Below are 57,671 nucleotides of genomic sequence, written 5' to 3' on the forward strand. Positions count from 1 at the left end.
TACATTTTGATTTGAGGTGCTTTTGTTGTACCATTCTTTGACCTCTGCCTCTAACATAATAAATAGTTTGTTTCATCAGTTTATGAAAATGCTGTTGGTTTTCATTCTCCTTTCATAAACCTTCCCCAAAATGAAAGATAGCAGAAACATGTATATTTATTGTATAGATATAATTTATCATCCATGAATGGTACGTACCGATAGCTTTGAATTGGCGAAAATTTATTTTTTAATACCGAAATTTATATTCACAATAATTTTGGCAAATAAAAAACCAATATGTGACATAACTGATATTTTGTACTGCCATGCAGCATAAACGTGCGACAAAACATAGCTCCTTCCGCTTAATTTCAAAGAGGCCCTAATTCAAAATACGAATTAGGGCCTCTTCTACATTAATGCTCGGGAGCTGACCATGTTCTGTCACACTCTCCTGTAGTCTATTCAATTCGATCTAATAATTCTTCAACGATCTTTTCAAGTGCTCGACGATTAGTTCCCCGTGGCAACTTTTTGATTCGTTTCATGGCATGGCTGCTGAATGTTCGGGCAATATCTTTGGCTTGATCCAAATATCCTTCATCAACAACGATCCTAGCAGCTTCATTAATATCATCTGCACTCAATTCATCTTTCGACAAGACTGTGATCAGAGCTTGATTGTTATCTTGAAGTCCTAAAATGTATGGCAATGAATAAACGCCATTTCTGAGATCTTCAAAATTAGGCTTACCAGTGTCGCGACTATCGCCAAAATCTAAAACATCATCCATGATCTGGAACGACATCCCGATCTCGTGTCCAATATTTTTGGAGCGAGCAATCAACTCGTGGTCGCCACCAGAGACAATTGCCCCCATCATCGTACTCAAACTGAATAACTCAGCAGTTTTCCCAGCGACTTCTCTAAAATACATCTTAGCTGTTGCATGAACGTTGAAATTGATCAGCAGTTGATCTAATTCACCGATCAGGATTTTTTTCATGCTCAAGGCATTGATTAAAATATCGCTCTGCTTTGGCAAATGTCGGGAAATCGTTTCAAAATAAATCGTGAATAAATAATCCCCAGCATAAATTGCGTTTCGTTTGCCGTACTTAGTATGGATAGTTGGCTTTGACCGACGTAGAGGAGAATCATCGATAACATCGTCATGGATCAACGTTGCGACGTGCAACAGTTCCAGCGATGCTGAAAGTGGGATCAATTCTTGGTCTGACTTCTTATCTGGACCAAATCCACTAAACAATAGGAAAAAGGCAGGCCTGAGCATCTTACCACCTGAGGTAAGGTCTCTGATCATCTTTGCGATTGCTTCGTTACGCATGTCCACGCTATTGTGAATAAACTCGGTAGTTTTATCGAGCCGTTTCCCCATTTTTGGATAATCTTTCCAAATTGAATTTACCATCTAATCCCCCGTTCTAGGTCTTTCCAATTCTATAAAAAGCTCTCTGCAGCAATGCTTCAAAGCAGAAACTCTATTGGTAGTCTCTGTGTTACTTGTTTAGTTACTAAGAATAATTCTATAATATATGATATCAAACAAAAAGGAATGATTTTGTGAAACCTTCAGTATTTTTCGAACTGGTTGAGATCAAAGCTAAAACTGCCAGTGTCTTCCCGTTTCTGATGGGAACATTATACTCGTACTATCATTGGCATTCTATCAATATTTTAGACTTAGTTTTATTTTTCATCGCCATGTTCTTATTCAATATGGCTGTCGATATCAACGATAACTATTGGGACTACAAGAACGCGACTGGCGATGAAAGTTTCCGTCGCGAGACCAACGTCATCGGCGTCAATCACTTGAATATTCACATGATTGGCTGGATCGACTTCACATTCAGTTTAATTGCCGCAATTATTGGTTTATTCATCGTTTATCGCACCGGCTTGCCACTGCTATACATGGGACTATTCTCATTTGCCGTTGGATTTTTCTACGCCGGAGGACCTCATCCAATCAATCGTGGACCGCTAGGAGAATTTTTTGCCGGATTCACTATGGGCTTTGTTATTTACTTGATCGCAATTTACATCAATGTTTACAACGCACCTGAAGCTATCTTGGACTTCAAATTCTATGGCGACATCTTACTTTCATCATTATTGACATGTTTTGCCATTTCCAACCTATTATTAGCAAACAACATTGCTGATGAAAAAGAAGATATTGGCCTCGGTCGCAAAACGATCGTTTATTACCTGGGAAAAGAAAATAGTCTATTCATCCTTAACTCATTGTATGTTTTAGGATACTTAGCCTTAATTTGTTCCATAATTATAGGATTGCTCCCGAAGACGATGTATTTATTACTTCTGATCACACCGATCATCTATAAAAATACCCGTCAATTCAGTCACAATCCTATCAAAAAAGAAACATTCCCGTTGATCATCAAAAATTTGCTCTTCATTACGCTCTCAGAAGTCGTAACTTTCTTCATCGGCGTCTTGATAAACTTCTAGTTTAATAATCTAGCAAAATCATAAGTATCTTGAGCAATCATTAGCTCTTCATTTGTAGGCACAGCATAAGCAAGGACCTTTGAGTCGTCAGTCGTGATCTTCACTTCTTTACCGCGACTGTTATTGCTTTCTGTGTCTACTTTTGTTCCCATGAAACTAATTCCATTCAAGACGTCTTCACGGACTTCTGGACTGTTTTCACCAACGCCAGCTGTAAATGCTAGTACATCAACGCCACCCATTTCAGCAGCATATGAACCAACGTATTTGATAATGCGGTTACGGAAGATATCGAGTGCTAATTGAGCACGTTCGTTGTCACCCTTAGCTGCAGCATCTTCAATATCACGCATATCAACTGATACACCTGAGATACCATATAATCCTGACTTGTGATTAAGAATATCGATCATATCTTCAACATCAGTTAAGCCTAATTTTTTCATTAGATAAGGGATCACTGATACATCTAAGTCACCACTACGGCTACTCATCGTGATTCCGGCAAGTGGAGTGAAGCCCATTGAGACGTCAAAAGCCTTGCCATGCTTGATAGCACTGATTGAAGCGCCACTTCCTAAGTGAAGGACGATCACGTTCTTATCTTCAATTCCGCCATCGACTAATTCATTTAATCTTTGAGCAATGTAACGATGAGAAGTTCCGTGAGCTCCGTAGCGACGAGCTTTATATTTGTCGTAGTATTCCATTGGTACACTGTATAGATAGTTTACTTCTGGTATTTGTGAGAAAAATGCGGTATCAAAAACAGCCACTTGGATTGCACGTGGGACTAATTTTTTGAACACGCTAATGTAGTAAGCTTCAACTTTATTGTGAAGTGGTGCATATTCTGCTAATTGTTCGATTAATTGAAGGTTTTCGTCTGTGACGATTTCTGATTTCTTAAAGTGTTCTCCACCGGCAACCACACGATGTCCAAATGCGGTAATATCTTCAAAGTGGTCGATGATATGTTCATCTTTTAACTCACTCAGAATTGATAAAACGGCAACTTCATTTGATTCGATTGCTTCTTCACGTTCAGTCTTTTTGCCATTATATTTTAGCTTAAAAACTGCTTTTGGCGAGCCAAGGCGATCGATCATTCCTGAGGCAATTTCTGTTTTGTCAGGCATTTCAAAAAGTTTCCATTTCAAGGTAGAACTACCTGCATTTATAGACATTATCTTCATCTTAAATCTCCTTACAAATATGTACTAGAGTTCTTCAAATCGGCTGTGGGCCTGCTTTGACACTATTTTAAAATAATGATACTCTGTAATAACTATTATAAGTCTTTTTTGGGGGTATTTCATTCGTGAAATTATTTAGTAGATTACGTAAAGATGTTGCGGACCATGATGCCCGTGACACCAATGTTAAAGCCCAATCTCACCCAACTGAAAATAAACCTGAATCACACCAAAACCAACAAAACGATACCTCAGAATCAACCCACAAAGACGTAAAAGACACACCCAAATCAGAAAAAACGACCGAAACTTCCCAAACAGTTCCAACAACTACTAACAATGGTAAGAATGAAGTAGTTTCAGTTCATGATCAACGAGTAAAAATCGAAAGCGACATGAACAATCTTTCTCACGAGTATGCTCAATTACGTGGAAAATTAAAACTTAATTTATTCAGTGAACGTGACGATTATCAAAGTAAATACAACAAACTAAGTAAACAGCTCAAAGACCTCCAAGATAACGAGGCTGCTGTTCAAGAAAACATCGAAAAGAATAAGAACGAAGATGACGGTAAGGAAAGAGAACGCCTTGCTGGTATTCGTGCTGACTTAAAACATCAAAAGGAAATCCTTTCGAAGTTCAAAGAGCAACAAAAGAAACTTACTCAAAATATCGAACGAACTGATAATAAGATAAATCGCAAACAAGCTGAATTAGAAAGAAACCAAAAAGAAGAAACTGATCTAACTGCTTCGATCAAGAACGAAACTGACCTTCAAAAGATGATGGTCTTGATGGAAAAGCAAAAGACTCAAGTCGACAAGATCTACAAAAGTCGTGAGAAGATCAACGATGAACTTAAAGAATTACAAACTGATCTTGGAAACGACAAGAAGGACCTTAAAGACGTCAACATTAATATCAATGAAATTGCTAGTAACATTGCCTTGTCCAATACCAAAGTCACTCAAGTTGAACAAGGAATTCAGCGTTCGCATGACCAACGTATTAGTACGCTTAAACAACTTGAAGCTTCAAGCAAGAGCAACGTCAACGAGATCAAAGGTCTCAAGATTCAAGTTAAGAATGTTACCGACAATATCAATTACGTCGATAAATATATCAAGGACGTCTTCCACGCAGCTTATTTAGTCCGTGAAGTATTCTTGGAGCCAACTAAGCAATACTTAGTTCTCTCTGATTCGATCGACAAGGAACAACAAGAAACTGACTTATTCGATATTGTCAATTACTTAGAGAAGCACCTTGCTACAAACGTTACGTTGGTAACGACTTTCTTCAACAATCAATTTGCAAGTATCGTTGATGGCTACACAAAGTCAATGAAGATCGAACGTCCAAACGTGGTCAACTTATTCGAAGACTTGCAACAATCAGATAATCCAACTGATAAGATCGTTTCGATCCCTGACAACGACAATTGGGTCACAAGAACTGACGTTAAGACTAAGAATACTTTGATCTATGACAACAGTGGAAATCTCTTGATGACAGTTGAATATACTAATGGCGACATTAATCGTATCAACTACTTCAAGAATTCGAAGATTGTTAAGACTAACATCTACAACAACGATGGCATCTTATCGTCAACTCAAATTTTTAATAAAGAACAAAAATTGGGCGAAGAGAACTTCTACAGAACTGATGGTTCTATTGTGATCACGATCAACTACGAATCTGGCGTTGCCAATGACTTCCAAGTCTTTGATGGCTCTGGATTATTGACACAAGACTTCGACAAGAAGGAAGAATTGATCACTTGGTGGATCAATAGCCTCTATCAAGATAAAGAAGATATCGTCTATGTTGGAAGCAGCACTGACTTGCTTTACAAAGCCGTTGCCGACCTACGTGATCAAGATAAGACCGATTTGATCACTTTCGTTGAAAATGCCCACAGCAATATTGGACGTATCAAAGCTTTACTTCACAAAGAACCATTGATCAATAATATTTTTGTACAATACGAACGCGATTTACATTCAATCGAAAACACAACTGACCGTGATATTTCTGTCAGTGCTATCAAGACAGCGGTTAGCGATGAAATGTACTTACCAGAATCACTCAAAATTTAACGTATAGTTTGAAGGAGGTACTCATGCTTATTTTGGAAATAATTTTGGGTATCTCTTTTTTTGCGACTTTGTTTACGTTTGCACTCAGTATTGCAACGTTTTTCTTCCCCGTAAGAGAGAGTACCCCCGATAAATTCCTGTCAGACTACAAAGTTTATATTCTTATGCCAGTATTAAATGAATCTTCCGTCATTCAAGACACCGTCGAAAGATTTTTTAATGATAGCTACTACAGCTATAAAAATAATGTTCATCTCGTTTTGATCGATGACCGTAGTACTGACGGTTCAACCACGATCCTGCAAAAACTGAACCAACGTTTCCACAATTTCCACGTGATCAAACGGAAATTCCCGATTGCTCAACATGGTAAGGGTGAAGCCCTAAACGCTGGAATTCAGTACGTCAAAGAATATAATATAGCAAATGGGATCCTGACAAAACTATTATCGGAGTTATCGATGCTGATGCATCAATGTCAATCGTCGATATCAACAAAATGGTCAATGTTTTTGACCAAGACAAAGAACTCGCCATGGCCCAAAGCCGCGTAGCGATGAATCGGGCTAACAATTGGCTAGAAACCTTGCAAGATTTCGAATTCGTCGTTCCGAACTCACTCTTACAAAACATGCGTAATTTCTTCGGAAATGCTGCCGGTGCCGGAAACGGACAATTTTTCCGACTGAACGCTTTAACTGCTCATGAACCTTGGGGCAATGCTTTGTTAGAGGATTTTGAGATCAGTACGAGACTGTTGATCAAAGATAAAAAAACGACCTTCGTTCCAGACGTATTGGTCTATCAAGAACCCGTTCACAAAGTTAGAGATTTCATCAAACAACGGTCTCGTTGGGCTCAAGGAAGTCTAGACTGCTTGAAGCTTTTAGGTAAAAAAACACTTTCCAGTAACCTTAGTTTTATGGAAAAACTAGAAATGATTTTATTCATGTGCTCGACCTTGCTAAGTTTGATTGTCATCATCGGCAATCTCGTGTCACTAGTCGCAATAATTTTTGGTTTAGCATTTGTGAATTACTCAGCCCCATGGTGGATCATCTCGACCATGATTTTAGGCTTATTACTCGTGATTTTTTCAATCATCCAGTATTATCGATATATAAACATATCGTTGCTTCAAGCCTTAGGCTGCATTTTATATTTTTACGTATACATGCTGTTGATAATTCCGATCGTCGTGATTGCCTTCTGGAATTTCATCACCGGGCACAACAGCTGGGATAAAACAACTCACGGACTTAAAGAAAGCGAAGAATGATCATGAAAAAAATCTCTGTTATCGTCCCCTGCTATAACGAAGAGGAAACCGTAAATATTTATTTTGATGCCATGTCCAAAATGGTTCGAGAAGCCAATCAGGATGAGCAAAAATTTACAATTGAATATTGGTTCGTTGATGACGGATCAGCTGACAAGACCTTGCCTGTCTTGCAAAAATTACAAAAAGAACATAGCGACGAAGTCCACTACATCTCATTTTCGAGAAACTTCGGTAAGGAATCAGCCTTATATGCTGGCTTAAACGAAGCAACTGGGGACTACGTTGCTGTAATGGATGTTGACTTACAAGACCCACCTGAAATGTTGCCAAAGATGTTCGATATCCTTCAAGAAGGCGAATATGACTGCGTTGGATCAGCCAGAATGGACCGTAAAGGTGAGAACCCAATCGTCTCATTTTTCTCAAATGCTTTTTACGGATTGATCAACAAAATGTCTCAAACAAAGATCATCCCTGGAGCAAGAGACTTCCGTCTAATGACACGTCAAATGGTAGATTCAATCAAATCAATGACTGAATACAACCGTTTTTCAAAAGGTATCTTCAGTTGGGTCGGATTCAAGACCAAATACCTTCCTTACAAGAACCACGAACGTGTTGCGGGAACGACCTCATGGAGTTTCTGGAAACTAGTTAAATACGCTTTAACAGGTATTATCGACTTCACAGAAAGACCACTAGCACTAGCAACTTGGTTCGGTTCAATCTTCTCAGGACTATCAATTATCGCAATTATTGCCATCATCATCAGAAAAATCATCAACCCATTCAGTTCCGTAAACGGCTGGGCATCAATCGTATCAGTCGTATTACTAATCGGAGGAATCCAATTAATAAGTATCGGAATCCTCGGAGAATATATCGGAAAGATCTTCTTGGAAGTTAAGAAGAGACCAATTTATATAGTTAAAGAAAAGAAATAGAGCGTAAAAACAAAAGAACTTGAGCTCAAGATATAAGTGCGACCAATTACGGAGCAGGTTCTCCTTGCACTTCGTTCGCAGACTACCGGCAAAAGTTACTCATATGTTGCCGTAAGACCGGTGGAGTGTTGGGCGGACTTATATCTTCGGGCTCATTTTGTTTTTGCGCGTTTCAATCAGAGCGTAAAAATATAAGCCCTGAGGCTCAAATATAAGGTTGACCAATACGGAGCATGCCCGCTGGCCGGCGCAATGTTGGGCAAGATTATATGACCTGCCTCATTATATTTTTGCGCGTTTCAAAAAAGCCCAGGAAATCATCCTGAGCTTTTTTACTGCTTCAATGCCACTTTCCGAGTTACTTCTCGATACTCGCTAGGCGACATTCCATCTTTGATCTTAAACTGCTTCATGAAGTACGTATCATATTCAAATCCGGTTGAGATCGCGATATCATTGAGCGTCATCCCGGTATTCGTCAGCATTTGTTCAGCAATGTAGATCCGATAGTCACGCAAATACTGCATCGCTGTTTTATCGAAGCGTTTTTTAAACAATTCATTCAAAGAGACCCGATTCAAGTGGGTTATTTCAGTCAGATCATCTTGCATCACCTTATCTTGATAATGCGTATGAATATACTTCACCGCCGTATCTAGTGGCGACTTCTGGCGAGTTTTTTCCAAATTCTTCAAGAGATTAAATATTTTGATCAGATACATTTTGATCCGACAAACCCACAAGTCATCGCTTTGAGCACTAGTTTCAGTACCAATTGTAAAGAACCATTCCAAAAAATCCGAATAAATTCCTTCATCCAATTTGATAAAGCCGACATGGTCGCTACTGTTTTTAAATAAACTCAAACCTTCTCGAATTCGTGGCGTTTCTGGGATATTGATGTCTTGTTGTTGAGAGACCCTAATGGTATTCAAAAATTGAGGCTCAAATGAAAACGAACTTGCACAAATATTTTTGACCGTATGGAACTTGATCACGTCCCCGCTTCTCACGCATAAAACACCAGGAGCAGATACTTGGACTGGAAAATCATTGATAGTCCCCTCAGCGTGACCTTGGGTCACAAAAATCATGCTGTGGCGCTCTGGAAACGGTAAAGTTGCTAAATCAACATTGGGGTCAAATTCGATCTCAACGACTCTATTCTTATGTCGGTCAATTTGTGACATATTATCCCTCCAACAAAAAGTATAGTTACTTGCTTCATTTATAACATTGTTGTTATCCCCTAATCAACTTAAGATAAGCATCGTAAAAGAGATTAGGAGGTCATTATTATGACAGTAAAAGTAGGAATTAATGGTTTCGGAAGAATTGGTAGATTAGCATTTAGAAGAATCAGCGAAATTGACGACGATATCGAAGTAGTCGCAATCAACGATTTAACAAGTCCAGAATTATTGGCAAACTTGCTCCAATTTGATTCAGTTCATGGTACTTATTCAAAACGTGTCGACTTCGGAGAAAATTCGATTATCGTTGATGGCAAAGAAGTAACTGTTTACGCTGAACCAGATGCAAGTAAGATTCCTTGGGTAAAAAACGATGGTGTCGACATCGTCCTTGAGTGTACTGGCTTCTACACATCAACAGAAAAATCCCAAGCACATTTGGATGCAGGCGTTAAAAAAATAGTTGTCTCTGCTCCTGCAGGTCCAATGAAAACTATCGTCTTTAACGTTAACGACGATACCTTAACACCAGATGATCAAATCATTTCTGCAGGTTCATGTACTACAAACTGTTTAGCTCCAATGGCATACTTCTTGAACCAAGAATTTGGCATTAAAGCTGGAACAATGACAACAGTTCACGCTTATACATCCACACAAATGCTTTTAGATGGACCAGTTCGTGGCGGAAACCTTCGTGCCGCAAGAACTGCTGCAACAAACATCATCCCTCATTCATCAGGTGCCGCTAAAGCTATTGGTTTAGTTATTCCTGAACTAAATGGCAAGCTAAAAGGCCACGCACAACGTGTACCAGTTGCGGACGGATCATTGACAGAATTAGTTTCAGTCTTAGACAAGGACGTTTCAGCTGACGAGATCAACGCAGCCATCAAGAAACATACTGAAAATAACCCATCATTTGGTTATGAAGACCGTCAAATCGTTTCATCAGATATTATTGGCTCGACTTATGGATCAATCTTTGACCCAACACAAACAGAAGTTACACAAGTTGGCGATTTAAACTTAGTAAAAACAGTTGCTTGGTACGATAACGAATACAGTTTCACGAGTCAAATGGTACGTTTATTAGGTAAATTTGCAAAAATCTAATTACACTTAAAAAAAGCTTGATCCGCTATGGACCAAGCTTTTTTAGTCTTTATAAATATTTTTACATTAAGCTTAAGAAGACGAATCCTGTGATACCTACTAATAATCCATAGACTAAAGCTGGTAAAGCTGTCTTTCTTAAGATGTTACCTTCTTGTCCTTGTAGTCCAACTACTGAACTTACAGAAACGATATTGTGGACACAGATCATGTTACCAGCGGCGGCACCGATCAGTTGAGCAGCTAAAACGACTTGTTTACTGATGGCCGCATTTGAAGCGATATCTGATTGAATCTGTCCAAAGGTCAAGGTTGAAACGGTGGCACTTCCGGTTACGAAAGCACCTAATTCACCAACGAATGGTGCAATAAAGATCCAGACTGACGACATGGATTTCGATAATACGGTCGCAATATAAACCGGCATACTATCCATCTTGACGGTATTCAATCCTGAATTAGCAAAGATCTGTACCATGATCAACGTTACTCCTAAAGCGATCGCGGTCGATTTCATTGAGAAGACGACTTTTTTCGCAGTAGGTAAAAAGACTTTCAGCGATTTAACTTGGATGAGCAATCCAGCGATAACAGCAATCGTCATCAATGTACCAGGTGAATAGAGAAATTCCCAGTCAGATTTGATTTGTTCAAATCCCAAAATATTCGTCCAAGAAAAATTAATTGCTGAGGTTAAAAAGGCTTTGAGTGGTTGGAACACTCTTGAAGCAAGTAGCATCAAAATTACGATGATATATGATGACCAAGCGGTCAACAGCGACATTGACGATTTATCTTGCTTGATCTCTTTTGTTGAGGTTGTCCAAGGTTGTTGCGTCACAGATTTCGGCAACAAAATTCTAAACTTGATCGTTGCTATCGCGATGATGATCGTGATAAACGGTGTCAAAATTGAGACGAATTCGTAGCCAACAAACGTTGACATTGCGATAGCCGTAAGACTATAAACCAGTCCGATCATCAACGTCCATGGAGCCGTTTGAAGCCAATATTTAAAGGTATGTCCGTCTTTTTTGCCAAAGAAAAACGTTAACAAGAACAAAAGCATCAATGGCATAAATGTTCCGGCAAACAAATCAATTCTCGTGATCTGTTGACCAATTGAATTTAAAAAGTCGAGATTGCTATTAACGTTACTTAATCCAACCGTCAACGGAGTTCCCACGGCGCCAAAGGCTGCAGGCGTGGAATCGGCTACCAGAGCTAGTGTTACAGCTGCCATAGGCGAGAAGCCTAAAGCAATCATTAATGGAGCTGTAACCATGGCTGGTGTACCGAATCCAGAAATACCTTCGATCAAAGCACCAAATAAATAGGCAACTAAGATCACTTGGATCCGCATATCAGCGGATAAATGGTGAAATCCCAAATTGATTCGATCGATTGCACCAGTGTGCTGCAAAGTATTCAGCATCATCAATGCTCCGAACAGGATCCAAAGGATAGGCAAGGTTTTATGAACCCCTTGAAGTACCGATGCCAGTACAACATTTACAGGCATCTTCCATAAGAAATATCCTTCGATCAAAACAACAAACGCACTGATGGACATTCCCTTGGTCGCGGGCAAGTTGAATATTCCCAATAAGATAAACGGTAGAATTACCGCTGAAAGAGCAACAAAAATCATAGTCTTCCCTCCTTGAATCAGAATATGTAACGCTTACATTATAAACGGTAAACTTATTATAACCATAGATATTTTTAGTAAATATTGGATTTGGAAAAATATTTTTTGTACAATATGAGTCAAAAATTATTAACGAGGCGGTAAAATAAGTTACATTCACTTTTTGTGTGTTTAATTTCATTTAACGTTTTGCCATCATTGATAAACAAAATTGATATTGGTAAAATTTATTAGCTTGATACAATTTAATTGAAACTTTTTTATCATTTGATAAATGATTAAGTTTTGAAGCCTAATTTAATGTATAATGAAATTGAATACGCAGGGGTGATATTGCAATGAATTCACGAGATAAACAAGCAGAAAAAACCAAAAATGCAATCCTAGAAGTTGCCTCCGAGAATTTCCTATCACAAGGATATCAAGCAACATCAACTAGAAAGATTGCTCAAGCTTTAGATATAACACAACCAAATATGTATCATTATTATAAGAATAAGAAAGTTCTTTATATCAAATCATTAGAACATGCTATTGGTGGATTTAGCCAAGCTCTTTACAAGACATATGATGATAATAAAGATAAATCGTTTGAAGAGCTATTGACGCTGATCTCAACTTTCATGATCGAAAACTTCAAGATCAATTATTTTATGATGATGCATGACATTAATACTTTCTTCTCTGATGAAGAACGCAAAACAATTGGACAAACTTGGGATATCGGTTACTACAAGGTCCTTAATAACGTCTTTCAAGACCATAAAGATGAACTTAGAAGCGACCTGCCCTTGCCAGCCCAGGTTGGTACCTTTTTAACAATGTTATTACCATACATTGAGTACAATGATGCAAAGCGAGCAAGAAATATCGCTAATCTCGGTACCATGGTAAAAATATTCATTCATGGTATCAAAAAGGAATAGGTCATTAATATGCAATTTATAACCCTTCTAGCAGTAATGCTCCTCTTGTCGATAATAGTCAGTCATCTTTTTAACAAGATGAACCTACCGGCTGTTGTTGGACAACTGATCTTGGGTGTCATTTTAGGTAAAGGTGTCCTCAATATTGTTAAGCCAACTCATGAGGTAGAATTATTTGCCGAGATCGGAGTTATTTTACTGATGTTTCTGGCTGGTCTAGAAACCGACCTGAAGCTTCTCAAAAAACATTTTGGACCTAGTTTGAATGTTGCTGTATTTGGTGTTATTTTACCGGTGGCATTAACTCTGGGGACAGCTCTGATTTTTGGGATCAACATGAAAGAAAGTATTTTTATCTCGGTCGTTTTCGCGGCTACTTCAGTTTCGATCTCAGTCGAAGTGTTAAAGAGTTTGAACTATCTTTCTAGTTCTTCTGGAACTGTGATCTTGGGTGCTGCGGTTGTTGATGATATTTTGGCTATCTCGATTTTGAGTGTTATGTCAGGTACGTTAACAGGCAGCTTTTCAATTTCACAATTAGGACTGCTATTAGGCCTATGGATCGTTTTTGGTATTGTCACTTATGTAGCTTACAAGTGGATCGTTCCAGCAATTATGAAATTAGCTAATTTCATAGAAGCGACCCATGCGGTTACGATCATGGCATTGTTGATCTGCTTTGGAATGGCGTTTTTAGCTGATGAAGTGAAATTAGATGCCGTTTTAGGTGCATTTGTCGCTGGTATTGCGATTGCTAACGCACCTAACTTTGACAAGAAGATCAATGATGACATCGAGACCATTGGCTACAGCATTTTTATTCCCGTGTTTTTCATTAGTATCGGTATTAGCCTTGAGTTCACGACATTTCTCCAAGACTTCTGGTTGATCGTTCTCTTCACGGTCACTGGGATCATTGGTAAGTTGTTCGGTTCTGGATTCGGTGCACGTATTTCCGGTTTTGACATGAAAGATTCATATGTCATTGGATCAGGAATGATCTCTCGTGGTGAGATGGCATTGATAATTGCACAAATTGGATTTAATGTGAAACTGCTTTCAGAAGAATACTACTCAAGTGTTATTATCAGTATTATACTGATAACTATATTAGCTCCATTTTTCTTGAAACACGCTATTGGCAAGAATCCGCTGTAGTTCAATCAGTTTCGAAAAAATGATAAAAGCTATATAATGTATCATGAGTATTATGCAAAATTTTGATAAATGAAGGAGAAGGTAGATATGGCACATATTTTAATTTTAGGCGCAGGATACGGTGGGTTGAAGGCTGCTAGAGATCTAGCAAAAACAACACCAGCAGATACACAAATTGACTTGGTTGATAAGAATGTATTGCATGTTGAAAAAACAGCATTGCACATGGTTGCTGCAGGTACAGCAAAACCTGAATCAGTAAGTTTTGATGTTCGTGATGTGATCCCTTCAAATGTTAACTTTATTCAAGCTACTGTTTCTAAGTTTGATTTGGAAAACAAGAAGGTTTCATTCTCTGATCATGATGATATTGAATACGATTATGTTATCGTTGCTCTTGGATTCCGTTCAGAAGACTTCGGACTAGAAGGCGCTGATGAGCATGCCCTTATCCTTCAAGACCTTGATACAGCTACAGAAATTTACAAGACTATCAACAAAAATGTTGCAAATTACAAAACATCACAAGATCCTAAAGATCTTTCAATCGCTGTTTGTGGTGCCGGATTTACTGGTATCGAAGTTCTTGGTGAATTAGTTGATACAGTTAAGATCTTAAAGGCTAAATATGGTGTTCCTGAAATTAAAGTCACATGTCTTGAAATGGCAACACGTATTTTGCCAATGTTCGATGAAGAACTTTCAAATTACGCTGTTTCTTACCTTGAAAAGAACGGCATTAAATTGTTGACAGGTGCTAAGATCGCTAAGATCGAAGATGGCGCTGTTGTCTACAAAGATGCAGAAGACGCAGAACACAAAGTTGAAGTGAGTACAATGATGCAAAGCGAGCAAGAAATATCGCTAATCTCGGTACCATGGTAAAAATATTCATTCATGGTATCAAAAAGGAATAGGTCATTAATATGCAATTTATAACCCTTCTAGCAGTAATGCTCCTCTTGTCGATAATAGTCAGTCATCTTTTTAACAAGATGAACCTACCGGCTGTTGTTGGACAACTGATCTTGGGTGTCATTTTAGGTAAAGGTGTCCTCAATATTGTTAAGCCAACTCATGAGGTAGAATTATTTGCCGAGATCGGAGTTATTTTACTGATGTTTCTGGCTGGTCTAGAAACCGACCTGAAGCTTCTCAAAAAACATTTTGGACCTAGTTTGAATGTTGCTGTATTTGGTGTTATTTTACCGGTGGCATTAACTCTGGGGACAGCTCTGATTTTTGGGATCAACATGAAAGAAAGTATTTTTATCTCGGTCGTTTTCGCGGCTACTTCAGTTTCGATCTCAGTCGAAGTGTTAAAGAGTTTGAACTATCTTTCTAGTTCTTCTGGAACTGTGATCTTGGGTGCTGCGGTTGTTGATGATATTTTGGCTATCTCGATTTTGAGTGTTATGTCAGGTACGTTAACAGGCAGCTTTTCAATTTCACAATTAGGACTGCTATTAGGCCTATGGATCGTTTTTGGTATTGTCACTTATGTAGCTTACAAGTGGATCGTTCCAGCAATTATGAAATTAGCTAATTTCATAGAAGCGACCCATGCGGTTACGATCATGGCATTGTTGATCTGCTTTGGAATGGCGTTTTTAGCTGATGAAGTGAAATTAGATGCCGTTTTAGGTGCATTTGTCGCTGGTATTGCGATTGCTAACGCACCTAACTTTGACAAGAAGATCAATGATGACATCGAGACCATTGGCTACAGCATTTTTATTCCCGTGTTTTTCATTAGTATCGGTATTAGCCTTGAGTTCACGACATTTCTCCAAGACTTCTGGTTGATCGTTCTCTTCACGGTCACTGGGATCATTGGTAAGTTGTTCGGTTCTGGATTCGGTGCACGTATTTCCGGTTTTGACATGAAAGATTCATATGTCATTGGATCAGGAATGATCTCTCGTGGTGAGATGGCATTGATAATTGCACAAATTGGATTTAATGTGAAACTGCTTTCAGAAGAATACTACTCAAGTGTTATTATCAGTATTATACTGATAACTATATTAGCTCCATTTTTCTTGAAACACGCTATTGGCAAGAATCCGCTGTAGTTCAATCAGTTTCGAAAAAATGATAAAAGCTATATAATGTATCATGAGTATTATGCAAAATTTTGATAAATGAAGGAGAAGGTAGATATGGCACATATTTTAATTTTAGGCGCAGGATACGGTGGGTTGAAGGCTGCTAGAGATCTAGCAAAAACAACACCAGCAGATACACAAATTGACTTGGTTGATAAGAATGTATTGCATGTTGAAAAAACAGCATTGCACATGGTTGCTGCAGGTACAGCAAAACCTGAATCAGTAAGTTTTGATGTTCGTGATGTGATCCCTTCAAATGTTAACTTTATTCAAGCTACTGTTTCTAAGTTTGATTTGGAAAACAAGAAGGTTTCATTCTCTGATCATGATGATATTGAATACGATTATGTTATCGTTGCTCTTGGATTCCGTTCAGAAGACTTCGGACTAGAAGGCGCTGATGAGCATGCCCTTATCCTTCAAGACCTTGATACAGCTACAGAAATTTACAAGACTATCAACAAAAATGTTGCAAATTACAAAACATCACAAGATCCTAAAGATCTTTCAATCGCTGTTTGTGGTGCCGGATTTACTGGTATCGAAGTTCTTGGTGAATTAGTTGATACAGTTAAGATCTTAAAGGCTAAATATGGTGTTCCTGAAATTAAAGTCACATGTCTTGAAATGGCAACACGTATTTTGCCAATGTTCGATGAAGAACTTTCAAATTACGCTGTTTCTTACCTTGAAAAGAACGGCATTAAATTGTTGACAGGTGCTAAGATCGCTAAGATCGAAGATGGCGCTGTTGTCTACAAAGATGCAGAAGACGCAGAACACAAAGTTGAAGCAAGTACAATTGTTTGGACAGTTGGTGTTTCAGGTGTTGACGTTATTAAAGATTCAGGTATGGAAGCAAGAAGAAACCGTGTTATGACTACTGAATTCTTGAACCTTGAAGATCATCCAGAAGCATACTTCATCGGTGACGACTCAGCTATCATCCCTGCAGGTTCAGAACGTCCATTGCCAACAACTGGTCAATTAGCTACTGCTGAAGGTGGCGCTGTTGCCTTCAATATTGCTTCAGCACTTGCTGGAACAGAATTGAAACCATTTGTTTACAAATCAGCTGGTACAGTTGCATCTCTTGGTCAAAACCATGGTATCGCTCAAGTTGGTTCACGTAAGTTCAAGGGTGTTACAGCATCATTGATCAAACACTTGGCTGCTGACAGATCATTCATGGAAATGGGTGGCTTGAAGACAGCACTTAAAAAAGGTTCACTTTAAAATTAATAGTTAAAAGTAAAAAAGCATTCCCGCGGGAATGCTTTTTTTGTTTGAAAAAACCAAATCTCAAAAGGATTGAGATCTGGTTTTTATTGATTATATTGATGTTTAATATCTCGGATTTGGTTAATTCCGGCGTTCATCAGAACGAATAAAATGATCCACGCAATGATGATCAAAGGAATGTACTTCAACCATCCAAATGGAACTGTGACATCCCACAACGCATGCAAGATGATACTCAAACCAAAGAATATTACGAATCGAGCCTCAAATAAATCTGAGACCTGTAATTTTTCACCGTACTTCTTGACTAGCATCAATGCCCCACCAGTTATCGCTGCCCAGACTAAATGGCCACCAATAGCTGTTAAAGCACGCACGATTGCAGTGATCAAGAAGTATTTGCCAGAATATAAGATATATCCTGCTGTTTCAAATGTCGCGAAACCTGCACCTACAGCGCCACCAATTAAAATCCCGTTGAGAATAAAATTATTGGAAACACGATTGATGAAATAAAAGATGATGATCATCTTGCCTAGCTCTTCGATAATACCAATAAGCAAGGCACTACCGATACCAATCGATGTTTTTTCATTAAAGATAGCAAACTGGTAAATAAACATTGTAACTAGCAGCGAAAAAGCACCACCGACGAAAAATATCTTAGTGACCGTGAAGATACTAATATTCCTGAACGCGTTGAATTCAAAATAGAAGATCACTGCTGAAAAAGGAACAGCAGTTGCAGCCACTAAAATTAGTCCCGGCAACGCTAGTTGACCTCCAAATAGGAAGTCAGCCACGATCAAAACTCCAAATACGACCATGAAATATGCCAAGATACGCGAGAATAACCAAGGCTTGGCCCACTCTTCAGAAACATCTTTCATGTTTGGCGTCGTAAAGTGAGTTCCAGCAATAAAAATTTTTTCAGCATCTTCATTGGAGTGTTTCTTGAAAACTTCGCTGAATAACACTTTGAGATTGATCCTGACTGAACCGCTACCACCTGTGTAGGAATTTAATTTGCTAGTTATCTTGTCAAAAAGATCATCTCGGTGGACTGGGTAGATCGACTGATTATACATCGGTTGATTGTTATCCACATGTTGATAAGTTCGTTGGACTTTCGGTTGCTGTTGTCCACAATGAGGACAAAAACTAGATGACTCTGGAATCTTGTTTCCACAATATACACAGAATTTCATTGTTAATCCTCCAAAACTAATTTCGTTAAATCAGCGCCAAGCTTATTCATCGCTGGAATTTGTTGAGCCAGTTGGCCATTTTGAGATAAGACCACTATCACAAAGGCCTTGTTGCCTTTTTCAAAGATAGCCGCATCATTTTCCACGCCATAATCATCGAACTCACCAGACTTATTATAGGTGGTGATGCTTGAATCGACTTTTTGTGGTAATTTTGTGTGATTAGTGTTTTCTGAAAGAACTTTTAACATGGCATCATCATAGGTCTTTGAAACGATTTGGTGTCGATACAGTTTCGTCAAAAATAAACCTAAATCGTGAGCAGATGTCATATTATCCTGACCTTGTTTTAACTTATCCGTATCCATCAGCATACGTTGCATCTTAGTATTCTTCATACCTAAACGCTTGATCTCCCGATTGACTGCGGATATTCCACCGAGTTTTTTCACGATAATGTTAGAGGCAGTATTATCGCTTTGAGTGATCATAGCCTTGATCAAGTCTTGATAAGAAATTTGAGTACCTGGTTCAATTTGTTGCAAACTTCCAGAGCCACCTACTTTATCAGTAGCCTGCAAAGTATAAGTACTACTTAAATCAAGTTTCCCATCAGCAACGTTTTGATATGCGGCTGCTAAAATAAATAGCTTGATATCACTGGCAGCTCTTTGCGTCTGGTCAGTTCCATACTGGTAACTTTTATCGGTTTTTATATTGTAATAATAGGCCGAAGTGTCGCCAGACATCCCCTTAAGATCAGCGTCAATCAACTGCTTCACCCCATCGATTTGGCCATCTTTATGACTAGTTCCAGTCTTAACTTTTTTAGTCGTGGTAGTCTGGTGATGGCTGACTGGCTCAGAATGCTTTTGACCAGTGAATTTCATAGATATAACAAAAGCTATCGCAGCAATTGCTACAACAACCAATAATAAAATCAAAACTAATTTACTTTTTTTCATTAGTATCCCCTAAATAATTCCGCTATTAATAAAATACACCAAAAATCTATCCTGTAAAAAGGCAAAAAAATCTCGCTTACTTCTTGTAGGCGAGATTTTTAATTTTAAGCTGTTCTCAAATGCTTCAAACTCTTAGCGTCTGTGTTTTCCTTGAATACTTTTTTCAGAACTTTCACGATGATAAAGTTCATGATAAAGACAAAAGCAATTGCGAAGATGACAGCAAACAATTGGATGCCAAATTGTTTAAAGCCGCCGCCTTCAAGCAAACCGTTATTGACGACGTTTGGATTGATAGCTTTTGTGGCAAATAGTCCTGTCATCAAAGAACCTAGAATACCGCTGACACCATGAGCTCCCATGATATCCATATAATCGTTGATGTGCCAAGCATATTTTAGATAATTGATGAAGAAGTAACTGCCGGCTGCTGAAACTACACCGATGATCAGCGATGCAGGCAATGTAACGAAGCCTGTGGCTGGGGTAATACCAACTAGACCACAAATAACACCGGTACAAATGCCGTTCATTGATGCGTGACCTTTAAAGTGATTTTCTAGCAAGCCGTACGTTAACATAGCTGTAATTGGAGCCATGGTTGTCGTGAAGAAAGCTTGTATACCTTGAGCATTCAAAGCTAAAGCACTTCCGGCGTTAAATCCGTACCAGCCGATCCACAATAGGACAGTACCCATGAGGACCCAGAAGGCATTACCAGAGGCATGTTCCTTAGCTTCGGCATGCTGTGCGTGTTTTGATAGAGCAAAATTGGAAAGAACTAATGCTGTAATACCAGCATCAATGTGAATAACCGTGCCACCAGCAAAATCAAGAACACCTAATTTTGCGAGAAAACCTGTGCTAGACCATACCATATGGACTAGTGGGTAATAAACTAAGACTGCCCAAATAGCAACAAAGGCAATGATGTATTTGGTAGTCTTTTTCGTTGCGATTGCACCTAAGAAGAGTGCCGGCGTTAAAATCGCAAACATCATTTGGAACAAAATATAAATTGAGTTAGAGATAGTTGTTTTTGGAAAAATCGCTGTTAAGTTGATACCTGATAAAAAGATATGATTCAAGTTACCAATAATGCCAAAGTTATTGCCTTCAAATGAGAGTGGATATCCAATCACGAACCACATTAAACCGACCACTCCAAATAATAAGAACGTCTCAAATAACATTTTGGTAGTATCCTTTTTCGGAATAAAACCACCGTAGAAGATGGCAATTCCTGGGGTCATTACCCAAACCAATAGGATAGAAAGGATCATAAATGCACTATCCATGGTCTTCATCTCCTTAGATCTTCACTGCGTAAATTTTAAATTGTGTGATTCAAGCATCTGCAAACGTTACCCTTTTTTAAATAATTTGTCCTATAATTAAGACAAACACTTGAGGAGAGCTAAGTATGTCTATTGAAAAAAATCAAACATGTATAATTTGCGGCAAACATTTTAACTCATCCGAAGGTTTATTCCTCCGCGATCTGAATGACGGCTTAAAGCAACAAATTTTTTCAGAAGTAAGTTTTGCGAAAAATTCTTCTTTCATTTGTCTCAAGGACTTGCAGCACGTTCGACTAGCAAACATGCAGTCGATCATCGACCAAGATCTCGAAGCCGATCAGCGTATGAACGCCGAACTTCAAAAGGAATTATCAAAGGATAATTACGTTATTCGAAACTTGAATGATACTGTTAATGGACAATTGACACGTGGTCAAAAGATGGCGGATGCCGTTGCCAAATTCGGTGGTAGCTGGGGATTCATCATCACTTTCACAGTTGTCTTGGTCGTTTGGATGACGATCAACGTGGTCCACTTATTCGGCATTCACTTTGATCCCTATCCTTTTATACTATTGAACTTATTTTTGAGCTGTGTGGCTGCTATTCAAGCGCCTATAATCATGATGAGTCAAAATCGTCAAGCAGATCGTGACCGTTTCGATGCTGAAAACGATTATCGCACTAACACTAAATCTGAAATGGAGATCCGGATCCTCCATAAAAAAATCGATCAGATGAACGAGGTACAATGGCCTCACATTCTAGATATCGAAAAGATGCAGATCGAAGTAATGAGCGAGATCGAAAATGAGATCCAGACGCTTCGACTAGAACAAGAAAAGAATCAAGCTCGTTCTAGAAACACTCGACATCCCTCAAGAAATATTCGCGATCGATTTAAATAAATATGATCAGATATGAATTCTCTGATCATTGCGAGTATATGACCCTCAGTTATTAATTACAAAAGAAAAGTTCTAGAATTACACAAATTTATTTTTAATTTTCTGAACATCTAAATTGGTAAAAATTATTTTTTCCATCTGACAAAAAAAGATATTAGTCGCAGGCAATCCTGTAACTAATATCTTTTTTCAGTTTATTTAACTACTTTAGCTCCTAATACTTTTTCAAAGTGATTCAAAGCCCAGTCATGTCCAGCTTGATTAAATGATGCTACTGCTGATTTGTGAATCACTAAGTTATAGCAAAGGTTATAGGCATCGATTGCTGTATGCAAGACACAGATGTCCGTGCATACGCCCACTAGATGCAATGTGTCGACTTCTCTTTCACGAAGACGTAAGTCTAAGTCAGTTCCAGCAAAAGCGCTGTAACGTGTTTTATCGAACAATTTAACGGTATCCTTACCGGCATTGTCTTTGTACCACTTTCCCGTTTCGCCATATAAGTCGCGGCCCCATGTGTCACGAACATTGTGGGCTGGGAAAAGCTTAGTTTCAGGATGATAGTGATCGAATGGACGGTGGACGTCAGTTGGGAACCAGACCCAGTCGCCATCCTTTCTCATGTTGTCGGCCAGTTTGACGATGTTCTTGTCAATTGCTTGGCCAGGTTCGCCACAAGTCAGCGCACCCTCGTCAGCAACAAAGTCGTTAGTATAGTCAATAATCAGTAAAGCTTGATGTGAAGCCATATTCATACCCGCTTTCTGGAACTAATTTGTTAGTTAAATTATTACTAGAAAAGGCGTTTCTGTCAAATCATATCCAAAAAAAACAGACTAAATGCGAATGCATCTAGCCTACTTTTTAAACATTTCCTTGATCATTATCATCAATAGTTGTAACTTCATCGAATTTCTTTACTAGGTCAGCGACTGCTTTTGGCTTCTCTAGCATTGCTGCATGTCCTGCGCCTTCGATGTCTTGAATACTTACGTCAGGAACTCGTGCCAAACTGGCCTTAGCGTCCTTGATTCCTTTTTCGCCTAAGATCTGGTCTTCTGTTCCATAGATCATCAAAGCAGGTTTAGGAATGGCTCTGAGTCGTTTGTTCATTGGTTTTTGTTCTAGGTATTCTGGAGCAATCTTTTGGAGTTGTTTAGAAGTCTTACGTTCGACCTTCTTAGATGATTCTTGAACAACTTTGGGATTACTCAATTTTGATGTATCGAACTTTTTGGCAAAGTATAATTTTGTTTTAACTTGCGAACTAGACATCATGCCGCCAATACGTGAGTTCAAAGTGTTGATATGAGCGTACTTTTCAGTTGCTGGCGTACTTAGCATGACGATCTTGCTTACAGCGATGTCGTGCATTTCTGTCATGCAATTTACTACTAATCCACCGATACCATAACCGAATAAGATCACTGGCTTAACGACCTTCAACTTACCCAAGGCTTCCCAAACAGCCCAAGCCTCACTATCCATTTGATAGTTTTGGTCTTTGGCTGCTGAAGATTTACCATGTCCTAAAAGATCAACTGCGACGATTGCGTACTTATCTTCTAAGTATGGAGTGATGTCGTCAAAATAATCTAACGAAGCATCGATTCCATGCACAAGAACAATAATGTCCTTATCGCTTTCTAGATCTCCTGTTACCTTAACGTTTACTTCACCGTTTGACGTAATAAATTTTTGTTCCAAAATGTTTTCCTCTTTAAAATTCAAATTTAGTTTTGAAATTATCGAATTGTCTATACTAATTTTAGTATACTTGAGCGATTTTCTAAACATATTCACAAAAAAATCATATTTAGAATTAAAATTTAATAGACAATTTGAATTAAAATGTTCCCTTATCATGATCGATTTTTTAAAAAATTATCGTTTCTGAATATCTTTTTTTCCTATTAATAATTGAAAAATCAAGCAAATCCATTTTTGAAAAAACAGACGTGATCTTACTGCCGCAACTAAATCAAGCTTTAAGACTTGTAATATATTTTTAAGGTTTCTTTATTCTTTGAACTCTAATATTATCACCAGCATATGAGATATGCGACAAGGAGGATTCATCAAATGAAAAAATCTAGAAAACTTTTACTTATGTCTACCGTGGCTATTTTAGGATTGGCACCTGCAGCAACAATTGCTGTAAGTTCAGCTGCTACTGCTGATGCTGCCGTTGCTGGCCAACCAGCACCTGCTAAAAAGGCTCCTGCAAAACAAGAACCTGCAAAGGCTACTACACCAGCTCCTAAGGCTCCTGCAGCTCAACCTGCTAAGGTAACTACACCTGCTCCTAAAGCACCTGCAGCTCAACCTGCTAAGGTAACTACACCTGCTCCTAAGGCTCCTGCAGCCCAACCTGCTAAGGTAACTACACCTGCTCCTAAAGCACCTGCAGCTCAACCAGCAAAGAATAACACACCTGCTCCTGCTAATAACCAAAAGGCACCAGTAGCACAACAAACACCAGCTCCACAAAACAACCAACCAGCTCCTAAATAATTAGTCTGTTTGATGATCAAATATCCCAAAGACTAGAGTATGACTAGTCCTTGGGATATTTTTTTGAAAAAATTTATTTTGTCATAAAATTTTAAGGCTAGTTTAATCTATCAACACTAATATGATAATCAGCATATGAGATATGCATCAAGGAGGATTCAGAATATGAAGAAAACAAGAAAAACTTTATTAGTATCAGCAGTCGTATTACTAGGTTGGATCCCAACCGCAACTATTGCTGCAACTTCTGCATACACAGCAAACGCTGCCGTAGTTGGTTCAAACAATCAACCATCAAATAACAATAGCCAAAAGAACAATAACCAACCAAGTAACAACAGCAACATCAACAACAATAACAACAAGGTTACTAACAATACGCCAGCAAACAATAATAACAACAACTACAATAACAACACTAGCAACAATTCAAGCAGTTACCAATCAGGTCTAACTAATATCCAAGAACTCAGTGGCTATCATTCAGTTACACTAGCAGGTCCTTCAGGATTTGTTTATAGCTTGTACTCATCATCTGGTTCAAAAGGATCACGTGGTTTAGCCGGCGATACTTCATGGTACACTGACAAAACTGCCCAAGATAGTTCTGGCAATACCTACTACCGTGTTTCAACTGACGAATGGGTCGAAGCAAGTACCGGCGTAACATTCAACTAGACTTTTTATTATTCAATTATTTAACCCTCAACTAGTATTAATCCCCTAACCCCCAATTGAAAAATTGGAGGTTTTTTTGTGCAAGTTCACGAACCGTCAAATTAACTTAATTTAAATTTTTCCACAATTTCGATAAATGAATGAATTTGATTTAATATTCATTTCTGGTAACATAGTAATCCGGAAAGGAAGCGATTTCATGGACATCATCATTATGATAATCATCACATTCATGTTTTTACGGATGATTATTCGGGGAAAAGTGACAAAAGCTGATTTTGCAATGTGGGCTGTAATTTGCATTTTAGTTTTAGTCCTATTCAAATTGCACGCAACTAGTACTTTACCAATTAGTCTATAGGGGGAAAAATAATGTATTCATCAAACGCAAACAGTACAGTGGCCTCCAAATTAGGTTTTTGGGGAGCTAACTTATTTGTTTTTGCATATAATTTCGTTTTGGCTGGGGGATTCTTTTTTCAATTCGCACTTCATGAATTCCCTTGTCCACTTTGCATGATCCAAAGATATTTTATGATGTTAGCTTGCTTTGGACCACTGTATATCATCTTAGCAACTAAGAATCGCACCATCACACCGCAAAAATTCATGCGAGGCTACGGTCTTTCGCTCTTAGCGGCATTATTAGGTGCTTCAGCATCAATTAGACAGATTCTTTTACACATCGCTCCTAAGGACCCAGGATACGGTTCAGCAGTGTTTGGAATCCACACTTATACTTGGGCTTTGATCAGTTTCATCGTTGTAATGTTCTTCTGTGCATTCATGATGATCTTTGCTAAAGAACTTTGCCCAAAGGGTAGCGAATACAATGTGATCGCTACGATCAATATTTGGATCTTTGCCGTACTTATCATCGCAAATCTTTTTGCTATTATTGCTGAAGAAGGATTCCACTTCTTATTACCATCAGATCCAACGAAGTATTTATTATTCCAGTAAATGATTTCACTAAAAAACTCGTCTAATCTAATTAGGCGAGTTTTTGTGTTTATAGGGTCGAAATTATTAATTGTAAATTCAAAATCGTGATGATGCTGGCCAAGACCAAACCAACTACCAACACCAATTTATTGTTGGCATGTTTGCCCATTAGTTTCTTATTGCTAGTCAAAATGATCATTGGGAACAAGGTGAACGGTAAAGCGATACTCAAGGCAATTTGGGCATAGACGATCATGTCCTCGAAGTCTTGTTCATTGAATCCGACCATGAAACCAATTATCAAGATCGGTATCAAGGTAACAAATCTAGTTAGCAAACGTCTTTGCCACAATGGCAAACGAATATTTAAGTAACCTTCCATCACGATTTGGCCGGATAAAGTACTGGTGATCGACGAGATCATCCCTGTGATCAAAAGTGCAAAAGCAAAGAGCCAACTCATTAATGGACTAGCCAAAGTACCGACGATATTCGAATTTTTTAAACCATCGAAAACGTTTTGGAAGCTAGCTAATTGTCCGTTGGTATGGAAAAACAATGTCCCGCCTAGAACTAACAATAATGCGTTAATAATAAAGGCTGCGACCAAATGAACGTTAGAATCCCAGTTGGCAAAACGCAATGCTTCGTTAACTTGCGCAGGATCATTGTGGTCGTAACGTCTACTTTGAGCTAATGATGAGTGCAAATAAATATTATGCGGCATGATCGTCGCACCCATGATACCCAAACTCAAAACTAGTTTCTGATGGTTTTGAAAAATATCAGCCGTTGGTACTAATCCATTCAAAATAGAAGCAACTGGCGGATGAGCTCGGAACACTTCGATCCCAAAGATCACGCCAACCACGAGAATCGCCGACAAGACAAGGAATTCGATTCGTCTGATACCGAATCGCAAGAATAACAATACGACCAAGACATCAAACACCGTCAGCAAGATTCCGTAGATCAATGGCAGTCCGAATAGTAATCTTAAGGCAATCGCCGTACCAACGACACCTGTTAAATCGGTTGCCATCATGGCAATTTCATTCAAAAACCACAGCCCATATCGGACCGATTTAGGTACTTTTAAAGCAATGGCCTGAGCTAGATCTTGACGAGCTACGACCCCTAATTTGATCGACAGCGACTGCATGAACATCGCCACAATAATTGAGATCAGCAACACTGATAGCAGTTGATAACGATACTGGCTGCCTCCTGATAACGAAGTCAGCCAATTTCCAGGATCCATGTAGCCAACAGCTACCAAGGCTCCTGGTCCACTGTAGGCTAAAAATTTTTGCACGAATGAGCTTTCATATACGCTTGGTACTTGAACGCTCTCGTTGATCTCATCGAGACTCTTCTTTACATCAGTCATGTTGAGCCTCATTTCTAGTAGCTAAATCAGCGATAAATTGGCTGAATCGAGCATCCCCATTCATTGGTGGCACTAATTGAAATTTATCGCCACCACTGGACTTGAACACTTGATAGTTTTGGACATAGTCCTCTTCCAAAGTTTCCAAACAGTCAGCAACAAATGACGGCGTGACGATTAAGATATTTCGTTTTCCTAGCTGTGCCGCTTGCATCAAAGCATTGCGCAAATAAGGTTTTAACCAAGGCATTGGACCAAATTTCGACTGATAGACTGTTTTGATCTGGTCATCAGGAATATTCAACAATTTTGAGACTGCTTCAGTCGTTTCCTCACACTCTGTTTGATAAGGGTCGCCATGTTTGACCATCGCTGTGGGAATACTGTGATAACTGAAAAACAACTCATCATAAGTATCCGCATCCCAAGCTTGTTGAATCTTATCAGCCAAAATTTGTTGATAAACCTTTTCGTGATAAAAATTTTTCACGATGGTCAAATCAACATTGGCTGACTCAGCTTGGTCGATGATCGATTGAGTTGAGCTCTTCGTGAACTGTGGAAATAGCGGTAACAAAATAATATTGTCGCAACCGGATTTTTTCATTGCGTGCAACGTTTCGACAATGTCAGGTTGGCCGTAAGTCATAGCCATTTCTACCTTCCAATCGGGTAATAATTCCTGTACTTGGTCGGTAATTATTTGGGTGTAAGCAATCAATGGCGAACCACTTTGGGTCCACGAATGTTTGTAGAATGTCGCTGAGCGCCATGATCTTAGTGGTAAGATGATGCCGTTTAAGATTGGTTGCCAAATAATTTTGGGCATTTCGACGACATTTTGATCGCTTAAAAATTCTTTCAAGTAGCTTTTAACATCTTTTGTTTCTGGAGATGCTGGTGATCCTAAGTTGACTAGCAATAATCCCTGCACAAAAACTCCCCCAATGTATTAAAAATCTATTATTATCATATTATCACATTCGATAAATGAGATTGGGGGTAAGGTCAAAAACTTAGAGCAGACGTGTGGTGGACTGCCGGCTCCGGACGAACATCGTTTCATCCTTAGTTGTTCGTTGGCGTAGCCAACACTTTAAACAGTTGCGCACGCGCCAAAGGCGACGTACGTTCCATGACTTGTTATTAGGCCGGGCATCGATGTCCGTCCTCCGCCTAGATACGTTTAGTTCAAATTCTCTAAATATTCTTTGAAAAGGGTATGCATCATATTCTTCCCTTCACTATTTTTTTCGTCTGTTCCAATTTTTAAATTATCTTGGTTCCCGCTTGTTGGCTTTGCCAACTCACTAGTTTTATACGACAAAACACTCAAAACTTGGATTCAATTCTGCCTTATTCTCAATTATTTATTTGATATCTCCATATACAAAATCCGAATAGTGTCTTTCGTTTTGCTGTCTTAGAATTATTATGACTACCACAATAAATTTCCGAAGGAGTTTGTATGTTAGGTTTCATATTAATGTTTATTGGTCCATTAGTTGGGTTAATTCCTATTTTGTGGTTATTCGTTTTGTCTAAAAAGAAAGAAAATTCTGCTTCGTCGAAAAAATTATTCAAATATGCTGCAATCATTTGTCTGCTTCTTTTGGGTTCTTCTGGTGTCATTCTAGGTGTTTCATATGAGCAAAAGATTGCTGCTAGAAACGCTTCTATTCGCCAACAGAAACAGGAAAAGAAGCAACAAGAAAATGATCCTAGTGTTCTTGATAGTAAAGCTCAAATCAAGAAGGTCAATAAGGGTATTGCGATTTCTTTGAAAGATGATCAAAACCATCTTAATGGCGACAGCAATCCTAATTCTCCTTATGCCTTTTCCAACAAGGTTAAGTCGATTCAATACTTGGGTAACAAAAAAATCGTTGTCCAAGTTACCTCTGACTTCTTATCATTGAATGATGAACAAAAGAAGGCTGTCATTGATTCTTCTCAAGACTGCGCCTTCACGGGGATCATTTATGGAGCCAGTCATCTAACATCTTCCACCGATGCGAAGAAGGGGCTGTACTCTACTATTAAGTTTGGCAACACTACTCTTGGTCATTCGGATTCAACTAACTTTAAAAACTATGAATGGTCCAACGCGTAAATAATTAAACTGCATCTAAAAAAAAGAGTCGAGGTTGTGACGATATTTTGTCACTCTCTCGGCTCTTTTTAAAATTGATCCTGGAATTCTGCTTCGTTATAGTCATCTAAGTAATCGTCGTCCAATTCAGGATCATAGTTTGGATCACTGTATTTGTCAGTTGATTTCTTTGGTTTGACGGGCGTTGGTGCGGGATCATGAATTATCGGTTCACTAGTATTGGGCACTGGCTTTATTGGTTCTTTCATCTTGATACCCAACTTTTTCCAGACCTCTTCTTTTGGTGAAGTTTTTCCAGAATACAGTTTAAATTCTTCACCAGTTTCTGCATCCTTTAACTTATTTTTGCCAATAATCGACAGAACTTTGTATTCATCGGTGTCTTCTTTGACCAAATGAAAACGACCCTTCTTGGCCACAAGCTTGTCATATTTTTCAATAATTGACTCGGTTCCGTCAGCGTTGACCTGCCATAAAATAAAATTCGACAACGAGGCCTTTCTTCTGTTGTAATCTATTTCATAATATCTGGTAAAGTCTTGGTCTGAAACGTATTCACGATCAAACATATTCTCCGTCGTAATTCCAAAGCTGCTATCTGGTTTCTTATTGTCATACACCTTTTCTAACTTTGCTTTAACGGCTGATCTGTAATCAAGCTCATCGTCAGAAACGATAATTTGTCCACTTGGCTTTTTCACGGCTTTAAGATACTTGCCTGAATGACACAGAATGTAGGTATTTTTTGAAATTTTGTGATGGGAGTAATCAGTGTCAAAAATCTGAGGATATTCGTCACTGTAGTCTTTGGTATCAACCGTTCGTTTCGTAAATACCACCGAATAAAAGTGGTCGTCTTCATCAGGATACTTGCTCAATTCCGAATAATAGTATTTACCCTGAAAAATCTTGGGGATCCCATTTTTAAAAATTTTTCCGGCACTTGGATCTTCTACATCATCCACTTCTTCAGCTTCGCGGGAGCAACTGGTCAAAGTTAAAATAAAAATGATAACGGCTAAAAATTTTAATAGTGTAAACGTCGACTTCATGCTATTCCCCGCAGTTGTTTTCAGTTAGTTTAGCATGAAAAACGCTGAATTTTGCTCCTAATAATCATCCATATCAACAAACAATTTTTATCAATAAATTGGCAATATAAAAACGAGATCAACTGATCTCGTTTTTAATTATTTAGCATATTGGCGAATCTTTGGAGGTATATAACTGTTCATGAATGTGTAGATATTTTCCAATGAATCTGAGAAAAATAGTTTGGAACGGTCTTTCTTAGTCAAAAAGCCTTTATCTGTCATGTAATTGAACATGCTCTTCAAGTAATCGTAATAGCCTTGAACATTGTAGAGCACGCAGGGATTTTCGTTGTCGCCTAAGCGTGACCAAGAGAATGCTTCGATGATCTCTTCCAGCGTTCCTGGTCCACCTGGCAAAGCGATACTGGCATCTGACATTTCAAGCATCAGACGTTTTCTTTCGGACATATCTTCAACAACTTTAAGTTCAGTCAATCCTTCGTATGCCGCACCACGATCGACTAATTCCTGTGGCATGATCCCGTAAACTTTGCCGCCATCGTCCAAAACGGTTTTAGCTAAGATGCCCATCAATCCGACACCACCGCCACCGTATACTAAATTCAAATCATTTTGCACTAACCAGTGAGCTAATTCGATAGCCGCCTCGCGATAAATTTCGTCCTTACCTTCTGAGGCACCACAATAGACCGCAATATCCTTCATGAACTTCCTCCTTAGTATTTGACTAAATGCTATCACAACCAGGATATTTTCTGAAAAAAGCTTTTTAATTTAAAAAATCGATATTATGATATTGCTTTAGTATCAGTCGATTACAGAGTTGGTTCAGTCATAAATAACTGATTTCGTTTTCATCATTTTGCTTTTTTCATGAAAAAGGAGCCGATCCGTAATGGACCAGCTCCAAATTTTTAAGCAACCTTAGCAGTACTTGTAGCATCTGCATTTGTTACTTCAACATTTACTTTTAGATTATTTGCTTTATTAACTTCGTCAATGAAAGCTTGAATATTTGTTTGATATTCAGTCACAGCGTTGTTAGCTGAGGCATGTCCACCAACATTTCCATCAAGGACCCAAAGTTTCTTGATGGCTGAATTATTTGCATCATACATAGCCACACTTTGTGTGTCAGGAATGAAGGCATCATCTTCAGTTGTGATGAAGTAAGCTGGCAAAGTAGTCTTAGCAGCTGATACGATACCAGATACGTCATCTAAACCAAATCCTTGCAAGAACTTGTTGATCTTATTAACACTCTTCATAATTTTTTCATATGGCAAGAATGGAATCTTATCAAAATGAATTGGAATGATCAATTTACTCAATGGTGAGTTAACTGATGCCAAAGCTTTGTTGTAAAGCGATGCGCCTAAAGCAGGAAGTGTTGAGTATCCTGCATCAGCAACAACTGCTTTAACGTTTGGTGCAAGTCCTTCTTCTGAAGCGGCTTCAAGTGCAGTGTTAGCACCTAGTGATTGGCCGTAAAAAATGATTTCACCGTCATCGCCGTTCATTTCGTTAACCTTGTTGACCAAACTCTTCCAGTCAGTCTTGTCGTAATAACCAAATGAAAGCAAGTTGCCATCACTAGCGAATTGACCACGTTGACTAGGCATCAAAACATTGTATCCCATGTCGTACCAGACTTTAGAAACGACCCCGATCCAGTCAGGACGTTCTGTCCAACCTTGGCCGATGATAACTGTTTTTTTAGAGTCTGGATGAGCTACATAAGTAGCACGAATCGACTTGTTAGCATTGTTATATTCTGGAACTGAAACGTCTTGTTTAACAGCTTCGGTATTCCACCAGTTTTGAGCAGCAGTGTAATAAACTTCACTGTTGGCTGGATCGTATTGTTGATCCAAGTCCGTCCAAGTGTTGGAAACGTCGTAACGATTTGGGTTCAAAAGAGTTCTGAAATCAGATAAAGCTTGTGTTCCAAAACGGCTGAATAGCAATGGATAACCCAAGGCTGCCGCAATTCCAGAAGTAACGTCGGTTACCTTATCATCGATAAAACCAGCGATTTTTCCCAAAAAAGTTTTATACGTTTTAGGTGAAACATTGTTGATATCATCCATTGTCAACGTGTCAGCGTCACTAGCTGTAACGTTTGGCTTATTGATAACATCTGGCACCGGAACCTCAGTAGTTGTGTCATCAGTTGCGGTTGTATCGGTTGTCGTTTCGTCTGTTGTTGTATCTTTTGTTGAATCAGTATCTTTACTATCAGCAGTAGTATCCGTTTCTGAATTACTATCTGTTGTAGGTTCGGTAGTGACTAAACCTTCTGAATTTGTCGAATCATCAGTCTCTGGTTTAGTCTCAGTTGAGTCAGTTTTTGTATCGGTGGTAGTTGTCGACTCAGTATCTTTATCAGCTGTTGAATCAGTAGCTGCATTGGTTGATGCACTGGTTGTCGTTGAATCTTTTGCAGCGTCCTGAGTACTAGTTTCTTGATTGTCAGGATCAACTGCTTTGGCAAAAGCTTTCAAGTCGAAACTGTCATTACCAGAAAGAGTCACCTTACCATTTTGCTTAACTTGATCAATTGCATATTCGGTCTTGTCTTCGCTGCTCGTGGAAGTAGCTGAACTGTCAGCTGTAGCAGCAAGAACATTACCAGCAGGTGTAACAAAAGTACCTGCTAAGAACAAAACGGCCAAACTAGTGTAAGACCGTTTTTTCAAAGTCCTCATCTTTTTCATGTGTATATCCTCCCCTATTAGGCGGGAATAAATATATCACGTAAATGGACATAAAAATATAATTTGGGTAGTTTTGTAATACAAATAAAACACTGTTGTTATAACGATGATAAGAAAAACATATTGGTCAAAAAGATTTTTTGATATTTGGTCTGATTAGGCTGACATGACTGTGCTGAAGCCGTATCTAAGTTAACCTTGATCGTATTTTTTCCAAAGATAATAATATTGATAATTCACATAAATTCCAGTCAACATGACCATAGTAAGAACTACGATTCCTAAAATTTTAACTGTCATTTTTGGCATCAAGGACAGACCGACAGTCATGATGACAATTACATATAAACACAGTGATACTGAGCCACTGATTTTTGACAAGATCTGCAGATGGATCTCCCTTTCTCGCTCATCATCAATAAAAAAATACTTATCCTTGAATGATTTTATTCCTAAATGTTTCTTCAAATAAGATTGTTGCCACCACCCAAGCAGACTCCCCAAAACTAATAACGCTGCACCCAACAGCATAAGGTGATTTTGGTACATTTGACCCCACAAAATCAGTAATACCAACCCGATGAAAAAAGTGAGCCACACTAAATTGTTAGTCCAAAATGTAAATCTGATTATCTTTGCGGATCTACTCATCATTGATCTCCTTTTCGGACATCCCAATGAGACCCTTCAATTCATATTGCGTGGTAGATTGCTTATTTGTTCAAATGACTAAAGCTGAAGAAAAAGCTCCATTGTTGAACTAATAAAATCAAAGTTCCAACAATTCCAAAATTTACTGCATTGAATACGCTACCTGCTGGTAGTGAAAATCCAAAGAAACTCCATGTTGTTCCGTTAAAAAACACTGCTGCCAGACCCATGATCAACATGACAAAAATTATTGTTATGCGGGCACTGATGAAGCTGACGACTGCTGCATTTTGAGCTTCACGCTCGTCATCATGCTTAAGTCCCAATGAATATCCATCAGATCCAGTCTTAAATGGATTTCCTTGATTCAGACCAGCCTTTTTCAAGCTGCGTTGTCCAAATCCGGCAATCACAAGAATCAGGATCAGATAAAGACCACTCAAATTATGTTTAGCTGTGATTAACCACATACCAATGACAACTGCCATTAAACTGATCATAATTGCTCGCTGCAAAAAATATTTCTTAGTACTGGTCATCTCGTTCATCCCCAAACTTGAATAATTCATCCACTCGAATGTGCAAAATTGCTGCCAACTGGAAGGCTAGCTTCAATGACGGGTCATACTTATCATTTTCGATGGCATTGATCGTTTGCCGTGTTACCCCAGCCATCTTAGCTAATTCATCTTGAGACAGCTTAACTTCTTTTCGTTTTTCTCTGATCGTATTTTTCATGAAAGCTCCCAAGAAACAAATAAATGTCAAACATGTTTTACAATTAAAGTAAAACATGTTTGACATTTTTGTTCAAGTACTATTACTATAATTCGCTCATCCCACTATAAATCATTGTTGCCATTTTCTTTTTGTCATCATTGATTGATGCATCCATGTAAATCTTATAGTTCAAAGATCCCCTGCTTAAATCAAAATTGAATCCCATTTGTCTAATCAGCAATTGAATAAATAATCGTTGAGTTCTCCCATTCCCTTCGCGGAACGGATGAAAATTATTAATGTCTAATAACAATCCAGCAGATTCTATAGCTAAATCATCCTTACTGATCGCTCTAGAATTAACAATTTCACTTATTTGATTATTCAAATCACTAATAGCTATGTAAAATCTTTCTCTAGGAAAAAACACCGTATTCCCCTTTTGAAAGTCTCCTGTTCTAAACTTTCCTGCCCATGAATATAAGTCTGAAAATAACCAAAAGTGAATTTTTTTCAATGTATCAATTGATTCTATTCGATAATCAGGTATGGACACATACTTGGCAGATACGATCAATCGCTCTATTTCAGCTAATTCTGTCGAATCAGTTATAGCAAGTTTGTTAATCATCGTTCCATTAGGTTGAAGTGTTTCATCAATCCAACTCATTTCTTCGATTGATGTTTTTTAATGATGTCATCAACGACGTTCTCGACCGGAACATGTTCTTCAAGAATCCGGTATGAGTTCTCAACATCTTCTTTTGTAGGATACATGCCTTCATAGATATTGTTCATGATTCCATCTCTTGCTTTCCAATAATTTTCTTTATTAGAAAATTTTATTCCCATAATACTTAATTCAGGAGTATTCGTTTGATTAACAAAATTTAGTTCCACTTTCGATGGATCTATTTTTTCATCTGTAATATGACTAACAACTTTATCAACCGATACTGAATTTGCAAAAAGTATTTTAGTCGCAACCTCGAACGACGTTCTACCAATTGGTCGTTTGAGTGCATCAGAAACAGTACTTTTCGAGAGATTTGTTTTGGAAACAATATCGCTTGTATTAGCTTTTGACCCTGTAAACTCAAAAATAATTTGTGCTAATGATTTGGTTTCTTCAGTCATTGTTACACCTCCTAATTATACTTTTATTATACCGTCACATCGTTCGTTTGTCCGTCACGACATCCTACAAAGATAAAAAAAACGAAACCCGCAGGTTTCGTTTTTTTAAGCTGCTTTTGCCTTTGATGTAATTCTGGCTTTGTTCAACAGCATTGAACTAGTTACAACTGACAATGAACTAAAGGCCATTGCTAGTCCGGCTAATTCCGGACTCAATGTTAAGCCGATTCCAAAGAAAATTCCGGCTGCAACTGGGATTCCTAACACGTTGTAGATGAAGGCCCAGAATAAATTGAGTTTGATCCGATTGAAGGTTTTTTTGCTTAATGCCAAAGCTTTATCAACATCCCGCAAATCATTTTTGACTAGTACGATACCACCGGATTCGATAGCGATATCAGTTCCTGAGCCCATGGCAATTCCGACGTCAGCAACTGTCAATGCAGGTGCATCATTGATTCCGTCACCAACAAAGGCGACCTTGCCTGATTCTTGAATCGATTTAACGTGGTCAGCTTTTTCGCTAGGAAGGACATCGGCGATAACTTCGTCAATTCCAACTTGTTTAGCAATTGCTTCAGCGACTCGTTGGTTATCACCAGTCAACATGACTGTCTTTAATCCACGAGCTTTCAAGTCAGCGATTGCTTCTTTAGAGGTTTCTTTTGGTGCATCTTGAATAGCGATCAAACCGACTACTTGGTTTTCAACGCCAACAAAGACGACTGTTTTAGCTTGTTCTTGTAGTTCGACTACTTGTTGTTCTAATTCTTTGCCAATTTCGACATCATCTAACAATTTATCGTTACCGACAAATGATTTTTTACCATTGATAAGAGCTTCGACACCTTTACCCTCGATAGCCTTAAAGTCAGCAACTTGCGGAGTTTTAATGTTCATTGATTCAGATTTTTTAACAATGGCAGATGCCAATGGATGCTCTGAAGATTGTTCCAAACCTGTGGCAACGGATAAAACTTCTTGCTCATTACCGACAATGTCAGTTACTTCTGGTTTACCAACTGTGATCGTTCCTGTTTTATCAAAAACAACCGTCTTAATTTCGTTAACTGCTTCAAGAACTTCACCATTTTTGATGAGGATTCCCATTTTAGCTGAACGACCAGTTCCGACCATCAACGCTGTCGGAGTAGCCAAACCCAGTGCACAAGGACAGGCAATCACAACAACTGACACTGCAAAAATCAGTGAGTTAGCGACTGATGCATCCAAGAACACGTACCAAATCATGAACGTTAAAATTGCGATGATCAAAACTACTGGTACAAAAATATCTGAAACTTTATCAGTCAAATTTTGAATTGGAGCATGACTGTTTTGAGCCTTTTTAACTAGGTCAACGATTTGTGAAAGCATCGTATCGTTGCCGACTTTTTCAGCCTTAAACATGAAGGTACCATTGCTATTGATAGTTGATCCGATGACTTTGTCGCCAGCCTTCTTTTCAACAGGCATACTTTCACCTGTGACCATTGATTCATCAATAGTAGATGTACCTTCTGTGATCACACCATCGACAGCGACTTTTTGACCAGGCTTTACCCTGATAATATCGCCAACGACTACTTCTGAAAGTGGAATCTTAACTAGTTTTCCATCACGCATAACTTCAGCGTCTTTAGCTTGCAAGTCGACTAATTTTTCAACTGCATTTGAAGCATTATTTCTCATTCTCTCTTCAAATACTTGTCCTAACAAGACAAATGTCGTTACAAAAGCTGCACTTTCAAAAAAGACAGCTTGGTGCGTTGCCATTGCGTAGATACTGTACAGATAAGCAGTTACCGTACCAATTGCGACTAATGTATCCATATTTGAATGGTGCTTAGTAAATGAAGCCCAAGCACTCTGCCAAAATGGACGTGCTGAGATCCACATAATAACGGTTGTTAAAGCTAGTTGCGTCCAGTTTCCACCTGGCATCATCCAACCAAATGGCATCAGGATCATGTTAGCCAACATTGGTAATGAAAAAAGTAATGAGATCCAGAAACGTTTTGTTATCGACATTATGAGATCACCACTTTCCCAAAGAACATGTCCATCCCGCAACTAAAGCTAAATTCACCAGCTTTATCAGTTGGGACATCTACTGTTTTAGTCACATCGATCGGTAAGTCCTCTTCAAATCCAAGTTCTTTAGAATGAACCACATCCAAACAGCCTTGGTCATTAGTTCTCGTAAATGAAATTTTTGCAGGAACGCCTTTTTTCAAATTAACTACGTCTGGTTTGTAGCCACCAGCAACTTCAACTTTTACTTCTTGTACGTTTTCGTTCATAATTTTTACCCCGATTTATTTAATGATTAATTTTCCGTGGAACATATCCATGCCACAAGCCCACTGGAATTCTCCAGCCTTGCTAGTATCGATCTTAATCTCTTCTTTTTGATTGATCGGTAAAGCTTGGTTTACGCCGAAGTCTGAAAAAACCACTCGATCCAAACAACTAGATTGATCTTTTCGAGTGAAGTTAAGAACAGCCGGAACACCCTTTTTCAAAACGACCGTTTCTGGTGAATAACCACCATTGACGAGTACGTCGATACTTTGCGTATTATCTTTAACGTCAGCAGCCACCTCAGCAGATTCATGTTTGCCGAAGAACCACCAAACGATAAACCCAATAACTGCCAATCCAACAATCAGTACTAATATTTTTGTCAAAATCATCCCTCCACATATCGTTTACATCTGTAATCAATAACTAAATAATATCTTCATCGTTTACATTTGTCAACAAGGTAAAACCCTAATTTGAAAAAAGAGCGCAAAAATACCTGGTTTGAGGCACAAATATAAGATTGATCAATTTGGCGAGGCCCGTTTGGCCCCAGAGTATTGAGCAAGCGTATATGCCCTGCCTCAAGGTATTTTTGCGCGTTTCGAATCAGAGCGTGAAAATGTCTGAATTGAGGCAAAGCATAAGATAAGCCAATACGGAGTGGGGCGCGTAACGCCCTCGTAGTGTTGGATTGTCTTATGTGCCCTGCCTCAAGACATTTTCACGCGTTTCCACCATCAAAAATAAAAGCGACCAGAGCAGAAGGAGAGGAGTAATCTAAACGGGGTTTCAGTAAAAGAGGCACTAGCCAAAATATTTAGACAAGTAAATAATTTTTACATGAAAAAGTCGCATACCCTATTTCAACCTACGAGGAGATCTTGACCTAACTCTATTTAGACGGAGGACGGAAATCGATGCCCCGGCTCAGTAGGGAAATAAATAAAGGAACGTACGTCGCCTTTGGCGCGTGCGCAACCGTTTAAAATGTTGGCTACGCCAACGAACAACCAAGGATGCCAGCATTTAACGACAAAAAAACGAGAATCCAAAAGATTCTCGTCCTTTCTAATATTTATCAAACCAGTCTGCTGCGGCATAAGAAATGTCGCGTGGTTTTTCTCGTTGAATAAAGTGTCCTGCTTCGTCCCAAAATTGTTGGTCGAAAGGTCCTTCAAAGTACTCTGAGATCTGGGTAGCTGATTTATAATCCGTACAGCTATCCTCTTTTCCAATAATGTTCAAAGTCGGAACCAAGATCTGAGCCGACTTTTTCAATTGTCGGTCCATCTCAGAATATTCCTCATCAAATGGATTAACGCCCCAACGTTGACGGTAAGTATCCAAAGTTACTTCCGCCCAGTCCTCATTTTGGAAAAAACTAGTCAACGTTTGGGCTTTCTGTGCAGTCATAGTAAATCTTGGGCTCCATTCCTTCCACATGAAGAGTGCGAATTCGCTTTGACGTTTGCGAACGTATTCTGCACCTTGATCAGTCGTCATATACCATTGATACCAGTATTCCTTAATTTGTTTCAACGACATCCGGCTGAACATTTGCCACCCTTCGGACAAGACAACTTCCGATTTTACTAAGTCGGTACCGTAGAGACTAGCTAAAGTCATCGCGGTAAAGGCTCCCCAATCTTGGCCAATGATCCGGACTGACGTTAAGTCTAAGGCTTCGATAAATTCCTTGATATCAGTCGCAAACGCCAATGGACCTCCAGTTCGACGAGCATTGTCATCCAAAAAAGTAGTGTGACCAAAGCCTCGAAGTGATGGCACAAAAGTTTGGTAGCCACTATTATGCAAATGTGGCAGCACTTCATCCCAAGTTCTCACGCAGTCAGGCCAACCATGCAATAAAATAACTGGTTGTCCGTCTTCTGGACCTGATATTTCGTATGACATTTGAAGCTTGCTAGTTTTGACGTATTTTTCTCTCATGACGTTCCCCTATTTTTGGTTCTGATTTTGATGCCATTGCTTAATGTATTCTAGACGTTGCTTAAAGCGTTCTTCATTCCCCTGTGTTGTTGGAAAATAATATTCGTGCCCCTCAAGATCAGGTGGCATTGTCTTCATTGAAGTCAACTTGTCCTCTGTATTATGCGCGTATTGATAATTTTTTCCATAGTCTAATTCTTCCATTAACTTCGTTGGAGCATTGCGGATCTGTAAGGGTACCGGTTCATTGCCAGTTTTTTTAACATCCGACTTAGCTTTGCCAGTGGCCGCATAAACTGCGTTTGATTTCGGTGCTAAAGACAAGTAGATCACGCACTCTGTCAAATGAACATTGCACTCAGGCATACCAATGAACTGACAAGCTTGAAAAACATCGACTGCTAACGACAGTGCCCTAGTGTCAGCCAATCCAATATCTTCACTTGCAAACCTGACTAATCGTCTTGCGATGTAGAGTGGATCTTCTCCACCCTCAAGCATTCGCGTTAACCAATAAATAGCTGCGTCGACATCACTGTTTCGCATCGACTTGTGAAGCGCAGAAATAATGTTGTAGTGCTCGTCGCCTTTTTTATCGTAGCGAAGTGATTTGGTATTGATCAGTTGGCCTAAAGTACCCTCTTCAACTTCGACCTTGTCGATCTTACGATTACCATTCAAAACTGCCATTTCCAGCGTATTTAGCGCCGTTCTAGCATCCCCATTAGCAAATTCAGCAATCGTTTTAATATCGTTGTCACTGATTTCTACTTTATAATCGGGAAACGCCTCCGGATTTTTCAGAGCATTATGCAAAAGTTCGACGATATCATCAACCGTCAATTGTTTAAGCACAAAAACTTTGCATCGGGACAGCAAGGCGGAATTGATCTCAAAAGATGGATTCTCAGTTGTTGCGCCAATCAAAATGATGCTGCCACGTTCAACGAATGGTAAAAATGCATCTTGTTGAGCTTTATTGAAACGATGAATTTCATCAATGAAGACGACTGTTCTTTCACCCATCTCACGATTATTTTCTGCTTCCTGCATGATCTCACGAATCTCTTTAATACCACTAGTTACCGCACTGAAAGTAATGAATTGTGACTTGGTCTTATGGGCAATAATCTGTGCCAATGTAGTCTTGCCAACACCAGGAGGTCCCCAAAAAATCATTGATGATAGCTTGTCTTGGTCAATCAGATCACGCAAGATTTTTCCTTTGCCAATCAAATGCTTTTGTCCGGTAAATCCGTCAAAATCAGTTGGACGAACTCGATTAGCTAAGGGTGAATTTTGTTGAGCTTGATCATCAAAAATCGATCCTTGTTTCATTAAAAAGAACCTCCTTTTTAAAAAATATTGCCCAACCTCATGAGGTGGTTGGGTTTTGAAACAATGTTTCATGTGAAACGTGACGTTATTAACCTTATAGTTAGTTATATATGACGTCACATTGGACTTTGTACCAAACATATGTTTGGGTAACTAATACTACACTTTTTACATCTAATTAGCGAATTTATTAACAATCCAATTCTAATTTAATATTATGACTGAAATTTAATCACGTCAAAGTAAAAAACATACCTTCTTATAGGTATGTTTTTAATTACATCTCAAATTGACTGTTATATAAATTAGAATAAAAACCTGCTTGTTTCATTAATTGTCCATGCGTACCTCGTTCTATTATCTTGCCATCCTTTAAAACTAAAATAAGATCAGCATTTTTAATTGTTGAAAGGCGATGAGCAATAATGAATGAGGTCCGGTTTTCTGTCAGCAGATCCATGGCTTTTTGAATTTGCTCCTCAGTTCTAGTATCGACTGAACTAGTAGCCTCATCTAGAATTAGCATCGACTTATTTCTGATCAAAGCTCTAGCAATAGTAAGCAATTGCCTTTGACCCGCAGAAAGGCTGACTGAGTCATCCAAAACGGTCTGATAGCCATTTGGTAGAGTATTAATGAAATGATCGATGTCAACCGCTTTAGTGGCCCTTTTAACTTGTTCATCAGTTACGTCAGATTGATTATATTTGAGATTATTCATGATGGTATCTTCAAATAACCATGTGTCCTGTAATACCATATCGAATTGTTCTCTGACATTGCTACGCTGTAAATTTTGAGTATCGATCCCATCAATCTTGATTTTCCCACTATCTGGGTCATAAAATCTCATCAACAAACTGACGATCGTAGTTTTCCCAGATCCTGTCGGACCCACAATTGCAATCTTCTGACCAGGTTTTACATGAACGTCAAAGTCTTTGATGATTGTATTATCTTTATCATATCCAAATTTTACGTGTTCAAAATCGACCTGACCCTTAGTCTTAACTATTTGATCAGGTTTATCCATCTCATCATCGACTTCTTTTTCATCCAAGAATTCAAAGACTCGTTTCATAGCTGCCTGAGCGGATTGTAAACTTGAAAAAGCTTGTGTTATTTGTGATAACGGTTGGGTAAATATTCTTACAAATACGATAAAAGCAACAACAACACCAATTGTGATCACATGGTTCAAAACTAAAATTGAACCTACAATAACTACGGCAACGTAACCAAAGTTACCGATAAAGTTCATCAGTGGTTGCATGATTCCTGATAAGAATTGAGATTTCCAAACATTGTCGTACAAATTATTATTGAGTTGATCGAATTTTTTCGAAGCATTATCAGTATTATTATAAGTTTTAACGATAGTTTGGCCACTATAAGTCTCTTCTAGAAATCCGGAAACATTAGCCAGACCATTTTGCTGATTATTGAAATACTTCTGCGATCTCATCATGATCAAAATAGTTAATACAAAACCAATCAATACGGCAATTACCGCTGTTAATGTCAGTATCCAATTGGTAATTAGCATCATAACGATTGATCCGACAATTAATAATGTAGACGAAATAACCGTTCCTAAGCTTTGATTCAGCGATTGTCCTAAAGTATCCAAATCATTGGTAACTCGACTTAAAGTATCCCCTTGGTCATGGGTATCAAAATACTTTAATGGCAATCGATTAATTTTGGAACTAATATTCGACCTTAATCCTTGTGTAAATTTTTGTGTGACGGTCGCGATGATAAAACCTTGAAAATAATTAAATATCGCTCCCACAATGTAGATAATCGCTAATATTACAGTGATCTTAAACACTTCTGGCACATTAATAGCTGAATGCAGTCCAGCCGAGATCAAATTGGTGATCTTACTCAATTGACTAGGTCCAATTACCGTTGCCACACTACCGATCAAGGAGAAGATTGCTGCTAAGATCAAATATTTAATATAAGTTTGACCATATTTTTTAATACCGGCCATTAAACTAATCTTTTTATTTTCCATTAGCCAATTCCTCCTTAGAAAGTTGTGAGTAAGCTATTTCTTGATAAACATGATTATCTTTTAATAATTCTTGATGAGTTCCTTGCCCAACGACTTCACCATTATCTAGGACAATGATTTGGTCAGCATCCATAACAGTACTGATTCTTTGGGCAACAATGATTTTGGTAATATTACCAGCTTTTTCTTTTAAGCTTTGGCGCAATTTTGCATCTGTTTCATAATCCAATGCAGAAAATGAATCATCAAATAATAAAATTTCCGGTCTACGTGCGACAGCCCTGGCAATTCCCAATCTTTGTTTCTGACCTCCAGAAAAATTATCGCCATTTTGAGCAACCGGTGCGTCTAATTGTTTATCCTTATCCATCACAAAATCTTTAGATTGAGCTATATCCAATGCTTGATAAATTTCTTCATCCGTTAGGGCTTTTCGATTTTTCTTGGTACCAAAATCAATATTAGATCTAATTGTTCCACTAAAAAGAACAGCACTTTGTGGCACGTACCCAATTTTATCGTTCAAATCTTTTTCAGTGTATTTTCTAATATCTCTGCCATCGATCTTAATTGACCCACTCGTCGCATCATACAAACGGGATATTAACTGTAGTGCTGTACTTTTACCACTCCCAGTCGATCCAATAAAAGCAATTGTCTGACCTTTATTAGCGGTAAAACTCATATCTTTTAGAGCACTAGATTCTGCTCCTTGGTACTTAAAACCAACGTTATCAAACTCAATCTTTCCTGATTCTTCTGTATTATCTTCTGAACCGGATTGTTCTGGATATTGAATAGAAGGCTTTACATCTAACACTTCATTCAAACGGTTTGCCGATACACTGACTCTTGGTAACAAAACAAAGATTATCGACAATAACAAAAATCCCATGATAACTTGCATTGCGTATGAAGAAAAGACAATCATATTACCAAACAATACTAGCTTTTGTGTTTGAGCAGCTGCCTCAATGACTACCGCTCCAATTGCATAAACTGATAAAGTCAAGGCACTGGAAATGAAGGTCATTCCGGGGTTCATTAATGATAAGACTCGATAAGCAAATAAATTTGTTTTGGTTAAATTGTTATTTGCCTCATCGAATTTTTCATTTTGATAATCTTCGGCGTTGTACGCATGGACAACTTTAATACCATTTAGATTCTCACGCGTAATTGAATTTAGTCGATCAGTTAATCCCTGAACTACCTTAAATTTAGGCTGAACCATTAATAAAATGAAGGTCAGCATCAAGACTAATAGTAAAACAGCTATTCCAGTGGCAGTCGTCCATTGCCATCCCTTGTTTGCTATCTTGGTAATTGCCCAAATTGCCGTGATTGGTGCTTTGATAATTGCCTGAAGTCCCATAGCAACAAAGGTTTGCACTTGAGTAATATCATTTGTCGATCTGGTCAAAAGGCTGGGGATAGAAAATTTTTTCAAATCTTCTTGAGAAAAATCCATGACCTGATTAAATGTGTCTTTACGCAAACGTGCCGTAAATCCAGCAGCAATCTTTGCGACGAAATAACCAACTATCACTGATGCGACGACACTCAATATCGATAGTAGCAACATCGTCATTCCTGGTGACAGTATTTGCGAGACCGTGGTACCTTTGGTTTCTAGCTGTTGGGTCAGGACAGACATATAATCAGGAATTTTTAATTCTAGCCAAACCTGAAGTGCTATAAAAATAACACTGACCAATATCATGCCATATTCACGTTTATTCAAACGTTTTAATAATTTAAGCATTCATGTTCTCCTCTATTAAAAGGTGGTTGGCAACATATCATTCCTAATAAGATGCCCTCACCTTATTTTTTATCCATCGCATTATTGAAATTTCTTACCATTTCTTCTGATAATTTTAAAAATGAAGTAACCTCTTCCGATGACATATCACCCGTAGCAATTTTTTCAACGTCGTCCCAGACATCTTGTGCTTGCTGAGCAATGTCTTTTCCTTTAGAGGTTAAACTTACTAAAGTAACTCGTTTGTCGATCTCTGATTTCACAGTTACAACCAAATCATTTTTCATCAATCTATTAACTGATTTAGCAATTGTTGAATGATCAACGCAAAGGGATTGAACAAGTTCATTTTGAGACTGTCGATCTCGTTGTAACAATTGCATCAAGATCATATCTTGACCTGGGTATAAACCCAATTTTCTGATTCGTTGCGTAGTCAAATTTCGATGAGATGATACCAAAGCAATAATAATATTTCCCAGTGGAAAATTAGTTTCATTCATAATTAAGCCTCTCTTGATTGATTATTCTTCAACTTAAAAGTTCCAATTAATCCGATAACTGAAATGATAACAACCGTTAAATAAGCTAAACGATAACCAAAAAGTTCTGCTCCAATTGTACCAGAAGCAACCATTGCTTTTGCACCGATACTAGAAATAGAAACTAATAACGCCGTTGCAATAGCTGCAGCAATTTGTCGAGCCATCGTATTAATGGCATTTCCATGTGCGACTAAATTAGGAGCAAGATCATTTATTCCTGCTGTTGCTAGCTGCATAGCTACTAATGAAATACCGATCATCCAAACAGCATACAAAATGGATACTAGAACTAAAGAAGTATTTGGATCAATCAAAAGAAATCCGATTGTTGCAACTGTAAAAATCGAGAAACCTGTGATAGCCAATTTTTTAATACCATATTTATCAAACAAATTACCTGCCAATGGATTAACAATACCCATCATCAATGCTCCTGGTAACATTACTAATCCAGCGGTAAGCGCACTAGTCTGAAATACTGACTGAAGATACAAAGGAACTAATAATTGCATCCCCAACAATGACATATTAGCAATACTACTTAGCCACGTAGTTCTGGTAAAAATACTCGACTTGAAAACTTTCATATCTAACATTGGAATTTTTATTTTTAACTGACGTCTGATCAACAACGTTATACCGATTGCTCCGACAACTAACGCACTCAAACTAACAATTAAATTTCCAGAACCAATAATTGAAAATCCCAAAAGGATGCCACCAAAACCAACTGTCGACTCTAAAACCGAAATTAAATCTAATTTTGGATTAGTAGTTTCTACAATATCTCTCATACCAAAATATGCTAAAACGATTACTAAAATTGAAACTGGGATCAAAATCCCAAACAGGTCACGCCATGTTGCATTATCAACGATCCAGCCTGAAAGAGTTGGTCCGATTGCTGGAGCAAGTGCCACTACGATTCCTGTTAACCCCATCGCCATACCACGTTTTTCTGGAGGGAAAATCATGACCATAATATTTTGCATGAATGGCATGATAATCCCGACACTAACTGCTTGAATCAAACGACCAATTAATAATATGGAGAAGTTTGGTGCAAGATAAGCAGTACTAGTCCCTATCAAAAAAATCAAAATAGAACTAAGATATAAACTTTTTGATTTAAATTTATATAGCAAAGTTGCAGAAATTGGCACCATAATTCCAATTACCAATAAATAGCCGGTAGATAGCCATTGTACTGTTGAAGTACTAATTCCAAAGCTTCTTTCAATCGCAGGCAATCCATTATTGAGTAAGGTTTCTGTCAAAACGGTCATAAAGCCACCAAGCAATACGGATAAAATCAGAAAAGTTCGGTTATAAGTATTCCCATGGGTGTCAACATTACGTACTGTTTCCATAATTATTACCTCCAGTTAAAATGTTGTGGCTAGTTTTCTAGCTTCTGATAAACTTTCTTGCATTAGACCTTCAGCTTTTTCAGGGAAATGATCCATGCCTTCGACACTGATTTTTTGAACTGGCTGACTACCTAGAAATTCCATCATGCCTTTGATATATTGGCTTCCAAAGTCTTTACCTTCATAAAAACCGCCTGCTGATTGGATATGAATAACTTTCTTACCAGGTGCCAAAGGTTCAGCACCATCTGCTGTATACTTAAAAGTTTTTCCAGCAATATTGATAGCATCGATCCATGACTTCAATTTCGTCGGAACCATCATATTCCACATAGGATTTGCGATGACAATTTTATCAGCATCAATGTATTGATCAATTGCCTGATTGTATAAATCTATCTTAGATTTAGCGTCTTTTGATAATTTTTGCAAACTATCATTATTTCTCATTAATGACCATGCCTCAAATTGATCCGGACCTAACTCCGGAAAATCCTCATCATATAAATCATCGATTTGAATCACATCTTCGGGATTTTTATCTTCATAATCTTTCAAGAATTGATTTAACACTTTCAAAGTTCTAGATTCACTATTTTCAGGATGTGCTTTAACTACTAATACTTTTTTCATTAATAAAACCTCTTTTTTATTTTATGTTGCCGACCACGTATAATAAATTAACACCATTTTATGTGGTTGGCAACCTTTTTGTTAAAATTTTTCATTTTGGTCTTTAACCTTTACAACCACCAAATTTCTGTGCTACTCTTTCAATAACTTAATACATAGGATTTAAAAAAGAAGGAGTACTATTTATCCAATTTTCAGTGAGTTAGGGTCAGTGTAAACCTAGCATGCGGGTATTTACGAAAAACATCTTTTGTCATCGGCCTGAACCAACAGTAGGGTTAGACGGATCTGGCACGTTACAGCCAGAGAGCATGTTTGTGCTTGTAGAGATGTTTTCGTATGAAAACAAATTGGGTGGTACCGCGAAAGACCTTTCGTCCCTTTATTGGGATGTTGGGTCTTTTTTTAGTGCCACTTAATGCTTTTTAGCATTTAGTGGCACTTATCGGAAGCCTCACCTAACCCAAACCCCAAAGTTTTCACTCCCTAGCACTTCTTCAATATCGAAAGGAGAATCCATTTATGGTAAAAGTTACAGCAAAAGATTTATTCACTAAAGAATACAAAGATGGTGAAGAGATCACTATCGAAGGTTGGATCAGAACTCTTAGAGGTTCTAAAAAAATTGGTTTCATCGAAGTTAATGACGGTTCATTCTTCAAGAATGTTCAAGTTGTTTTCGCCAAGGCTGATATGGAAGACGCCTTTGATGACATCAAGAAATTCCCAATCAGTACAACGATCGAAGTTACTGGTGCACTTGCCTTAACTCCTGATGCTCAACAACCATTTGAAATTCATGCTACAGAAGTTAAAGAATTGGGTTCTTCTGATGTTGATTATCCATTACAAAAGAAAGCTCATTCATATGAATATCTAAGAACAATCGCTCACTTGCGTCCACGTACAAATACTTTTTACTCAGTATTTAAAATCCGTTCGATTGCCGCATTTGCAATTCATGAATACTTGCAACATCACGACTTTTCATACATCCAAACACCTATCATCACTAGTTCAGATGCTGAAGGTGCCGGTGAAATGTTCCAAGTTACGACTTTAGACTTGAACAACGTTCCAAAGACAGACGATGGCAAAGTTGATTACAACCAAGACTTTTTCAAGAAGGAAACTAACTTAACTGTTTCTGGCCAACTTGAAGTTGAAGCCTTCGCACTTTCACTCAGAAACGTTTATACATTTGGTCCTACATTTAGAGCTGAAAACTCACATACTGGTCGTCACGCTTCAGAGTTCTGGATGATCGAACCAGAAATGGCCTTTGCCGACATGCAAGATGAGATCAACGTTTCTGAAGAATTGTTGAAATACGTAGTTAACTACGTGCTCGACCATGCTAAAGAAGAAGTTGAATTCTTGAACGACAACGTTGATGAAAACTTGATCAGCCGTTTGAAGAACACTGTTTCTGAAAAATTTGCACAGATAACTTATACCGAAGCCATCGACTTGCTTGAAAAAGCTGATGTAAACTTTGAAGTTCCAGTTAGCTGGGGCTTAGATCTTGAAGCTGAACATGAACGTTACCTTTCAGAAAAAGTCTTCAAGAAACCTGTTTTCTTAACAGATTATCCTAAAGACTTCAAAGCTTTCTATATGCGTGCTAACGACGACGGCAAGACCGTTGCTGCTGCTGACTTATTAGTTCCTGAAATTGGTGAGTTGATCGGTGGATCACAACGTGAAGAAAGAATGGACGTCTTAGAAGAAAAACTTAAAGACTTCAACTTAAATCCTGAAGAATACAAGTGGTACTTAGAATTACGTAAGTACGGCGGTACAGTTCACTCAGGTTTCGGAATTGGTTTCGAACGTCTTGTTATGTACCTAACAGGTATGTCAAACATCCGTGACGTTATAGCTTACCCAAGAACACCAGGAAATGCCGAATTCTAATCTTACTTAGAAACTTAAGGCTTGATCATTTTGATCAAGCCTTTTTTTATACAATATGGAGGTTTTATTATGAAAATCAAAACAGCTACATCAACTGACCTACCTAAAATCATGACCTTGATTCAACAGGCACAAGCTTTTTTCAAAGCTGAAAGAATTGACCAGTGGCAAAATGGTTATCCATCAAAAGAAGTCATAATGACTGACATTTCAAATCAAGAATGCTTCGTTGCGATTGAGGACAGAAACATTGTCGGCAGCATCACGCTAACTTTTTTAAGACAACCGGAATACGATAACATTCAATCTGGTACATGGAATAGAAATGGAGATTACGAGACCATTCACCGACTAGCTGTCGACAACGACGTTAAGGGTCATGGCATCGGATCAAAGTTATTGGATTTTGCATGGCAGAGAGCTCTTGAAAACGACATCCACAGCCTTCGTACTGATACCCACGAGAAGAACATCCCGATGCAAAAATTATTGTCCAAGCAACATTTTGAAAAAATTGGCATTATCCAACGCCCTGATATTTGTGATCTGACAGGTTTTGAGCGCTGGAAATAAAAAAATCCCTCGACAGTATCGAGAGATTTCTAAAATTAAGGTTTAACAGGTCCACCGTTTTGTTGTGCATGCAGCATTTCATCATATGTAGTGGTTACCCCTTGGCTACTTGTAACATTTCCATTATTATCGACATATCCGTTAGCGCCAGTATCCCAGATCATATTCCATCCGCCTGAAGTTTTTTGAACTGTGAGTCCCCCACTCCAAGTACCAGTAGCACGTCTATACAAATCTTCTGCTTGATCAGCACGTTTAACCACTTGGTCGCTTTGTTGCGAAGTAGAATCGCTGCTATTGTCAGATTGAGAATCATCGTTCGATGAAGTTGTTTGACTACTGCTGTTTGAACTTGCATTAGTATCCGAACTGTCTTGGTCATCGCTGTCATCAACGTTGATCTGGTCTGAAAAATCTGGTTTAGCAACAATATTGTCAGAGTTTAGATATTGAATCTTGACCTGACCGTTGCTCAACGTGGTAGTCGAAACCTTGGTAAATAGTTGGTTGATAGTAATTGCTTGTCCATGCGAAAGCGTCGTGGTGCCTTTTTTATCAGATTTAATAGTCTCATCGCCTCTGATCAAAGAAAAATCGGCATACTTTAAACTAATATTTTTCGATGAGTTATTTTTCACCGTCATATTGACTGAGTATTTGTTCTTATCTTCTTGAGTTAATTTAAAACTAAACTTCACTTGCTTCTTATCTTGTTGGCTCAACTTTTGATAAGCGTTTGAAGTACTGCCGCTTACGTTAGCTGGATCGTTTGCACTATTAGACGAGCTAGAGTTGGAACTGCATCCCGCCAGAAGCATCGCCGAAATTATCCCCATTAATATAATGCTTTTTTTCATTAATATTTCCCCCAAAAATTGTTTATGCATTTACCATATCATTAAAATATTTATTTCAAAATAACAATACGCTTATCGAACAATTAAAAGAAACGGCCCAAATTCTTCAACCTGCGACTGTAAAAAGATTTTTCACTGAACTCGTCAGTATTAAAAGAAATTGATTTCTAAATTTTTGAGCTGCTGTATAGCTCACAACAAAAGAGTATCAGGGGTTTTGAATATCCTGATACTCTTTTTTAACGAAATCTTCTTTTACGTGAAAATATTCTGATAATGACTTTTCGTCTGGACCACGTTACAACTAAAATTGCGGTCATAAATAACGTAGCGTTTAAGATGATCAAGGTCGATGAGTCCATTTCTCTTGGCGTCAATCTTCTGATGGTTCCAAGCGGCGCACGATGAGTTTGATCCACGTACCATTTAAGATTCATCTGCGGACTTGGCAATATCTTGCCACTAGTTAACGAATAGCTGGAAAGCCCACCAGTGTAGCTCACTGGTTGATTGCTATTGTTGAGGATCGAAATTTTCAAGTTTCTAGCCGTGGTGGTTGGATACTTCACAGTTTGAGTCGACTTAGCTTCATCGGTCACCTTGCGAATGACCTTTTCGTTATCACTGACTGTGATTGTAACGATAGATTTGGACCTTGAAGTTAGATCGATTCGATCAGAACTATGACCTCTGACAGGAACGTTAAAATCGTATTTTTCATGAGGATTGATTTGAACTGACTTCGGATCGAAGTAACTACCAATACCTTGAAGGTCCACAGAGGTTGTTTGAGATGCTTGCAAGTTGGTGGTTTGAATCAGACTGAAAGTACTCAAGATAATTCCCACAGCCATCAAACCACTGACTGCCACTCTTCTGGATGTGTTGAAACTAAACTGTGGTGCGGACGACCAGCCGACTGTTCCTAAGACCATAATAATTGGTAACAATGGCAAGGCATAACGCGGTTCAACTTCCCAGATCAGAACGTGAAATGCGGTTAACCCTAGCGTGAACATGCTCAATAATGACGTTACTAGTAGATGCTTGCGAGTGGTGAATAATTTCCAAATGATTCCTAACAATAAGGTAATATATCCAACTTGTGCAACCAACAAGGCCCAGAAACGATCCGAATCTTGATGGCTAATAAATTCTGATGGAGCTTTGACCCACTGCTGATTCAAGTTGATGGCATCAAAGTCTCCGTGACTGAGAAAGACTCCTAACTTCTGAACAAAGTGAGACGTTAATCCGATCGGACCCATTTCTGAAACACGCTCGCGAATCTTGTCATTAGCAATCGTCTTTTTTTCAGTCGCTGTTTTGGCTGAACGGACTGAATAAAAATCCGCTCCGTTGTATTGACCTTGAGTCTGTGGATTCAAACTCATTGCGATCCAGCTAGTTACTGGCGTTGACTGGTCAGGACTTTTGACATAGCCATTGTTTTTGGCAATTCCAGAAAACATCCCAAAGAATAAGACTAGCGTTATAACGCTTCCGACTAGCCATTTCAGGGCTAACTTCCAGTCAACCATTTTTGCGAATGAACCAATGACTAAGATGATAAAAATAGCGATCCAAAGCACGATCTGGTTGCTTTTCATTACAACTGATAAAGCTAATAAGAGCCAGCTTCCGATGCCTGCTAGCCATCTAATTTTTCCATGATGACTTTTGAAAATCAATCCCAGTGCGATAATGTTTAACGCCATTGGCATAATCAATGGATCATTGTATGAGAACAATCCAAAACTATATACTGGAACGCTCAATAGCCAAGTGATCATAAGTAACAAGGCTGCTGGACGCCAATATTTCCAACGTCTGATAATAAATAGACCGGAAAGTAATCCGGTATCGATCCAGATAAACCTAATAATATTTAGCCATGGCCAAGGTTGAGTAATTCCTAACTTCAAAAATGGCTTGATCAAAGACGCTTCAAATAGCGCTGTATTGACATTATTAGGATAAATTTTGAAATAATCCTGCCATACTTGACTGCCTCTAGCTAAGGCAATTGCCTGCTCACGAACAAAATAACTATCCGCTCTTGCAACATCAATAAAGCTAAGTGCGACAAAAAGTTGAGCGATAAAAATCAAGGCACCAACGATTATTAATGACCAGCGATACATCTTTGGCGTCATCAAATCGACACCCTTGCGGATACCATTGATAATGATCAATAGACCAATTGAGACTATGATCAGAACTGGAGGTTGGACCCAATTTTCTTTGTTAAGGAAGGCTTCTGGAATGAACGCCGCAAATAACAATACTAAAGTCAATATTCCTGCAGCTAACCAATTGATGCCAATTAATATTTTTTTACTCATTGTTATCCTCATTTTATTGGAAAACGATTTATTATTATTTATCTTGTTAATTAAGAATTATAAATAAATTCCAGCAATAGAATGATTAAAGTCCAAAAGTATTTTTAGTGATTTTTGAACCAATTCTGCAAAACTTGTAAACATCTTTTATAGTCTACTTTAAGGATGAAAAAAGCAAATGAAAACGCATGAAACTTTTTCATAGCTTCATGCGTTTTTTATATGTATATAACTGTATTTTAAATTATGCATTTGGGTTTTCGTCGTATGACATCATAGGACCATTAACGACAATCGTATCGCCGTTATACATAACAGTTCCCACACTTTTGCCATCACTATCATTAATTGTATAGCCATCGCTTCCATTGTCTGTTGCGGTCACGGAAGATTCCTCACCGACTGCACCATTAAATAGTGAAATTGCTTTCGCACTACTATCTACAATATTGCCAGAAGTATCTTGCGAGTCATTTGAATCGTTATCGCTTGTCGTATCACCAGTACTTTGGTTCGTATTGTCAGTTTGATCTGTTTCATCACCAGTATCAATATCATCTGAAAAATCTGGTGTTGCGACTACATTCGCTGAATCAAAGTATTGAATTGATACTTTTCCATTACTCAAAAGACTGCTGTCGACATTCTTGAACAGCTCGTTTACTGTAATTTGTTGCCCTGCTTTCACAGAAACTTTTTCTTTAGATGCTGACTTAATGCTCTTTTTACCCCTAACCAAATGGAAATACGATTCATCGATCGTTACGACCTTTTTAGAATTATTCTTGATCGTTCCTGAAATCGAATAATTTGAGCTCTCTTCATCCTTGCTAACGGCAAATTTGAAGCTCACATTATTCTGATCCGCCTTGCTTAATTTTTGATATCCTGTTTCATTGACCGATTTCGAAGACGTTGGTTCATTATTACCTGATTTGCCATTCGTAGTATTCGAGCCGCATCCTGCTAAAATAACTAATGCGCCGATACCCATAACAATTGCTGCTTTTTTCATAATTTCTCCCCGAAATATAAATATAATTATATTAAGTACTATAACACTGCAAAAATCTTTTTAGAGGTAAAATTTTTTTCTAGGCGTATAATTAATGAAATGTATAACAACAATATTTTTCTATTCGAGTTTAATGTTCTACAATAACGTGTAAGGGGTGAACTAAATTAAATGATCACATTAAAATCAGAACGAGAAATTGAAGGTATGCGTGAATCTGGTAAGGTTTTGGCAGGTGTCCATCTAGGACTTCGCGACATGATCAAACCTGGTTTGTCAGCATACGACATTGAAGTTTTTGCTAACGACTATATCACAGAACATGGTGCCACGCCTTCTGAAAAAGGCTTTGAAGGCTATAAATACGCAACCTGTGTCGACGTCAACGATGAGGTCGCACATGGTACTCCACGTAAAAATTTGATCCTTAAAGAAGGCGACATCGTCAAAGTTGACATGACTGTTAACAAAGATGGTTACGAAAGCGATTCTTGCTGGAGCTATGCCGTTGGAAACGTTAGTCAATCAACCAAAGATCTCATGGACGTTACGAAGAAGTCGCTCTACTTAGGAATTGCCCAAAGTGTTGTTGGCAATCGCTTAGGCGACATTGGTTTTGCCATTCAAGACTTCACTGAAAATAAACACGACTACGGCGACGTTCGTGAATTGATCGGACATGGTATCCAACCTACAATGCACGAAAAGCCCGACGTATTTCACTACGGTCAAAAAGGCAAGGGACTCCGTCTCAAGGCTGGTATGACAATTACGATCGAACCAATGATCAACGAAGGAACTTGGGAGATCAAGGATCATACTCTCAAAGATAAGAATGACCCTTGGATCTACTACGTTTCCGCTGATGGTAGCTGGTCTGCTCAATATGAACACACACTAGCAATTACCGATGACGGTCCAAAAATCTTAACTTCACAAGATGCTGAAGAAGATGCTAAGATGCTCGCATGGGCACGTCAATATATCAAAGATAATAACTATTAATAACTTGCATCACAGTAAAAAATAAGAGTCAGCCGAGATTTTTCTCAGTTGACTCTTATTTTTTATACTGCTGCAGCTGCTAATTTAGCTTTTCTTTTCTCTTCTGATTTGGCAACTAATTTTGCTGCAACCATTGAACTGGTTACATTAGTTGTCGTTCTTGCCATATCAACGAATGCGTCGATACCAGCGAAGATACTGATCAATTGAACTGGTAATCCCAAGGTTACAAACATTGCAGTAGCAAGCATGATACCACCACCTGGAACACCTGCTGTACCAAATGAAATGATTGGGCATAAGACAATGATGACGATAGCTTGCGTCAATGAGATATGTCCGCCCATTGATTGAATTGCATAAACTGAAAGAAGCGGTGGCCAAATCCCGGCACATCCTGACATCCCCATCGTTGTTCCCAATGAACCAACGAAGTTAGCGATGTTTTCTGGCACATGCAATTTTTTCGTTAAACATTCCACGTAAAGTGGCAATGTACCAGTTGAACTTCTCGATGAAAAGGCCATTAATTGAGCAGGCACGATTCCTTTGAAAAATTTAACTGGTGAAGTTTTACCAACAAACTTGAGCAAAAGCGTATCGGTAAAGTAGATGTGGAAGAAGCAGCCAACAAATGTTAATACGATAATTGTTAGTAGTGGAGTGAGTGCTTTATAATCACTCGTTCCAACTGTATCTGCCATCAAGAAGATGATTGAGTATGGCAAGATCTTGATGATAACGCTAATGATCTTGTAAACAATTTTGTGACTATCATCAATAAAGTGCTTGAACGTCACCATTGATTTTGAATCTTTTGAAGATAGAGCAACGACTGCAATACCAACGATAATTGCAAAAAATACGACTGGTATTACCTTGCCATCTGCCATGGACTTGAATAGATTATCTGAAAATAAATCAGTCAAAACTTGTGTAAATGGAGGAATCTCAGCTGGTTTGTAACCATCGACGATACTGAGATGTCCGCCTTTGCCAATTCCTGAAAGAACTGCCATTGCCATTCCGACGATGGCAGCTAGCATAGTTTGAAACAGTAGCCAAAAGACCGACTTGGCCCCAATACTTTTTAGTTCCGTCATTGTCTTCATTGAGTAAATACTCTTGATCAATGAAACAAGCAATAATGGAATAACCATCATTGATAGAACCCGTGTATAGATCGTACCGAGAACAGCGATGTAATCAGTGTGCCCCTTAAATGCAATCCCGATCACAACACCAATAAGTAAGGCAACAACCGAAGCAAACGTGAAATTTGATTTATTTTTCAGTAAATAAATCAAGTAACAAGCAACTAAGGAAACTGCTAACGTTAATAAACTCCATAAAACGCTATTCATGAAATAACCCCCCGTTATTTTTTGAAACATGTTCCATCCAATCAACAATGTTACGTGATTCACAAAACAAAAGAAAGCGGTTTCCGAAAAATAAATAATTATTTTTATTTTAATAAAATGTGTAAAAAATTATCAAAATAGCCAACTAACATATGCTAGTTGGCTATTTTATGTAACTACCTATTCCAAATGAAATGTATCAATAATTGGTCGACCTGCTTATTTTCATGCAATTTGCTGTGTTGAGCGTTTTTACCAATGATCTTTTTTTCACGATAAGACGTAACCTGATTTCCGATTAAATATTTTAATGATTTAGACGAAGCATTGCTGACACGTCCATCAGAATTGGTTCCATCATTTTTATTCCCGTAAATATTTAAAACTTTGACCGATTGATAAGCCTTGGTTTTACGAAGTGCTGTCAGTTGCCGATAATCTTGATCCATTTTTGTTGGTTTGCCGTTGGCATCTAGCTGCATTTGATTAGGTTTGTCATTCATACCTAAAATACCATTGTAGTGTCCGGCAATATCCACTTGTTTTTGTAATTTTGGTAAGTTGTGATCATTATGATTGTCTAACATGTAATAAATAATCGCCATGTTACCCATTGAATGACCAACCATATTGAATTTTTTGATGTGATAAACTTTTTGCAATTTGACAATCACGTTTTTTGCCCACTGACCGTCTTGATGATAATTGGGATTGCGATTATTTTCATATCCCACTTCAACGATTGGGTGCTTTTCACTAGCGGGAATAACTCCCTTTAACGTGACCTTTCCATCCTTGTCGACGATTGCTTTGATAATGGTCTTGGACGCTCCAGCTTTAACAGCAGCATTTGCCATTTGATTCTCAGCATTAGTACTACTGCCGTAACCATGGAAAAATAACGTCGGTACCATCCTGGCTCCTTCTTTTGTCGTTACCTGACTTTGATTCGA

The 57,671-nt window shown here is 38.3% G+C and carries 54 protein-coding genes and 1 other annotated feature (1 of these 55 only partly in view); of the genes, 20 read left to right on the plus strand and 34 right to left on the minus strand.

Translation table 11 applies throughout. The annotated features are described in order from the left end of the window. Positions 1-443 precede the first annotated feature (443 nt). Positions 444-1,415: a polyprenyl synthetase family protein gene (locus LKF16_RS07555; protein ID WP_291470164.1), complete on the minus strand. Its 972-nt coding sequence runs from the start codon at positions 1,413-1,415 to the stop codon at positions 444-446. A gap of 152 nt (positions 1,416-1,567) precedes the next feature. Here LKF16_RS07555 and LKF16_RS07560 point away from each other — a divergent pair, with 152 nt between their 5' ends. Continuing rightward, complete coding sequence (locus tag LKF16_RS07560; RefSeq protein WP_291470165.1) at positions 1,568-2,482, plus strand: 1,4-dihydroxy-2-naphthoate polyprenyltransferase; 915 nt, start codon at positions 1,568-1,570, stop codon at positions 2,480-2,482. Here the strand turns inward: LKF16_RS07560 and LKF16_RS07565 are convergent. Further along, positions 2,479-3,678 (minus strand): acetate/propionate family kinase, encoded by a 1,200-nt coding sequence (locus tag LKF16_RS07565; protein ID WP_291470167.1) that lies wholly within the window; start codon positions 3,676-3,678, stop codon positions 2,479-2,481. The genes LKF16_RS07560 and LKF16_RS07565 overlap by 4 nt on opposite strands. Before the next feature lie 125 nt (positions 3,679-3,803). Between LKF16_RS07565 and LKF16_RS07570 the strand changes: the two genes are divergently transcribed. Genes LKF16_RS07570 through LKF16_RS07585 form a run of 4 tightly spaced genes read left to right on the plus strand, consistent with a single transcriptional unit; the run spans position 3,804 to position 8,009 of the window. Then, on the plus strand, positions 3,804-5,783 hold the full coding sequence (locus tag LKF16_RS07570; protein WP_291470169.1) for a hypothetical protein: 1,980 nt from the start codon (positions 3,804-3,806) through the stop codon (positions 5,781-5,783). 23 nt (positions 5,784-5,806) lie between these two features. Then, entirely contained in the window at positions 5,807-6,337 is a 531-nt protein-coding gene (locus LKF16_RS07575) for a glycosyltransferase (RefSeq protein WP_291470171.1), read from the plus strand. Beyond that, positions 6,259-7,062, plus strand: coding sequence for a glycosyltransferase family 2 protein (locus tag LKF16_RS07580; protein ID WP_291470173.1), 804 nt, complete (start codon positions 6,259-6,261; stop codon positions 7,060-7,062). Before LKF16_RS07575 ends, LKF16_RS07580 begins: the two co-directional genes overlap by 79 nt. A 2-nt stretch (positions 7,063-7,064) precedes the next feature. Next, on the plus strand, positions 7,065-8,009 hold the full coding sequence (locus tag LKF16_RS07585) for a glycosyltransferase family 2 protein (RefSeq protein WP_291470175.1): 945 nt from the start codon (positions 7,065-7,067) through the stop codon (positions 8,007-8,009). Between the two features lie 332 nt (positions 8,010-8,341). Here the strand turns inward: LKF16_RS07585 and LKF16_RS07590 are convergent, their stop codons facing one another. After that, on the minus strand, positions 8,342-9,199 hold the full coding sequence (locus LKF16_RS07590) for an AraC family transcriptional regulator (protein ID WP_291470177.1): 858 nt from the start codon (positions 9,197-9,199) through the stop codon (positions 8,342-8,344). A 108-nt stretch (positions 9,200-9,307) separates the two neighbouring features. Here LKF16_RS07590 and gap point away from each other — a divergent pair, with 108 nt between their 5' ends. Further along, on the plus strand, positions 9,308-10,318 hold the full coding sequence (gap, locus tag LKF16_RS07595) for a type I glyceraldehyde-3-phosphate dehydrogenase (RefSeq protein WP_291470179.1): 1,011 nt from the start codon (positions 9,308-9,310) through the stop codon (positions 10,316-10,318). Positions 10,319-10,379: 61 nt separating this feature from the next. Here the strand turns inward: gap and LKF16_RS07600 are convergent, their stop codons facing one another. Beyond that, the gene (locus LKF16_RS07600) at positions 10,380-11,969 is read right to left on the minus strand and encodes an L-lactate permease (protein WP_291470181.1); all 1,590 of its coding nucleotides are present in this window, start codon (positions 11,967-11,969) and stop codon (positions 10,380-10,382) included. Between the two features lie 338 nt (positions 11,970-12,307). Here LKF16_RS07600 and LKF16_RS07605 point away from each other — a divergent pair, with 338 nt between their 5' ends. The 5 genes from LKF16_RS07605 to LKF16_RS07625 all read left to right on the plus strand — a co-directional run bounded on the left by LKF16_RS07605 (position 12,308) and on the right by LKF16_RS07625 (position 17,400). Beyond that, complete coding sequence (locus LKF16_RS07605; RefSeq protein WP_291470182.1) at positions 12,308-12,895, plus strand: TetR/AcrR family transcriptional regulator; 588 nt, start codon at positions 12,308-12,310, stop codon at positions 12,893-12,895. A gap of 9 nt (positions 12,896-12,904) precedes the next feature. Then, a complete protein-coding gene (locus tag LKF16_RS07610) occupies positions 12,905-14,053 on the plus strand; it encodes a cation:proton antiporter (RefSeq protein ID WP_291470184.1) in 1,149 nt (382 codons plus the stop codon). Positions 14,054-14,140: 87 nt separating this feature from the next. Next, positions 14,141-14,938: an NAD(P)/FAD-dependent oxidoreductase gene (locus tag LKF16_RS07615; RefSeq protein WP_291470186.1), complete on the plus strand. Its 798-nt coding sequence runs from the start codon at positions 14,141-14,143 to the stop codon at positions 14,936-14,938. Between the two features lie 41 nt (positions 14,939-14,979). Next, a complete protein-coding gene (locus tag LKF16_RS07620; RefSeq protein ID WP_291470184.1) occupies positions 14,980-16,128 on the plus strand; it encodes a cation:proton antiporter in 1,149 nt (382 codons plus the stop codon). Between the two features lie 87 nt (positions 16,129-16,215). Continuing rightward, a complete protein-coding gene (locus LKF16_RS07625) occupies positions 16,216-17,400 on the plus strand; it encodes an NAD(P)/FAD-dependent oxidoreductase (RefSeq protein WP_291470188.1) in 1,185 nt (394 codons plus the stop codon). A gap of 89 nt (positions 17,401-17,489) precedes the next feature. On the opposite strand, the gene LKF16_RS07630 is transcribed toward LKF16_RS07625, so the two are convergent. The 3 genes from LKF16_RS07630 to LKF16_RS07640 form a co-directional block, all read right to left on the minus strand. Next, positions 17,490-18,614 (minus strand): PrsW family intramembrane metalloprotease, encoded by a 1,125-nt coding sequence (locus LKF16_RS07630; RefSeq protein WP_291470189.1) that lies wholly within the window; start codon positions 18,612-18,614, stop codon positions 17,490-17,492. A gap of 2 nt (positions 18,615-18,616) precedes the next feature. Beyond that, the gene (locus tag LKF16_RS07635; RefSeq protein ID WP_291470190.1) at positions 18,617-19,579 is read right to left on the minus strand and encodes a serine hydrolase; all 963 of its coding nucleotides are present in this window, start codon (positions 19,577-19,579) and stop codon (positions 18,617-18,619) included. Between the two features lie 104 nt (positions 19,580-19,683). Beyond that, complete coding sequence (locus tag LKF16_RS07640; RefSeq protein ID WP_291470191.1) at positions 19,684-20,877, minus strand: ammonium transporter; 1,194 nt, start codon at positions 20,875-20,877, stop codon at positions 19,684-19,686. Positions 20,878-21,002: 125 nt separating this feature from the next. On the opposite strand from LKF16_RS07640, the gene LKF16_RS07645 reads away from it, so the two are divergent. Next, positions 21,003-21,788 (plus strand): DUF1003 domain-containing protein, encoded by a 786-nt coding sequence (locus tag LKF16_RS07645; protein WP_291470192.1) that lies wholly within the window; start codon positions 21,003-21,005, stop codon positions 21,786-21,788. A 194-nt stretch (positions 21,789-21,982) separates the two neighbouring features. Here the strand turns inward: LKF16_RS07645 and LKF16_RS07650 are convergent, their stop codons facing one another. Further along, positions 21,983-22,540 carry a cysteine hydrolase family protein gene (locus tag LKF16_RS07650; RefSeq protein ID WP_291470193.1) on the minus strand — a complete coding sequence of 186 codons (558 nt, stop codon included), beginning with the start codon at positions 22,538-22,540 and terminating at the stop codon, positions 21,983-21,985. Between the two features lie 115 nt (positions 22,541-22,655). Continuing rightward, the gene (locus LKF16_RS07655; protein ID WP_291470194.1) at positions 22,656-23,498 is read right to left on the minus strand and encodes an alpha/beta fold hydrolase; all 843 of its coding nucleotides are present in this window, start codon (positions 23,496-23,498) and stop codon (positions 22,656-22,658) included. 375 nt (positions 23,499-23,873) lie between these two features. Between LKF16_RS07655 and LKF16_RS07660 the strand changes: the two genes are divergently transcribed. The 4 genes from LKF16_RS07660 (at position 23,874) to LKF16_RS07675 (ending at position 25,946) form a co-directional block, all read left to right on the plus strand. Then, complete coding sequence (locus LKF16_RS07660; RefSeq protein WP_291470195.1) at positions 23,874-24,305, plus strand: hypothetical protein; 432 nt, start codon at positions 23,874-23,876, stop codon at positions 24,303-24,305. Positions 24,306-24,470: 165 nt separating this feature from the next. Next, positions 24,471-24,983: a hypothetical protein gene (locus LKF16_RS07665; protein WP_291470196.1), complete on the plus strand. Its 513-nt coding sequence runs from the start codon at positions 24,471-24,473 to the stop codon at positions 24,981-24,983. A gap of 199 nt (positions 24,984-25,182) precedes the next feature. Next, the gene (locus tag LKF16_RS07670) at positions 25,183-25,344 is read left to right on the plus strand and encodes a DUF5993 family protein (protein WP_291470197.1); all 162 of its coding nucleotides are present in this window, start codon (positions 25,183-25,185) and stop codon (positions 25,342-25,344) included. An 11-nt stretch (positions 25,345-25,355) separates the two neighbouring features. Then, positions 25,356-25,946, plus strand: coding sequence for a disulfide bond formation protein B (locus LKF16_RS07675; RefSeq protein ID WP_291470198.1), 591 nt, complete (start codon positions 25,356-25,358; stop codon positions 25,944-25,946). A gap of 49 nt (positions 25,947-25,995) precedes the next feature. Here the strand turns inward: LKF16_RS07675 and LKF16_RS07680 are convergent, their stop codons facing one another. Continuing rightward, positions 25,996-27,318 carry an Nramp family divalent metal transporter gene (locus LKF16_RS07680; protein WP_291470199.1) on the minus strand — a complete coding sequence of 441 codons (1,323 nt, stop codon included), beginning with the start codon at positions 27,316-27,318 and terminating at the stop codon, positions 25,996-25,998. After that, positions 27,311-28,252: a ferrochelatase gene (hemH, locus tag LKF16_RS07685; RefSeq protein ID WP_291470200.1), complete on the minus strand. Its 942-nt coding sequence runs from the start codon at positions 28,250-28,252 to the stop codon at positions 27,311-27,313. The genes LKF16_RS07680 and hemH overlap by 8 nt, the downstream gene beginning before the upstream one ends. A 534-nt stretch (positions 28,253-28,786) precedes the next feature. On the opposite strand from hemH, the gene LKF16_RS07690 reads away from it, so the two are divergent. Beyond that, positions 28,787-29,431, plus strand: coding sequence for a hypothetical protein (locus LKF16_RS07690; RefSeq protein ID WP_291470201.1), 645 nt, complete (start codon positions 28,787-28,789; stop codon positions 29,429-29,431). A 68-nt stretch (positions 29,432-29,499) separates the two neighbouring features. On the opposite strand, the gene LKF16_RS07695 is transcribed toward LKF16_RS07690, so the two are convergent. The 18 genes from LKF16_RS07695 to LKF16_RS07780 form a co-directional block, all read right to left on the minus strand. Further along, positions 29,500-30,483 (minus strand): hypothetical protein, encoded by a 984-nt coding sequence (locus tag LKF16_RS07695; RefSeq protein ID WP_291470202.1) that lies wholly within the window; start codon positions 30,481-30,483, stop codon positions 29,500-29,502. A 138-nt stretch (positions 30,484-30,621) separates the two neighbouring features. Beyond that, complete coding sequence (locus LKF16_RS07700) at positions 30,622-31,191, minus strand: TIGR00730 family Rossman fold protein (protein WP_291470203.1); 570 nt, start codon at positions 31,189-31,191, stop codon at positions 30,622-30,624. 209 nt (positions 31,192-31,400) lie between these two features. Further along, positions 31,401-33,203 (minus strand): alpha/beta hydrolase, encoded by a 1,803-nt coding sequence (locus LKF16_RS07705; RefSeq protein ID WP_291470204.1) that lies wholly within the window; start codon positions 33,201-33,203, stop codon positions 31,401-31,403. Between the two features lie 192 nt (positions 33,204-33,395). Then, positions 33,396-33,752 (minus strand): hypothetical protein, encoded by a 357-nt coding sequence (locus tag LKF16_RS07710; protein WP_291472688.1) that lies wholly within the window; start codon positions 33,750-33,752, stop codon positions 33,396-33,398. Positions 33,753-33,916: 164 nt separating this feature from the next. Then, complete coding sequence (locus LKF16_RS07715; RefSeq protein ID WP_291470206.1) at positions 33,917-34,393, minus strand: hypothetical protein; 477 nt, start codon at positions 34,391-34,393, stop codon at positions 33,917-33,919. Further along, positions 34,380-34,592 carry a helix-turn-helix transcriptional regulator gene (locus LKF16_RS07720; protein WP_291470207.1) on the minus strand — a complete coding sequence of 71 codons (213 nt, stop codon included), beginning with the start codon at positions 34,590-34,592 and terminating at the stop codon, positions 34,380-34,382. The genes LKF16_RS07715 and LKF16_RS07720 overlap by 14 nt, the downstream gene beginning before the upstream one ends. Before the next feature lie 85 nt (positions 34,593-34,677). Then, positions 34,678-35,244, minus strand: a complete 567-nt coding sequence (locus tag LKF16_RS07725) for a Fic/DOC family protein (protein ID WP_291470208.1) — start codon at positions 35,242-35,244, stop codon at positions 34,678-34,680. Further along, the gene (locus LKF16_RS07730) at positions 35,241-35,711 is read right to left on the minus strand and encodes a winged helix-turn-helix domain-containing protein (protein ID WP_291470209.1); all 471 of its coding nucleotides are present in this window, start codon (positions 35,709-35,711) and stop codon (positions 35,241-35,243) included. Before LKF16_RS07730 ends, LKF16_RS07725 begins: the two co-directional genes overlap by 4 nt. A 105-nt stretch (positions 35,712-35,816) precedes the next feature. Next, positions 35,817-37,742: a copper-translocating P-type ATPase gene (locus LKF16_RS07735; RefSeq protein WP_291470210.1), complete on the minus strand. Its 1,926-nt coding sequence runs from the start codon at positions 37,740-37,742 to the stop codon at positions 35,817-35,819. Continuing rightward, the gene (locus LKF16_RS07740) at positions 37,742-38,014 is read right to left on the minus strand and encodes a cupredoxin domain-containing protein (RefSeq protein WP_291470211.1); all 273 of its coding nucleotides are present in this window, start codon (positions 38,012-38,014) and stop codon (positions 37,742-37,744) included. The genes LKF16_RS07735 and LKF16_RS07740 overlap by 1 nt, the downstream gene beginning before the upstream one ends. A gap of 15 nt (positions 38,015-38,029) precedes the next feature. Beyond that, on the minus strand, positions 38,030-38,407 hold the full coding sequence (locus LKF16_RS07745) for a cupredoxin domain-containing protein (RefSeq protein ID WP_291470213.1): 378 nt from the start codon (positions 38,405-38,407) through the stop codon (positions 38,030-38,032). Between the two features lie 679 nt (positions 38,408-39,086). Then, on the minus strand, positions 39,087-39,968 hold the full coding sequence (locus LKF16_RS07750; protein ID WP_291470214.1) for an alpha/beta fold hydrolase: 882 nt from the start codon (positions 39,966-39,968) through the stop codon (positions 39,087-39,089). 9 nt (positions 39,969-39,977) lie between these two features. Next, positions 39,978-41,306 carry a replication-associated recombination protein A gene (locus LKF16_RS07755; protein WP_291470216.1) on the minus strand — a complete coding sequence of 443 codons (1,329 nt, stop codon included), beginning with the start codon at positions 41,304-41,306 and terminating at the stop codon, positions 39,978-39,980. Positions 41,307-41,583: 277 nt separating this feature from the next. Then, entirely contained in the window at positions 41,584-43,329 is a 1,746-nt protein-coding gene (locus LKF16_RS07760) for an ABC transporter ATP-binding protein (RefSeq protein WP_291470218.1), read from the minus strand. Then, a complete protein-coding gene (locus tag LKF16_RS07765; RefSeq protein WP_291470220.1) occupies positions 43,319-45,094 on the minus strand; it encodes an ABC transporter ATP-binding protein in 1,776 nt (591 codons plus the stop codon). The genes LKF16_RS07760 and LKF16_RS07765 overlap by 11 nt, the downstream gene beginning before the upstream one ends. A gap of 62 nt (positions 45,095-45,156) precedes the next feature. Further along, positions 45,157-45,597, minus strand: a complete 441-nt coding sequence (locus LKF16_RS07770; protein ID WP_291470221.1) for a MarR family winged helix-turn-helix transcriptional regulator — start codon at positions 45,595-45,597, stop codon at positions 45,157-45,159. Positions 45,598-45,599: 2 nt separating this feature from the next. Continuing rightward, positions 45,600-47,009: a DHA2 family efflux MFS transporter permease subunit gene (locus LKF16_RS07775; protein ID WP_291470223.1), complete on the minus strand. Its 1,410-nt coding sequence runs from the start codon at positions 47,007-47,009 to the stop codon at positions 45,600-45,602. Positions 47,010-47,024: 15 nt separating this feature from the next. Continuing rightward, complete coding sequence (locus tag LKF16_RS07780) at positions 47,025-47,642, minus strand: FMN-dependent NADH-azoreductase (RefSeq protein ID WP_291470224.1); 618 nt, start codon at positions 47,640-47,642, stop codon at positions 47,025-47,027. Positions 47,643-47,795: 153 nt separating this feature from the next. Further along, positions 47,796-48,027 (plus strand) — a binding site (T-box leader). Between the two features lie 137 nt (positions 48,028-48,164). Here LKF16_RS07780 and asnS point away from each other — a divergent pair. Next, on the plus strand, positions 48,165-49,559 hold the full coding sequence (gene asnS, locus LKF16_RS07785; RefSeq protein WP_291470225.1) for an asparagine--tRNA ligase: 1,395 nt from the start codon (positions 48,165-48,167) through the stop codon (positions 49,557-49,559). A 69-nt stretch (positions 49,560-49,628) separates the two neighbouring features. Continuing rightward, on the plus strand, positions 49,629-50,132 hold the full coding sequence (locus LKF16_RS07790; protein WP_291470227.1) for a GNAT family N-acetyltransferase: 504 nt from the start codon (positions 49,629-49,631) through the stop codon (positions 50,130-50,132). Positions 50,133-50,167: 35 nt separating this feature from the next. On the opposite strand, the gene LKF16_RS07795 is transcribed toward LKF16_RS07790, so the two are convergent. From LKF16_RS07795 to LKF16_RS07805, 3 genes are all read right to left on the minus strand, one after another. Next, on the minus strand, positions 50,168-50,989 hold the full coding sequence (locus LKF16_RS07795; protein WP_291470229.1) for a hypothetical protein: 822 nt from the start codon (positions 50,987-50,989) through the stop codon (positions 50,168-50,170). A gap of 239 nt (positions 50,990-51,228) precedes the next feature. Beyond that, positions 51,229-53,334, minus strand: a complete 2,106-nt coding sequence (locus LKF16_RS07800; RefSeq protein ID WP_291470231.1) for a hypothetical protein — start codon at positions 53,332-53,334, stop codon at positions 51,229-51,231. 244 nt (positions 53,335-53,578) lie between these two features. Continuing rightward, on the minus strand, positions 53,579-54,349 hold the full coding sequence (locus LKF16_RS07805; RefSeq protein WP_291470233.1) for a hypothetical protein: 771 nt from the start codon (positions 54,347-54,349) through the stop codon (positions 53,579-53,581). A gap of 171 nt (positions 54,350-54,520) precedes the next feature. Between LKF16_RS07805 and map the strand changes: the two genes are divergently transcribed. Continuing rightward, entirely contained in the window at positions 54,521-55,354 is an 834-nt protein-coding gene (map, locus tag LKF16_RS07810; protein ID WP_291470235.1) for a type I methionyl aminopeptidase, read from the plus strand. A gap of 62 nt (positions 55,355-55,416) precedes the next feature. On the opposite strand, the gene LKF16_RS07815 is transcribed toward map, so the two are convergent. Continuing rightward, positions 55,417-56,718: a dicarboxylate/amino acid:cation symporter gene (locus LKF16_RS07815; RefSeq protein WP_291470236.1), complete on the minus strand. Its 1,302-nt coding sequence runs from the start codon at positions 56,716-56,718 to the stop codon at positions 55,417-55,419. 176 nt (positions 56,719-56,894) lie between these two features. Beyond that, positions 56,895-57,671 carry the 3' portion of an alpha/beta hydrolase gene (locus LKF16_RS07820; RefSeq protein ID WP_291470237.1) on the minus strand. It continues 81 nt past the right edge of the window, so only the last 777 of its 858 coding nucleotides appear in the window; its start codon lies beyond the right edge, outside the window; its stop codon occupies positions 56,895-56,897.

Source organism: Companilactobacillus sp. (assembly GCF_022484265.1).
Classification (GTDB): Bacteria; Bacillota; Bacilli; order Lactobacillales; family Lactobacillaceae; genus Companilactobacillus.

Bases quoted from the DNA above. Each gene is read 5' to 3' on its own strand.
- LKF16_RS07555 (WP_291470164.1), bottom strand. From the start codon at position 1,415: ATGGTAAATTCAATTTGGAAAGATTATCCAAAAATGGGGAAACGGCTC.
- LKF16_RS07565 (WP_291470167.1), bottom strand. From the start codon at position 3,678: ATGAAGATAATGTCTATAAATGCAGGTAGTTCTACCTTGAAATGGAAA.
- LKF16_RS07575 (WP_291470171.1), top strand. From the start codon at position 5,807: ATGCTTATTTTGGAAATAATTTTGGGTATCTCTTTTTTTGCGACTTTG.
- LKF16_RS07580 (WP_291470173.1), top strand. From the start codon at position 6,259: ATGTCAATCGTCGATATCAACAAAATGGTCAATGTTTTTGACCAAGAC.
- LKF16_RS07585 (WP_291470175.1), top strand. From the start codon at position 7,065: ATGAAAAAAATCTCTGTTATCGTCCCCTGCTATAACGAAGAGGAAACC.
- LKF16_RS07590 (WP_291470177.1), bottom strand. From the start codon at position 9,199: ATGTCACAAATTGACCGACATAAGAATAGAGTCGTTGAGATCGAATTT.
- gap (WP_291470179.1), top strand. From the start codon at position 9,308: ATGACAGTAAAAGTAGGAATTAATGGTTTCGGAAGAATTGGTAGATTA.
- LKF16_RS07600 (WP_291470181.1), bottom strand. From the start codon at position 11,969: ATGATTTTTGTTGCTCTTTCAGCGGTAATTCTACCGTTTATCTTATTG.
- LKF16_RS07605 (WP_291470182.1), top strand. From the start codon at position 12,308: ATGAATTCACGAGATAAACAAGCAGAAAAAACCAAAAATGCAATCCTA.
- LKF16_RS07610 (WP_291470184.1), top strand. From the start codon at position 12,905: ATGCAATTTATAACCCTTCTAGCAGTAATGCTCCTCTTGTCGATAATA.
- LKF16_RS07615 (WP_291470186.1), top strand. From the start codon at position 14,141: ATGGCACATATTTTAATTTTAGGCGCAGGATACGGTGGGTTGAAGGCT.
- LKF16_RS07620 (WP_291470184.1), top strand. From the start codon at position 14,980: ATGCAATTTATAACCCTTCTAGCAGTAATGCTCCTCTTGTCGATAATA.
- LKF16_RS07625 (WP_291470188.1), top strand. From the start codon at position 16,216: ATGGCACATATTTTAATTTTAGGCGCAGGATACGGTGGGTTGAAGGCT.
- LKF16_RS07630 (WP_291470189.1), bottom strand. From the start codon at position 18,614: ATGAAATTCTGTGTATATTGTGGAAACAAGATTCCAGAGTCATCTAGT.
- LKF16_RS07635 (WP_291470190.1), bottom strand. From the start codon at position 19,579: ATGAAAAAAAGTAAATTAGTTTTGATTTTATTATTGGTTGTTGTAGCA.
- LKF16_RS07640 (WP_291470191.1), bottom strand. From the start codon at position 20,877: ATGGATAGTGCATTTATGATCCTTTCTATCCTATTGGTTTGGGTAATG.
- LKF16_RS07645 (WP_291470192.1), top strand. From the start codon at position 21,003: ATGTCTATTGAAAAAAATCAAACATGTATAATTTGCGGCAAACATTTT.
- LKF16_RS07650 (WP_291470193.1), bottom strand. From the start codon at position 22,540: ATGGCTTCACATCAAGCTTTACTGATTATTGACTATACTAACGACTTT.
- LKF16_RS07660 (WP_291470195.1), top strand. From the start codon at position 23,874: ATGAAAAAATCTAGAAAACTTTTACTTATGTCTACCGTGGCTATTTTA.
- LKF16_RS07665 (WP_291470196.1), top strand. From the start codon at position 24,471: ATGAAGAAAACAAGAAAAACTTTATTAGTATCAGCAGTCGTATTACTA.
- LKF16_RS07670 (WP_291470197.1), top strand. From the start codon at position 25,183: ATGGACATCATCATTATGATAATCATCACATTCATGTTTTTACGGATG.
- LKF16_RS07675 (WP_291470198.1), top strand. From the start codon at position 25,356: ATGTATTCATCAAACGCAAACAGTACAGTGGCCTCCAAATTAGGTTTT.
- LKF16_RS07680 (WP_291470199.1), bottom strand. From the start codon at position 27,318: ATGACTGATGTAAAGAAGAGTCTCGATGAGATCAACGAGAGCGTTCAA.
- LKF16_RS07690 (WP_291470201.1), top strand. From the start codon at position 28,787: ATGTTAGGTTTCATATTAATGTTTATTGGTCCATTAGTTGGGTTAATT.
- LKF16_RS07695 (WP_291470202.1), bottom strand. From the start codon at position 30,483: ATGAAGTCGACGTTTACACTATTAAAATTTTTAGCCGTTATCATTTTT.
- LKF16_RS07700 (WP_291470203.1), bottom strand. From the start codon at position 31,191: ATGAAGGATATTGCGGTCTATTGTGGTGCCTCAGAAGGTAAGGACGAA.
- LKF16_RS07705 (WP_291470204.1), bottom strand. From the start codon at position 33,203: ATGAAAAAGATGAGGACTTTGAAAAAACGGTCTTACACTAGTTTGGCC.
- LKF16_RS07710 (WP_291472688.1), bottom strand. From the start codon at position 33,752: ATGTACCAAAATCACCTTATGCTGTTGGGTGCAGCGTTATTAGTTTTG.
- LKF16_RS07715 (WP_291470206.1), bottom strand. From the start codon at position 34,393: ATGACCAGTACTAAGAAATATTTTTTGCAGCGAGCAATTATGATCAGT.
- LKF16_RS07720 (WP_291470207.1), bottom strand. From the start codon at position 34,592: ATGAAAAATACGATCAGAGAAAAACGAAAAGAAGTTAAGCTGTCTCAA.
- LKF16_RS07725 (WP_291470208.1), bottom strand. From the start codon at position 35,244: ATGAGTTGGATTGATGAAACACTTCAACCTAATGGAACGATGATTAAC.
- LKF16_RS07730 (WP_291470209.1), bottom strand. From the start codon at position 35,711: ATGACTGAAGAAACCAAATCATTAGCACAAATTATTTTTGAGTTTACA.
- LKF16_RS07735 (WP_291470210.1), bottom strand. From the start codon at position 37,742: ATGTCGATAACAAAACGTTTCTGGATCTCATTACTTTTTTCATTACCA.
- LKF16_RS07740 (WP_291470211.1), bottom strand. From the start codon at position 38,014: ATGAACGAAAACGTACAAGAAGTAAAAGTTGAAGTTGCTGGTGGCTAC.
- LKF16_RS07745 (WP_291470213.1), bottom strand. From the start codon at position 38,407: ATGATTTTGACAAAAATATTAGTACTGATTGTTGGATTGGCAGTTATT.
- LKF16_RS07750 (WP_291470214.1), bottom strand. From the start codon at position 39,968: ATGAGAGAAAAATACGTCAAAACTAGCAAGCTTCAAATGTCATACGAA.
- LKF16_RS07755 (WP_291470216.1), bottom strand. From the start codon at position 41,306: ATGAAACAAGGATCGATTTTTGATGATCAAGCTCAACAAAATTCACCC.
- LKF16_RS07760 (WP_291470218.1), bottom strand. From the start codon at position 43,329: ATGGAAAATAAAAAGATTAGTTTAATGGCCGGTATTAAAAAATATGGT.
- LKF16_RS07765 (WP_291470220.1), bottom strand. From the start codon at position 45,094: ATGCTTAAATTATTAAAACGTTTGAATAAACGTGAATATGGCATGATA.
- LKF16_RS07770 (WP_291470221.1), bottom strand. From the start codon at position 45,597: ATGAATGAAACTAATTTTCCACTGGGAAATATTATTATTGCTTTGGTA.
- LKF16_RS07775 (WP_291470223.1), bottom strand. From the start codon at position 47,009: ATGGAAACAGTACGTAATGTTGACACCCATGGGAATACTTATAACCGA.
- LKF16_RS07780 (WP_291470224.1), bottom strand. From the start codon at position 47,642: ATGAAAAAAGTATTAGTAGTTAAAGCACATCCTGAAAATAGTGAATCT.
- asnS (WP_291470225.1), top strand. From the start codon at position 48,165: ATGGTAAAAGTTACAGCAAAAGATTTATTCACTAAAGAATACAAAGAT.
- LKF16_RS07790 (WP_291470227.1), top strand. From the start codon at position 49,629: ATGAAAATCAAAACAGCTACATCAACTGACCTACCTAAAATCATGACC.
- LKF16_RS07795 (WP_291470229.1), bottom strand. From the start codon at position 50,989: ATGAAAAAAAGCATTATATTAATGGGGATAATTTCGGCGATGCTTCTG.
- LKF16_RS07800 (WP_291470231.1), bottom strand. From the start codon at position 53,334: ATGAGTAAAAAAATATTAATTGGCATCAATTGGTTAGCTGCAGGAATA.
- LKF16_RS07805 (WP_291470233.1), bottom strand. From the start codon at position 54,349: ATGAAAAAAGCAGCAATTGTTATGGGTATCGGCGCATTAGTTATTTTA.
- map (WP_291470235.1), top strand. From the start codon at position 54,521: ATGATCACATTAAAATCAGAACGAGAAATTGAAGGTATGCGTGAATCT.
- LKF16_RS07815 (WP_291470236.1), bottom strand. From the start codon at position 56,718: ATGAATAGCGTTTTATGGAGTTTATTAACGTTAGCAGTTTCCTTAGTT.